Source organism: Micromonospora sp. CPCC 205739 (genome assembly GCF_036906795.1).
Taxonomy (GTDB): Bacteria; Actinomycetota; Actinomycetes; order Mycobacteriales; family Micromonosporaceae; genus Micromonospora.
Genome location: NZ_JBAKHS010000030.1, coordinates 1 through 54102, shown reverse-complemented (window position 1 = coordinate 54102; position 54102 = coordinate 1). Strand labels below are relative to the sequence as shown.

General features: G+C 70.0%; 48 protein-coding genes, 1 tRNA gene and 1 pseudogene. 33 read left to right on the top strand and 17 right to left on the bottom strand.

Going from position 1 to position 54102, the window contains the following annotated elements; genetic code table 11:
- The coding region (locus V6U88_RS28025) for a transposase (protein WP_334457553.1) at nt 1-707 on the top strand (707 nt) is incomplete at its 5' end.
- Between the two features lie 1451 nt (nt 708-2158).
- Here V6U88_RS28025 and V6U88_RS28020 read toward each other — a convergent pair.
- Nucleotides 2159-2533: a RusA family crossover junction endodeoxyribonuclease gene (locus V6U88_RS28020; protein WP_334457551.1), complete on the bottom strand. Its 375-nt coding sequence runs from the start codon at nt 2531-2533 to the stop codon at nt 2159-2161.
- Between the two features lie 92 nt (nt 2534-2625).
- Between V6U88_RS28020 and V6U88_RS28015 the strand changes: the two genes are divergently transcribed.
- Both V6U88_RS28015 and V6U88_RS28010 read left to right on the top strand, forming a co-directional pair.
- Entirely contained in the window at nt 2626-2907 is a 282-nt protein-coding gene (locus V6U88_RS28015; RefSeq protein WP_334457549.1) for a hypothetical protein, read from the top strand.
- 88 nt (nt 2908-2995) lie between these two features.
- Nucleotides 2996-4093, top strand: a complete 1098-nt coding sequence (locus tag V6U88_RS28010; RefSeq protein WP_334457547.1) for a hypothetical protein — start codon at nt 2996-2998, stop codon at nt 4091-4093.
- Between the two features lie 493 nt (nt 4094-4586).
- Here V6U88_RS28010 and V6U88_RS28005 read toward each other — a convergent pair whose 3' ends face one another.
- The 6 genes from V6U88_RS28005 to V6U88_RS27980 all read right to left on the bottom strand — a co-directional run bounded on the left by V6U88_RS28005 (nt 4587) and on the right by V6U88_RS27980 (nt 10710).
- Nucleotides 4587-5324 carry an EcsC family protein gene (locus V6U88_RS28005; RefSeq protein WP_334457546.1) on the bottom strand — a complete coding sequence of 246 codons (738 nt, stop codon included), beginning with the start codon at nt 5322-5324 and terminating at the stop codon, nt 4587-4589.
- 111 nt (nt 5325-5435) lie between these two features.
- On the bottom strand, nt 5436-6578 hold the full coding sequence (locus tag V6U88_RS28000) for an IS110 family transposase (RefSeq protein ID WP_334457544.1): 1143 nt from the start codon (nt 6576-6578) through the stop codon (nt 5436-5438).
- 330 nt (nt 6579-6908) lie between these two features.
- Complete coding sequence (locus tag V6U88_RS27995) at nt 6909-7166, bottom strand: hypothetical protein (RefSeq protein ID WP_334457542.1); 258 nt, start codon at nt 7164-7166, stop codon at nt 6909-6911.
- A 92-nt stretch (nt 7167-7258) separates the two neighbouring features.
- Nucleotides 7259-8656: a S8 family peptidase gene (locus V6U88_RS27990; protein ID WP_334457539.1), complete on the bottom strand. Its 1398-nt coding sequence runs from the start codon at nt 8654-8656 to the stop codon at nt 7259-7261.
- 500 nt (nt 8657-9156) lie between these two features.
- Nucleotides 9157-9597 carry a VOC family protein gene (locus tag V6U88_RS27985; protein WP_334457536.1) on the bottom strand — a complete coding sequence of 147 codons (441 nt, stop codon included), beginning with the start codon at nt 9595-9597 and terminating at the stop codon, nt 9157-9159.
- Between the two features lie 183 nt (nt 9598-9780).
- Complete coding sequence (locus V6U88_RS27980) at nt 9781-10710, bottom strand: hypothetical protein (protein WP_334457534.1); 930 nt, start codon at nt 10708-10710, stop codon at nt 9781-9783.
- A 152-nt stretch (nt 10711-10862) separates the two neighbouring features.
- Here V6U88_RS27980 and V6U88_RS30420 point away from each other — a divergent pair, with 152 nt between their 5' ends.
- Complete coding sequence (locus tag V6U88_RS30420) at nt 10863-11414, top strand: hypothetical protein (RefSeq protein ID WP_442934712.1); 552 nt, start codon at nt 10863-10865, stop codon at nt 11412-11414.
- On the opposite strand, the pseudogene V6U88_RS30415 reads toward V6U88_RS30420, so the two are convergent.
- The 4 genes and pseudogenes from V6U88_RS30415 to V6U88_RS27960 all read right to left on the bottom strand — a co-directional run.
- A pseudogene (locus V6U88_RS30415) lies at nt 11413-11565 on the bottom strand (DNA cytosine methyltransferase); the annotation flags it as partial. The gene V6U88_RS30420 and the pseudogene V6U88_RS30415 overlap by 2 nt on opposite strands.
- 6 nt (nt 11566-11571) lie before the next feature.
- On the bottom strand, nt 11572-11721 hold the full coding sequence (locus V6U88_RS27970) for a hypothetical protein (RefSeq protein WP_334457530.1): 150 nt from the start codon (nt 11719-11721) through the stop codon (nt 11572-11574).
- A complete protein-coding gene (locus V6U88_RS27965; RefSeq protein ID WP_334457529.1) occupies nt 11718-12749 on the bottom strand; it encodes a TRM11 family SAM-dependent methyltransferase in 1032 nt (343 codons plus the stop codon). Before V6U88_RS27965 ends, V6U88_RS27970 begins: the two co-directional genes overlap by 4 nt.
- Complete coding sequence (locus V6U88_RS27960) at nt 12742-13638, bottom strand: hypothetical protein (protein WP_334457528.1); 897 nt, start codon at nt 13636-13638, stop codon at nt 12742-12744. The genes V6U88_RS27965 and V6U88_RS27960 overlap by 8 nt, the downstream gene beginning before the upstream one ends.
- 849 nt (nt 13639-14487) lie before the next feature.
- On the opposite strand from V6U88_RS27960, the gene V6U88_RS27955 reads away from it, so the two are divergent.
- The 3 genes from V6U88_RS27955 (at nt 14488) to V6U88_RS27945 (ending at nt 17697) form a co-directional block, all read left to right on the top strand.
- Nucleotides 14488-15366 (top strand): hypothetical protein, encoded by an 879-nt coding sequence (locus V6U88_RS27955; RefSeq protein ID WP_334457526.1) that lies wholly within the window; start codon nt 14488-14490, stop codon nt 15364-15366.
- 673 nt (nt 15367-16039) lie between these two features.
- A complete protein-coding gene (locus tag V6U88_RS27950; RefSeq protein ID WP_334457524.1) occupies nt 16040-17047 on the top strand; it encodes a hypothetical protein in 1008 nt (335 codons plus the stop codon).
- Between the two features lie 254 nt (nt 17048-17301).
- Nucleotides 17302-17697 (top strand): hypothetical protein, encoded by a 396-nt coding sequence (locus V6U88_RS27945; protein ID WP_334457522.1) that lies wholly within the window; start codon nt 17302-17304, stop codon nt 17695-17697.
- Between the two features lie 149 nt (nt 17698-17846).
- On the opposite strand, the gene V6U88_RS27940 is transcribed toward V6U88_RS27945, so the two are convergent.
- Nucleotides 17847-18302: a hypothetical protein gene (locus tag V6U88_RS27940; RefSeq protein ID WP_334457520.1), complete on the bottom strand. Its 456-nt coding sequence runs from the start codon at nt 18300-18302 to the stop codon at nt 17847-17849.
- A 1138-nt stretch (nt 18303-19440) separates the two neighbouring features.
- Between V6U88_RS27940 and V6U88_RS27935 the strand changes: the two genes are divergently transcribed.
- From V6U88_RS27935 to V6U88_RS27900, 8 genes are all read left to right on the top strand, one after another.
- Nucleotides 19441-19824, top strand: coding sequence for a pilin (locus tag V6U88_RS27935; protein ID WP_334457518.1), 384 nt, complete (start codon nt 19441-19443; stop codon nt 19822-19824).
- Between the two features lie 3 nt (nt 19825-19827).
- Nucleotides 19828-20748 carry a hypothetical protein gene (locus V6U88_RS27930; RefSeq protein WP_334457516.1) on the top strand — a complete coding sequence of 307 codons (921 nt, stop codon included), beginning with the start codon at nt 19828-19830 and terminating at the stop codon, nt 20746-20748.
- 47 nt (nt 20749-20795) lie between these two features.
- Complete coding sequence (locus V6U88_RS27925) at nt 20796-21725, top strand: PrgI family protein (RefSeq protein ID WP_334457555.1); 930 nt, start codon at nt 20796-20798, stop codon at nt 21723-21725.
- Nucleotides 21722-23509: a VirB4 family type IV secretion system protein gene (locus V6U88_RS27920; RefSeq protein WP_334457514.1), complete on the top strand. Its 1788-nt coding sequence runs from the start codon at nt 21722-21724 to the stop codon at nt 23507-23509. The genes V6U88_RS27925 and V6U88_RS27920 overlap by 4 nt, the downstream gene beginning before the upstream one ends.
- Nucleotides 23506-26061: a helicase HerA domain-containing protein gene (locus tag V6U88_RS27915; RefSeq protein ID WP_334457511.1), complete on the top strand. Its 2556-nt coding sequence runs from the start codon at nt 23506-23508 to the stop codon at nt 26059-26061. The genes V6U88_RS27920 and V6U88_RS27915 overlap by 4 nt, the downstream gene beginning before the upstream one ends.
- A 419-nt stretch (nt 26062-26480) precedes the next feature.
- On the top strand, nt 26481-27056 hold the full coding sequence (locus tag V6U88_RS27910; protein WP_334457509.1) for an ArsR/SmtB family transcription factor: 576 nt from the start codon (nt 26481-26483) through the stop codon (nt 27054-27056).
- Nucleotides 27056-28369: an MFS transporter gene (locus V6U88_RS27905; protein ID WP_334457507.1), complete on the top strand. Its 1314-nt coding sequence runs from the start codon at nt 27056-27058 to the stop codon at nt 28367-28369. Before V6U88_RS27910 ends, V6U88_RS27905 begins: the two co-directional genes overlap by 1 nt.
- A gap of 128 nt (nt 28370-28497) precedes the next feature.
- Nucleotides 28498-28625, top strand: a tRNA-OTHER gene (locus V6U88_RS27900).
- 115 nt (nt 28626-28740) lie between these two features.
- Here the strand turns inward: V6U88_RS27900 and V6U88_RS27895 are convergent.
- Nucleotides 28741-29460 carry a hypothetical protein gene (locus V6U88_RS27895; RefSeq protein ID WP_334457506.1) on the bottom strand — a complete coding sequence of 240 codons (720 nt, stop codon included), beginning with the start codon at nt 29458-29460 and terminating at the stop codon, nt 28741-28743.
- Nucleotides 29461-29935: 475 nt separating this feature from the next.
- Here V6U88_RS27895 and V6U88_RS27890 point away from each other — a divergent pair, with 475 nt between their 5' ends.
- The 3 genes from V6U88_RS27890 (at nt 29936) to V6U88_RS27880 (ending at nt 33044) form a co-directional block, all read left to right on the top strand.
- Complete coding sequence (locus tag V6U88_RS27890; protein WP_334457505.1) at nt 29936-30847, top strand: replication-relaxation family protein; 912 nt, start codon at nt 29936-29938, stop codon at nt 30845-30847.
- 484 nt (nt 30848-31331) lie between these two features.
- Complete coding sequence (locus V6U88_RS27885; protein ID WP_334457504.1) at nt 31332-32159, top strand: hypothetical protein; 828 nt, start codon at nt 31332-31334, stop codon at nt 32157-32159.
- A gap of 294 nt (nt 32160-32453) precedes the next feature.
- On the top strand, nt 32454-33044 hold the full coding sequence (locus V6U88_RS27880) for a hypothetical protein (RefSeq protein WP_334457502.1): 591 nt from the start codon (nt 32454-32456) through the stop codon (nt 33042-33044).
- 111 nt (nt 33045-33155) lie between these two features.
- On the opposite strand, the gene V6U88_RS27875 is transcribed toward V6U88_RS27880, so the two are convergent.
- On the bottom strand, nt 33156-33335 hold the full coding sequence (locus tag V6U88_RS27875; RefSeq protein ID WP_334457501.1) for a hypothetical protein: 180 nt from the start codon (nt 33333-33335) through the stop codon (nt 33156-33158).
- A gap of 457 nt (nt 33336-33792) precedes the next feature.
- Between V6U88_RS27875 and V6U88_RS27870 the strand changes: the two genes are divergently transcribed.
- The 6 genes from V6U88_RS27870 (at nt 33793) to V6U88_RS27845 (ending at nt 39464) form a co-directional block, all read left to right on the top strand.
- Nucleotides 33793-35181 (top strand): MarR family winged helix-turn-helix transcriptional regulator, encoded by a 1389-nt coding sequence (locus V6U88_RS27870; RefSeq protein ID WP_334457500.1) that lies wholly within the window; start codon nt 33793-33795, stop codon nt 35179-35181.
- Nucleotides 35182-35273: 92 nt separating this feature from the next.
- Entirely contained in the window at nt 35274-35918 is a 645-nt protein-coding gene (locus V6U88_RS27865) for a GGDEF domain-containing protein (protein ID WP_334457498.1), read from the top strand.
- A 91-nt stretch (nt 35919-36009) separates the two neighbouring features.
- Complete coding sequence (locus V6U88_RS27860; protein ID WP_334457496.1) at nt 36010-36588, top strand: hypothetical protein; 579 nt, start codon at nt 36010-36012, stop codon at nt 36586-36588.
- The gene (locus V6U88_RS27855; RefSeq protein WP_334457494.1) at nt 36585-37646 is read left to right on the top strand and encodes a DUF6283 family protein; all 1062 of its coding nucleotides are present in this window, start codon (nt 36585-36587) and stop codon (nt 37644-37646) included. Before V6U88_RS27860 ends, V6U88_RS27855 begins: the two co-directional genes overlap by 4 nt.
- A 208-nt stretch (nt 37647-37854) precedes the next feature.
- Nucleotides 37855-38364, top strand: coding sequence for a hypothetical protein (locus V6U88_RS27850; protein WP_334457492.1), 510 nt, complete (start codon nt 37855-37857; stop codon nt 38362-38364).
- On the top strand, nt 38361-39464 hold the full coding sequence (locus V6U88_RS27845; RefSeq protein WP_334457490.1) for a C40 family peptidase: 1104 nt from the start codon (nt 38361-38363) through the stop codon (nt 39462-39464). Before V6U88_RS27850 ends, V6U88_RS27845 begins: the two co-directional genes overlap by 4 nt.
- Nucleotides 39465-39531: 67 nt before the next feature.
- Here the strand turns inward: V6U88_RS27845 and V6U88_RS27840 are convergent, their stop codons facing one another.
- Nucleotides 39532-40479: a phosphotransferase gene (locus tag V6U88_RS27840; RefSeq protein ID WP_334457488.1), complete on the bottom strand. Its 948-nt coding sequence runs from the start codon at nt 40477-40479 to the stop codon at nt 39532-39534.
- 339 nt (nt 40480-40818) lie between these two features.
- Nucleotides 40819-41634, bottom strand: a complete 816-nt coding sequence (locus V6U88_RS27835) for a nucleotidyltransferase domain-containing protein (RefSeq protein WP_334457487.1) — start codon at nt 41632-41634, stop codon at nt 40819-40821.
- Between the two features lie 377 nt (nt 41635-42011).
- Between V6U88_RS27835 and V6U88_RS27830 the strand changes: the two genes are divergently transcribed.
- From V6U88_RS27830 to V6U88_RS27795, 8 genes are all read left to right on the top strand, one after another.
- A complete protein-coding gene (locus tag V6U88_RS27830; protein ID WP_334457485.1) occupies nt 42012-43130 on the top strand; it encodes a DUF4314 domain-containing protein in 1119 nt (372 codons plus the stop codon).
- Nucleotides 43131-43144: 14 nt separating this feature from the next.
- Nucleotides 43145-43447: a hypothetical protein gene (locus V6U88_RS27825; protein ID WP_334457483.1), complete on the top strand. Its 303-nt coding sequence runs from the start codon at nt 43145-43147 to the stop codon at nt 43445-43447.
- Nucleotides 43448-43710: 263 nt separating this feature from the next.
- Nucleotides 43711-44838 carry an AAA family ATPase gene (locus tag V6U88_RS27820; protein WP_334457482.1) on the top strand — a complete coding sequence of 376 codons (1128 nt, stop codon included), beginning with the start codon at nt 43711-43713 and terminating at the stop codon, nt 44836-44838.
- 12 nt (nt 44839-44850) lie between these two features.
- On the top strand, nt 44851-46449 hold the full coding sequence (locus tag V6U88_RS27815; RefSeq protein WP_334457480.1) for a VWA domain-containing protein: 1599 nt from the start codon (nt 44851-44853) through the stop codon (nt 46447-46449).
- A 209-nt stretch (nt 46450-46658) separates the two neighbouring features.
- Nucleotides 46659-47630, top strand: a complete 972-nt coding sequence (locus V6U88_RS27810) for a DUF4192 domain-containing protein (protein WP_334457479.1) — start codon at nt 46659-46661, stop codon at nt 47628-47630.
- A gap of 57 nt (nt 47631-47687) precedes the next feature.
- A complete protein-coding gene (locus tag V6U88_RS27805; protein ID WP_334457477.1) occupies nt 47688-48107 on the top strand; it encodes a hypothetical protein in 420 nt (139 codons plus the stop codon).
- A 79-nt stretch (nt 48108-48186) separates the two neighbouring features.
- On the top strand, nt 48187-48717 hold the full coding sequence (locus tag V6U88_RS27800; RefSeq protein WP_334457475.1) for a hypothetical protein: 531 nt from the start codon (nt 48187-48189) through the stop codon (nt 48715-48717).
- Nucleotides 48718-49679: 962 nt separating this feature from the next.
- The gene (locus V6U88_RS27795) at nt 49680-52112 is read left to right on the top strand and encodes a hypothetical protein (RefSeq protein ID WP_334457473.1); all 2433 of its coding nucleotides are present in this window, start codon (nt 49680-49682) and stop codon (nt 52110-52112) included.
- Between the two features lie 437 nt (nt 52113-52549).
- Here V6U88_RS27795 and V6U88_RS27790 read toward each other — a convergent pair whose 3' ends face one another.
- Entirely contained in the window at nt 52550-53329 is a 780-nt protein-coding gene (locus V6U88_RS27790; protein WP_334457471.1) for a helix-turn-helix domain-containing protein, read from the bottom strand.
- Nucleotides 53330-53467: 138 nt separating this feature from the next.
- On the opposite strand from V6U88_RS27790, the gene V6U88_RS27785 reads away from it, so the two are divergent.
- Nucleotides 53468-53638, top strand: coding sequence for a hypothetical protein (locus V6U88_RS27785; protein WP_334457469.1), 171 nt, complete (start codon nt 53468-53470; stop codon nt 53636-53638).
- The last annotated feature ends 464 nt before the right edge of the window (nt 53639-54102 follow it).

Sequence of the window (54102 nt, the reverse complement as noted above, 5' to 3'; positions counted from 1 at the left end):
TGCTGGAGCTCATTCCGGGTGGGGCGAAGAAGAGTCTGTCCGCCGCCCAGGCCAAGGCACTGCTGGCCACGGTCCGGCCCCGTGACGCCGTCGGCAAGGCCCGCCGCCGGGTCGCCGCGGAGCTGATCAGTGACCTGGAACGGGTCTACCGGCGCTCCAAGGACGCTGATAAGGAACTCAAGGAACTGGTGGCCTCCACCGGCACCACGTTGATGGATCTGCACGGCATCGGACCTTCTGGCGCCGCCCGACTGCTGGTCGAGGTCGGCGACATCACCCGCTTTCCGAACCGGGCCCACTTCGCCTCCTGGAACGGCACCGCCCCCATCGACGCGTCCTCCGGCGAGCAAGTACGCCACCGGCTCTCCCGAGCCGGGAACCGGCAGATCAACCGGGTACTGCACATCATGGCCACAGTCCAGCTACGCAACCCCACCGAAGGCCGCGCCTACTTCGACCGCAAGAAAGCCGCTGGGAAGACATCGATGGAAGCGATGCGAGCGCTGAAACGGCGCCTGTCCGACATCGTCTACCGACGGATGATCGACGACGCCACGACGGCCACGGCGACGGGCCCGGGAGGACAACGGGAGACGACTACTGACTCCAGCGTGACCAGCTCACATCCCCATGCCGGCTCTTCGGAGAAGTCACTTCCCGGACCCGCCACCACCCAGCTTAGAACCCCACTCCCGACGATGGCTTGACACAGAGGGGAGCCAGTTGAGGACATCGCTGGCTGACCAGCGATAACCCGAGAAGGTAGACACCTTCGGGCGCGCCGAGGAGGTCACCGAGCAGGAAGCCCTGGCCAGAGGGTTGCCGGTGGGATGCAAGTCCCGGTTCTCGGGATCCGTATCGGCGCCGCTACGGCGGATTCCAAAGCCGTACGTCGACCCAGCATGGCCCTCGTGAATGGCGTCAGCGGGCCCCAGGACGGCGGCCGGCACCAGCCAGGCGGGGCGCAGCTAACACTGCCACTTCGGTGTTCTTTGGGAGGTCACGATGGACCACTCGGCTGCGTCACCGCAGGTTGGAGCCCTCTGCTCTGTCCGAACTCGGTGAGCGCTTCGGGGCGCGTGACCACTTCGCCGACCTGCACCCGACCCGCTCCCAATTGCAAGGCCAAGGCATCCAGCAGCTCCTTACCGCCTTGACCTGCGCACACTCCCCCGCCAGGCGACTAGAAAGTGGTCGACTGCTGCCCAGAACCCCGCAGCACTCCGTGTGAAGCAGGACGCTGCACCGACGCTGACCTGCGCAAACGAGAACCCGCAGGTCATGGTGGGTGCATTTGAGTGCGGTTCGGTGCCGTTGAGCGCTGTTCAACGCCGTTGAGTGCAGCCGGTTGCTCCCAACCTGCTCCCCGGCTTCGGGCCGCGAATCCGGGGACAACTGATCCCCTGGACCGGTCTCCCCTCGGGCAGGCCGACGCCCGTGCGGACCGCCTCGCCACCACGCGGCGCCGGCCCTCGGCTGCATGGCCGGCGCTGCCGCAGGCGAGCGCGCCCGTAGCTCCCAACCCGCTCTCACAGATACGCCAATAGGATCATCGAGGCGGCTGCGGCCGCCCCAGCGCACGAGCAACTCCAGCCTCTCCCCGGGCCCCGCATATGCGGACGGCGCCCGCGCGCACTGTCCAAATCCGCGCATCCCGGCCTTGCCTAGGCGGTGGCGCGTGACGCGCGATTAGGGTCTACGGATGCGGGATGACATCGTTCTGCGGCTCGACCGCGCAACCGCCGAAGATCTGTACGTCACGCTGTACGAAACCGGGAAACACATCGCGGCTGGCGCAGCCATCACACCGCCCAAGCCGAGGAGGCCGAGCGGCTGGGCACCCTCCTGCGGGACCTGGGCCACGCACTTGGCCATCGCTGCTCGCCGTACTGCGACCACCTCTAGTTGGTGGCGAGTCGCGCGTGTTCAGCGGCAGACGCGGACGTCGCTGGGCTGCCAGTGAGCGGCGCTGCGCGGAAAGTTCGTCGGCGTCTGCGAACGGTCGCAGGCTCGTCACAGGATCCGGGCCAGCGCGGTGCAGGGTGCAGCCGTCCGACGCGGTGGCTGTCGACAGCCGCTCGGTGGCGCTGCCACCCCGAGCCTTACCGTTCGTCGTCGATCTCTAATAGGTCCTCGGTGGCTCTCGGACCACCTAGCCCTACTGAACCAAGCGCCGAACCTCAATCCGAGCCCCGGGCACTTCGTCGCTGCGAACGGTGCGCTTGGTCGCCTCTATATGATCGACGCGGTCGTCTGCCGCTTGCGCTGACCCGCGCCATTCTCGGAGCCCAAATACACCCTCCATCGCATCCAACGTAGGCTTGATTAGGTTGTCGAGGTCCCACACCTCGTTGGCGTTGCGCGCTTCAGGCGTACGAAACTCGACGAGAACCGAAAAGCGCTCCGACCACGGGCCCAAGCCACTCTTGGTGATCGCCTCGCGGACCGCGGCCTTCCACGCAGCCTCGGCTGCCGACGAGTAGCTCGCCGGCCGGCCCACCACCTCCACGATGACGAGCGTCTCGAACCTCATGACAAACCATCATGGCCACCGCAGCCCCTGCAACGAAAGACTCCCGCCCTCGTCACGGCAGATCCGGCATGAGTAGATCTACGCTTACGGTCATGGCCCGCTTCTACCGTCGTCGCTGGGAGGAATCGCGCGGCGACGAGTTCGACGCTTGGGGGCACTCGGTCTGGTACTTCGAGGTCGATGACGAGGGTTGGCCGGTCCGGCCGATCGAGGTGTACGACCGCGGCCCGGTTCTCCGGTACGGGCCCGGACGTGAGGCAGATCAGTGCGGTGGCCTCGGGCAGACAAGCCTTGATGATCCTGACGAGGACTGGAGCCCATTTGCCATCACGCGAACCACATTCGGAGACGCCTGGGACTCCGCTCTCGGGTAGTCCGAGCCTAGACAGATCAGCGCGCCTGGCGGCAGATCCGGGTGTGTGCGGCGGTTAGTCCGGCGAGGCGATCAGTAGGATCCCGGACATGTCCGATCTTGCCGCGCGGTTCGCCCAGCTCGCCGGCGAGTACGACTCCCGGAAGAGATCGGCGACCGCGCTCGTCGGGCGCTGGGACTGGTACACCTGGCCGGGCCTTGATCTTCGTCCATTGCACTTCGAACGGGACCTGCTCAAGGCTGGCCGCCGGTTGGACGCCAGACCGCCGGTGGATCGGGATGTTCTGCGCATCGGGTTCGACGCCGAGGGCCGCGCGGTGGTGATCGAGGAGTACAGCGGCTTTCTTCACGGCCGCCTGTACTACGAGACGTTCGTCGGCCATGACGGCGACGTGGTCGAGGCGGCGCACTTTGATACGGACGGGCCCATCTACCTGCACGAGTACCGCTTCGTGGACGGGTTGATGCGCTCGGCCGACATGGTCGCGCGGGGCGGCTCGGGGCGGGAGTCGTACGCATACACCGATGGGCGGATCAGCCGCGTCGAGATCGAGCACGACGGCCGGGCGCCTTCGGTGCTGACGGCGGAGCACGACGACCGCGGCCTGGTCCGCGTCGTCGAGGTCATGGGCCGTCGGTCCGAGGTGCGCTATGAGCGGCCGCCGGCCGGATTCGACCTCGAAGCGGCGTGCCGGACCATCGAAGACGCATTCCTCACGCTGATCCCGGACGCCGTTGCGCGCCTGACGGTCGACGGTCCCGCCGCCTGCGTCGCGCTGAGCTACGACCGATCGGACGCGCTGTCCTTCGAGGTTCACGGGGCCACTGAGGACGAGCGCGCCGCTCTGGCGGCGATCGACGCCCAGGCAGCATGGTCGCCGGCCGACTTCGAGGCCAGTACCGACGTCGACCTCGACGACGCAGGATCGGTGTGGCTGGTACGTCAGGAGCTCGCCCTGCTCGACGCGGGCGACCTCGATGCCGCCGCCGGATCCGAGGTGGGCCGGCGACTGTTGTGCGCGGTGGCGGCTCGGCTCAACCTCCGTGACTGGTCGGACACGCTGCCAGTCGCCGACGACTTCGTGGTGTACCCGGTTGACTTTGAGCTGGTCGACCTGGAGCGGAACCTGGCCGCCTGCCTGCCGCCGGACCGGCTCGCCCGGCTACGCGAACGCGGCCTACTGTGACTGACCCCGGCCAGGCCCGACCTCCGCATCCGCACATCCGCAGTTGAGGAAATCGCTGATTGAGCAGCGATAACCCGAGAGGTAGACGCCTTCGGGCGCGCCGAGGAGATCTCGGAGCAGGCACCGCTGGCCAGACGGTTGCTGCTGGGATTCGAGTCTCAGCGCTTTGGAGTCCGACGCCAGCGCGACCGAAAGTAGAGCAAGACGTCGGTGCAACAGAACCATCTTGACCGGCATCCGCGCCCTCGACGACAGCCGGCACCAGCCAGGCGGGGAGCAACGGGCCCTAACCACTTCGGCCTTTCCGGCGGGTCAAGCCGGCTCGCTCATGCCATAGACGGGATCTTAAGAACGTGGTCCGACTTGTTCGCGGCATGAGGGCGCATCGGGCATCCGTACGCGTGCCGGGCGAACGGTCGGGACTGCCACGGATTCAGGTAGCGTCCATTCCCTGCTGACGCCCGTTTTGGCCCGAGGTCATCGGAAGCGGCGGCTACGTTTGCTCTGCGACATCCGTGGCTGGGAAGTTTTTCTTCGCCCAAGCACCGACGGCCCGGGTGCTGGTGAAGTTGACACCGCCGCCGATCACGCCGCCCACGACGGGTGCGAGCTTGGTCAGGTTCACGACGCCCTTGGTGCCGGCCTTGGTGATCAACCGGAAGCCGACGGTCTTGTTGATCTGTATGAGGACCCGGCCGGGGACCTGCTTGATGACGCTGACGGCGGACTTCGTGCCGATCTGGACGCCCGCCTGCGACAGAGCCTCGGTTGCCGAGGACCCGATCAGCGACATGAGAACGACGGAGCGCACCTCGTCGGAGCGGATGTCGTACCCGCGTAGGTGTGCGATCGCGCCAGCGAGGCGCGCCTGGGTGAGCCAAAGCGCCGTAAGGTCGGCGGGCAGCGTGACGGGCAGGGTGATCAGTCCACCGAGGCCGGCCAGGAAGCCGGTGCTGGAGGCGAGACGAACGTGCGTCGTGATAAGGCGCTGGATGGCCCTCTCGATGTCGCCGTGCGTCGTGAGGTGCTCCTCCGCGACTTGGATCGACCCCTTCCACGGGCCTCGACCGTCAACGCCGACGGTGGAGAGCTTTTCGCTCAGAGCCTTGGCCCTGTCGCTGAGACGCTCGAGCCGGGTGGGATCACTGGTCACGGGCTCGGTGGTGTCCTCACCCTGCGAGATGGGTTCCGAATCGTCGTCAAGCAGGACCTCGGGATCATGATCACTCATGGAGCGAGGTTAGCGGGCAGGACTGACGTCCGGAGTCAGCGGAAAGTACACCGTCGTCTCACCGAGCATCTAGGCTGCGCGGCCCGGGCGTCGCCCCAGGGCGGGAGAGGCTCAAGAGCGCCTCTGTGTGTCGACCCGTGCCGGTGGCGAGTTTGAGTTGATCTTTGGTGAGGTGTCGGTAGAGGACGTTGGTGAGGCGTCGTTTGAGCGCGCGTCGGGCTTCGGCGGGCGTTTTCCCTTCGCTGAGTTTGCGCTGGTAGTAGATGCGGCCAGGGCCTTCGTCGCGGGCTTGGACGAGCGCGATGGTGTGCAGGGCGGTGTTGAGTTGCCGGTGGGGTTGAGCCGGTGGCGGCGGCGTTCGCCCCTGGAGGCCTCGAGTGGGGAGGTGCCGGCGTAGCTGGCGAAGTGATCGGCGGTCGGGAAGCGGGTGACCTCACCGACGTGGCCGAGGATCTTGGCGGCGATGATGTGCCCGACGCCGCGGATTTCGGTGATGGTGGAGTGCGTCTCGCTCAGGACCTGCCGGATCTGGGCCTGGTTGGTGTGCAGGCGCCGGTCCAGGTGGCGTGGGTCCGCGATGAGGTCACGGGCCAGGTCGCGGCGGCAGCTGTCGGTGGCGGTAAGCGGCCGGGTGTTGCGCAGCAGCGCGGCGGCTTTGTCCGCGGTGAGGTCCAGCGCCGCGCCGCCGGGGATCAGATCACGCAGCAGCACGTGAAGCCGGTTGAGCAGCCGGACGCGTTCGCGGGCCAGGTCGTCGCGGCGTTCGGAGAGCAACCGCAGCCGGGTGTGGTGATCCTCGGCGGCGACTTGGCGCAACCGCTGGTGCCGCATGGCGGCGTGGGCGACGCTGGCGGCGTCCGCGGCGCCGGTTTTGCGGGTGCCGCCGGTATCCAGCAGTCGAGCTCGAGCGGCCAGGGTGGCTGGGACGTCGACGACGTGCTCGCCGGTGGCGGCCAGCAGTCGCGCGATGCCACGTCCCAGCCCGGCGGCGCCTTCGACAGCGAAGCGGCGTTGCGGCCAGCGGGCGGCCCAGTCGGTCAGCGTCTTGTATGCGGCGGCGTTGACGGTGATCCGCCTTGTCGCCAGCAGGTGACCGGTCTCGTCGAGGGCGACAGCGGCCAAGGAGGACTTGTGCGGGTCGATGCCGATCGTGATCACGGAGAGCTGGGTGCCTTCCGCCAGCGAACGAGGATCGCCGTGGCGGGCAGCCTGACTTGGGGAATCGTTGAGCACGCCCCTGTTGAGCCACGTCACGGCCGGGCGCCGGCCAGCGGCGGCACGCTCTTGCCAACCCGAAGGCGGCAAGGGGTATGCGAGCCAGTGCCAGCCGGCGCCCTGACGCTACGGGCTGCAGACCCGCGCATCTGACTCCATGAGACAAGTCAGGGGTTTGTTCGGCTCGAAGTAGCGTTGCCCTCCCGGCTCGACAACCCAGGTGGATCGAGCATCGGAGGACCTGTTGAGCGTCACGTCGGATCGCGTGGTCATCGGTGTGAACCCGCAGAAACGCTCCGCCACCGTCGAGGTCATGGCCACCGACGAGACGATCGTCGGCGCCGGACGCTTCAACACCGACCGCGACGGCTACACGGCCATTAAGAAGTACGCCAAGCAGTGGCCGAACCGGGTGTGGGCGATCGAAGCCCAGTTGACCGTGGGCATGAGCTTGTCGACGTTCGGGGTCTGCCCCTGCTGGAGGGTGCAGATTTCATTCAGCAACACCTGCACGTCGAAGACGCGCAGCGTGACGCCGGGTTCCTGCTCAGGGGCGGCGCCGGCCGGAGAGGCCCGGAGACCGATGGCGGCCAGGGTGAGGGCGAGCGCTGCCAGGATAGGGCGCACGGCATTCGAGACCGTGAAGCGGGCGCGCCTGCCCGAGGTCGAGCCGCTACCGGTCGGCCCGTCAACGGTGGTCCCCCGGTTGTGCGGCGTGGTTAGACGGCTCCGACGGTGGCCGCGGCGTCGGCCAGACCGGCGCCGCAGCCTCCGGAACAGGTCCCCGGGATGGCCCGGGCGTTGGCCTTGAGCGCCGACTCCACGCCCGCCGGGGTCAGGGTCGACGTCTTGGCGAGCATGAGCGCCGCGATCCCGGCCACGTGCGGCCCCGACATGCTGGTGCCCATGTAGGTCGTGTAGCTGGCGCTGCCGGGCGTGGTGGTGCCGGCGTTCATGGTGGACAGCACGCCGTTCTCCGGGGTCGTCCGGGAGCCCGCCGGGTCGGTCTCCAGACGTACCTCACCACCGGGCGCGGACAGGTCCACCGTGGTCCCGTAGTTGGAGTAGAAGGCACGGTTACCGTCTCGGTCGAGTGCCCCCACCGTGACGACGTTGTTGCAGCTCGCCGGGCTGAAGCCGCTGGCGTTGGCGTTGCTGTTGCCGGCCGAGACCACCACCGTCGTGCCACGGCGCACCGCAGAGGTGATGGCGTTCTGGTACGTCCGGCTGCACGCACCGCTGCCGCCCAGGCTCATGTTGATGACCTTCGCCGGCGTCGCGTTGGCCGCGATGCCGGAGACGGAGCCACCGGAAGCCCAGACGATCGCGTCGGCGATGTCGGAAGTGGTGCCGCCGCACTTGCCGAGGACTCGGACATGCTGCACCTTGGCGCTGGGCGCCACCCCGGCGACTCCGACGCCGTTGTTGCTCACCGCCGCGATGGTGCCGGCCACGTGGGTGCCGTGCCAGCTCGAGTTGCTCGCCTTTGAACCGGTGCCGCACTCACCGGCGGTGGCGTTCCAGTCACCCTCGTCCTGCGGGTTAGCGTCCCGGCCGTTCCCGTCGCGCGCGTTGGTCGAGCTGCTGATGAAGTCGTAGCCGGCGACGGTGTTGGCGTCCAGGTCGGGATGCGCCGTACGCCCGGTGTCCAGCACCGCGACGACGACCCCGCTGCCGGTGGAGGTGTCCCAGGCAGCCGGCGCGTTGATGCCGGCGGTCGTCTCGTAGTAGTGCCACTGGGCGGGGTAACTCGGGTCGTTGGGCGCCGACAGCGCGTACATGGGGATGTCCGGCTCGGCGTACTCGACGTCGCCGCGCGCGACGAGTGCCCCCAGCAGGCCCGACGTGCGGGCGTTGGCCCGCACGACGTGCGCGCCGGTCGCCAGCTGGCGGGTTTCGGCGAGGTTGACTCCGAAGCGTTCGCCGAGCTGGCGCAGCGCGGCGCCGCGGTCGGTGCCGGCCCTGAACTTCACGATGTACTGGTTCGTCGGGCTGTCGGCGGACGCCGGCGCCGGTGCCGGGGGCGCCGCCGACGCCGGCGCCGTCAGCGCGGTGCTCGCCGCGAGGGCCGCTGCGGCCGTCGCCGCCACGGCGAGGGTTGAACGCGTTCGTGTCACGTTTCCTCCCAATGATGTCCGCCCTGGTCAGCGGCACGACCGGACGTTAATTGCCTGATGGCAATGTTTCAATGGGCTGTCCGGTCCGACGCAGCTGCCGATCGACGGCTGCCATCACCACGGAGCCCGCCAGACCGGCTGGTAACACGACGAGCGGCAGCCGCCAGGCGGTGTCGTCGGAGCATCTGGTGTCGGAACATGCGGCCCGTGCGTCATCGCGGCGAGTTGTCGGACGACGAGCGGAGTTCCTGTCGCGGTTCTGCCGTCGGCGGTGACCGGTGGTCAGCCACGTGTCGACACCGGCGTGGGCTGCCGTTTCGTCGTGCGCCTGCCGACCGGCTGAATTGAAGGGTGGTGCGGCCACCGCCAGGAGCTGAGCCTGACGGCCACTTCCACTGGCCGGCGTGTTCCTGACGTGTGGGCCAGTGAACGGAGTGATCTACGGCTGGTCCGGTGTAACCCACGTGGTGGAAGACGAGTGCCGGCCCAGAGGTTCGCGGTCAGTCCGCCTTCTGTAGCTTTTCAGCGAACATCACCAGAATGCCGCTGGGGCCGCGGAGGTAGGTGAGCTTGTAGACACCCTCGTACGTGGCGACACCGCGGAGCGGGTGACAGCCGTGCCTGGCGGCGACCTCGAGGGCGGCGTCGATGTTGTCCACGGCGAAGCAGACGCGGTGCATGCCAATGGTGTTCGGTTGGACGGGCTCGGCCTCGATCGCGTCCGGGTGCACGTACTGGAACATCTCGATACGACCGTTGCCGTCGGGCGTCTGAAGCACGGCGATGTCGGCGGTGTTGCCGTCCAGACCCACGGCGGTGTCAGCCCACTCGCCGCTGATCCGGGCGCGTCCGAGCACCGTCAGGCCGAGGTCGGTGAAGAAGGCGATGGCGGCTTCCAGGTCGCGGACGGCGATGCCGACGTTGTCGAGTCTGATGGACATGGGTTCTCCTATGTCAAGCCGTGGCCGGCACGAGGTGCCTGCCGTGATCGTTGGGTCGGGTCTCGGCGGCGTTGGAAGACGGTCAGGCGGATGCCCGGTCGGCGATTGGGCGACGGCGAAGCGCCGGTTCGATCGGTGCGACGGGCGCCAGGCGCCGTCGGCCCGGTGCAGCTTGGTTACCAGCTAGTCGCGTCCGTACCGGCCCGGCGACAGCTCGTACACGCATTGGATGTTTTGGGTGCGAAGGAGGGCCAGCAGGTCGTTCCCCGGTCGGGCCGGCAGGAGGACGGCACGCTGAGGCGGGCCGGGAATGTGGCGGCTGTAGTCCAGCAGTTGCCCGACCGCCATGCGAACGGCTTCGCGGGTGGCCACTCCCTTCGCCTCGTAGAGCACACCGGCAGTCTGGTCGAACAGGTCGGTGTAGAGGTCGTACGGTTCGCCGGGCGGCCTGATGCGGTACCGGGTGCAGGTGTGCCCCAACGTTTGGAGGTGCGCCTGGTAGCGGGCCATGAGGTCGGCCTCGCGCTTGACGGCCACGGCACTTTCCGAGCTGGGAAGCGAGTAAGTATTCATGCCGATCCTCTCGACCGGTACCGCCTCGGCGCTTCCGGCCGGTGTGACCGCCGCGGAGACCGGGACGGGTTCGGCAGTTGAACCGGCTGGTAAAGCCCGCAAAGTGGCGAGGTGAGACCACCAGAGCCGTTCGAGTTGCTCATCGGACGGCGGGTACAGACGCTGCCCTGACCCGAGAACGTGATTCCAGTGGTGTGCTGGTACCCCTGCCAGCAGTTCCTCGACCGACAGGCGGTCCCCCACCGGCAGCACGGTGTCCCAGCGCAGGGCGATGTACCAGGCCTGGCGGGTCGGGTCCTCCCAGTGGGAGTCGGCGAAAACACCGCTCCCGGTCACGGTTCCGCTTGCGACGATGCCGCGCTCACTGTTCTGACGGAACAGGAAGACCCGGTCCCCGCGCCCCAGCTCACCCCGGCGTGACCCGACACTCCACCGACAGGGAACCGCCTTACCAGCCGCTGTACGTTTCACGTCCCGCGCATAGTGATCAGACGGATAGCCAGATTCCCCAGCGTCCCAGGTCAGAATGACGGTGATCATGATGTGAGCATCACGGGAAGCGGGCTGCGGCGGTATCAGGCAATCGGACGCCAGCAGATGCGGTGTCCGAAGCTGTTGGACTTCAACAGCTTCGCATTGACGGCGAATTTGATGCCAACCATAAGTTGCCGCTAGATGACACCCTTGGGCCGATGGACGCGTTCGTCTCACAGCTACCGGCGCTACTGGGCGTCGTCGTCGGCGCCCTGGGTACAGGTCCGGCGACCTTCCTGTCCGCCAGAAGCCAGTGGAAGCGCGGTCAGGCCGTGCGATTAGACGAACGGCGATTGGAGGCGTACAGCGAGTTCGCCCAGGTGCTCAAGGAGATCCAGGCGGTATCGCTGAAGGTTCTGGCCACAGCGGCCGACGACAAGTACCGCTCGGGGTTGGACAAAGCCGCGGCGCTACCTCGGCTCGCTTACGCCGACATCAGGCACACCCTCGTATGGGAGAACCTCCTGCTGCTTGGGGACGCCACCACCGTCGCTGCAGCACAGGACTGGCGGGAGGCTGTCTGGAGGCTCGAGCACCGAGCCCGTGGCGTCGGGGAGACTTCCGAGCGGCGGATCGGTCGCTCAATCCGACCGTCTTCAGCAACGCGTCGCTTCCTCCTTCGAGAGCAACAACGTCGAGTCCGCGCCGGCGGAGGGCGGCGACGTTCTCCACGAACACGAGCGGTGGTCGAAGTACGCGAAGGGCTTTAGTGACGTGGTGCCAGAGGCTGGAGTGGGGTCCGGTGATGCCGGCGCGTTTGCCGGCGTTGGAGATGCCCTGGCAGGGGAACCCGGCGGTGAGGACGTCGACGGGCTCGACACGGGTCCAGTCGACGGTGCGGATGTCCCCGAGGTTGGGCACGTGCGGTCAGTGATGTTCGCAGACGGTGCGGGCGTGTCGGTCGGTTTCGGCGTACCAGGCGAGCCGGCCGCCGAGCACCAGCTCGACGGCCAGGTCGAGGCCGCCGTAGCCGGTGCACAGTGATCCGATGAGCGGCCTGGTGGGACGGGCATTCAACCTCCCTCCCCCGGATTTTCGGCCGCGTCCCGGCCGGCCCAGCCCTGGCGGCCGCTGGCTTCTCCTGGGGAGCCCGTCAGCTCGCCGAGACTCGCGGAGGTTGTCGGTCGTCGGAAGATGAGCACGTCTTCGTGGGTGATCAGGTGCAGTGGGGTGCCGGCGGTGCGGGCCTTGCGTACGGCCTGGAGTTGGAAGAACGACGGGCGGGCGACGAGGTGCCCGTCGCGGACGGCCGCGAGGAGGGCGACGCACCGCTCGGTGGGGATCAGGCCGGCGCGGGTGCCGGCGGCGATGACGGCGGAGGGCAGGTCGACCAGTTGGCCGTTCTTGCGCCACGGCCGGGCGGTGACCACCACGGTGCCGCCCGGGCGCAGCAGTGTCGCGCAGCCGGCGAGGATCTGTTCGAAGCCGTCGGTGAGGCCCGTGAGGTCGCGGTAGGCGAGGTTCCCCCGGTCAGTGCCGTCGTTGTAGGCGTTGTCGTACTTCGCCACCCCGTCCGCGCCCGGCCGGACCAGGCCGTGCACGGTCGGCCCGTACGGCGGTGAGGTAACCACGAGGGTGACCTGCCCGGCGAGGGCGGCGGGCAGCCGGGACAGGATGCGGGTGGCGTCGCCGCGGACCACGGATGCCCGGCCGGTGGCGCCCTGGCTGTGGGCGTGGGTGATGTTGGCGTCGGCGATGTCCGACCAGCGGGACTCGTACTCCACCCCGATGGCGTCGCGGCCGGCGTGGACGGCCTCGACGAGGGTGGTGCCGATCCCACACATCGGGTCCAGGATCAGGTCGCCGGGTTGGGTGTAGGCGTGCACGGCGTGCGCGGCGATGGCCGGGAGCATCCGGGCGGGGTGCTTGACCGACTCCGGCACGTACCGGCCGCGGCGCTGCACCGGTCCCGTCCGCTGCGCGGTCGCCCACACCGACAGCACCTCTGGGCTCGGCTCGGCGCGCTGTGGGCTGAAGTCGGTGTCCTCGGCTGCGGTGGTGGGTGGCTGGTGCGGGTCGGCAGGGAACGGCGGGTGCTCAGCCACGGCGGCCGCCCTGCCGGCGAGAGCCGCGCTGCGGGTCCGGCGCCTGGTGCTGGCTGAACACGAGCAGGTCGGCATGCACCCGCAGGTGCGCAACCTGCCAGTGCTCGCCGGTCTGCTGGGCGAGGCTGAGCAGTTCCTCGTCGGTGACGTGGTAGACGAACGCGTCGCCGTCGGTGTCGGCGCCGACCGCGACGATGTGCTGCAGGTAGCCCAGCCCGACCTCAGAGGCGGCGGTGGCGACCGGGGTGAAGTCCTCCGGCCTGCCGGAGGTGATGGGGACAGTGACGACGAGGATGAGGCAGCCGCCGGGGCGCAGCAGGCGCGCGCACGTGGTCAGCAGCCACGCCAGCCGAATCCGGTTGCTGGAGTCGGCGGGGTCCAGGGGCCAGCAGGCCACGACCAGGCTTGTGGCCTCCTGCAGCGACGTGCCGCCGGACGGCGGGGTGGCCTGCTCTCCTATGGGGGGCAGGTCGGGGTCGGTGAGGTCGTCACCGAACCAGGCGTGCAGGTCCGGCAGGTCGCTGTCGTCGGACACCTCGGCAGGGGTGTGGCGGGCCGGCGGGGTGGCCGGTCCGACGATGAGGCTGGACGCGTCGGTGAACCAGCCCGGGTGGTGCCGGCGCCGACCGGCGGCGCAGGCAGCGCTCAGAGCGTGGCCGCCGGTCAGGTCGACGACGGCGTCGCCGGGGCGGCTGTAGGCGGCCACGAGCCGGTAGGCCAGGCGGGCGCCGATGGCGCGGCCGGTGTCGGCGTCGGTGCGGACGGTGCGCCACACCGTGACCGGGACCGGCGGGTCACCGGCCACAAGGTCGATCAAGGTCGGGTCGACGCCGATGGGGTCGACGGCATGGGCAGGGTCGTGGGGATGCTGCGGCGTGTGCTCGTTCATGTGGTGTCGGCTCCGCGCCGCGCGGTCGGTGCGCTGACATCCCCAAACCGGCGTTTGTGTGCTCCGGCGAACGCCCCCGGATCTCACAGCGGCACACAGGGACTCACAACGCTCGCAGCAGGTGGGCCTTGGCGCCGGTCTACCTGCTGACGATGTCGGTGAAGGAAGCGGGCTTCGTCGACGAACCTGATCGAGGTTGGACGTTGTCAGGGCACGAATATCTCGGCCGGTCTGCGCTGTCAGACACCCGGTGTTACTGACACGCGCCGCATGTCAGTGGCACCCGTCGATGGCGGCGCCGGTGGGGTCTTGCGTGAGAACGGCGCCGTGTCATCGCTGATCATGTCCGCCTGCCGTTGACATGACATTCGATCCAGGCACGGGCAGCGGTGCCATCACGGATGGCACCGATGTCCGGGCGGCACTGCCGACCCCACGTCAGATTCGGCGCCGGTGACATCGCGCCGCCGGGCGATGTCACCGGCGCCCGGGGAGAGTCGTTGCGAGTGGCCGTGAGTGGCTGTGAGCGTCACGTCCACGCCAGCGTCCTCGTCGGAGCGCGTCCGGCTGACGGGCGCCAGCAAGCCCGGGCAACCGGTGAGATGAGCATCTGGCCTGTGTCAAAGCCCAGCTCAAGTACACCGACACAAGCGGACAGGATTGATGTGGCTCATTGTCAGAGATCGACTGGCGGAAGCGGTGTCACGATCGGCGGCGGGGTGTCGCAGGGTGCCGGCCTGCGCTGTGAGGGGTCTGTGTGCCCGCCGTGGCGCAATCGGTGCCGACGCGCGGCCACGGCAGCGCGGCGATGTCATTCGACAACCCCTTCTCTGACATGGGAGTAGTGACATGAACGTGTCCGCCACGGACTGGCTGAGCTCGCCGCTGGACGCCGCCGACGCCGCCTTCGCGGCGTTGACATGCCAGCCGGAGCCCCTGACACTCGACCTCCACAGCTGCGGCCCCGACGACGACGGTGCGCCGTCGGGTGTCATGGCACTGCCGGCGCTGCGCGACTGGCTCCTGCGACATCCCCGCGCCTACGCCGTGCGGGACGGCGTGTGGCGGGAACTGGTCCGCCGTGCGCGCCTGGACGAACCGGCGTGGGTGATCGCCGCAGTCGGGATGGCCATGCCGGCGCTGCGCCGCTATGCGGGGCAGTTGTGCGCCGGCTACCCCGGTGACCCGGACGACATGGACGGCGAGGTCCTCACCGGTTTCCTGACCGCCCTACGCGACCGCGTCGACCTTGCCAAGGACGCCCCGTACGCGGCGCTGTGCCGGGCGGCGTGGCGCGCCGGGCACCAGCTGCGTCTGCAGGCCAGCGAGTACACCATCATCGCCGACGTCGAGCACCTGACCGGCCCCCGCACCCCTAAGGCGCCCTACGGGCATCCCGACGTGCTGGTGTGCCGTGCGGTCGGCTTGGGCATCCTCGACGCCGAGGACGAGCAGCCCTACATCGACGTGCGGCTCGGACGGCGGGCGATCGAGCCGATCGCCGCCGGACTCGGTGTCACCGTCGACGCCCTGCGGATGCGCCTGGGCCGCATCGACACCCGCATCGCCGACGCTCTCGCCGCCGGCCTGCTCACCGGCATCGCGTCCCCGCAAGCCGTCGAAGCCCTCGCGGCCAAGGCCGGGCACCGGGCGGCCACCCGCGCCGCCCGGGCCACCGCCCGCCCACACGCCACGCACGCGGCGTCCCCGGCGGCGGCAGCCGCCTAACCCACGCACCGAAACCCCTCATCGATAACCCGACGACCAGCACCACCCCTGCGGCGCCTTCACCGCCATCGTCCAGGTGAGGGCGTCGCCTCGTGTTTCCGGCCGCTCGCGCCCGTCTCAGGCGGACGCTGCCGGTCGCAGACCGAAGCGGATGTGAAGAGCCGTGGGAGAAGCCGACGGCATGCGTCGCTGTCCAGACCGGTGGATGCCGCGGCTCATTCGCACTTGTCTGCGTACGAGTCACCGTGCGCAGCGAGGTACGGCTGAACATGCACAACGTCGTGTAGACGGACGCTGAGATGAGAGCGGGCAGTTTCGCACCTCCAACCGCTTCCGAGCCGACCAGCGGTGCCTCAGCGAGACCCATGGGGACTCTCGATGGCCATCGTGACCTTCCGCGACCAGCGATGCGCCATCGCCATGGCGGCGCATCCGCTTCTAGCCGATGAGCGGATGCCTTGTCTGCGCCTGAGGGGTGATGGGCGCCTGATGCCTTGGGGTGTAGCAGCCGGTAGCGGGAACCCGGGCATCTCGCCTTACGGAGGTGGAACGTCTCGTCGCGCTATGCAGCACTCACAAAGATCTGACCGGATGACCAGCGGGCTCTGCGACGGCTCCTCTCCTCCTCAGCGCCACGTGGTTGGATGCAGGCCGATGATCAGGAGAGAGAATCATGACGCGCACGACCCCACCGCGTCCGTTGGATGTGGTCTCGTTGTTTCCGGAACTGGCAGCGAGGGCCAGGACCGCCACCCGCCTTCATCCCCGCCCAGGAGACCCGACCGTGCATGACAGCTCGGTGGGTGGGCCTTTGCTGTGGCCGGTAGGCGAGGCCTGGCCGACATGCAGCGACGAGCACGAGCCGTACGAGTTGACGACGCTGGAGGACGTCCGCACGCGTCGACGCATCCTCGCCGCAGCGTGGCAGCGGCCGAGGCCGCCGGGAACGAATCTGCTCACTCCCGATGAGAAGGTGGTCGTAGACCGCGTAGATGCCGGTTACGACCCGGTGCTGCTGCCGGTGGAGCCGCTGCCGCTCATCCCGCTGGCGCAGCTCTACGCCCGGGACGTCCCTGATCTGCCCTGTCCCGATGGCACGGACATGCTTCAGGTGCTGTGGTGCCCGTTCGACGAAATCATGGATGCGCGGTCGGCGGTGCACCTACGGTGGCGGCGGTCCACAAGCGTGCGGAACCTGCTGGTGCACCCGCCCGAGCCGGCCTTCGTCGGCCAGGGCTATTACGTGCCGGAACCTTGCGTTCTGAACCCAGAGCAGGTCATCGAGTACCCGGCTTATCACGAGCTGGATGACAAGCTGGCGGATCGCATCATTTCCCGAGAAAGGGAGCTCCTCCAGTCACCGGACGAGAAGCAACCGGGTTACAGGGGCGATCTGTCAATCGCTCCCGGTTGGAAGGTCGGTGGCTGGTCCGCCTCCTTTACCTTCCGGAGCCCGGCGGGCCCTGATGAGCTCCGGTGCTGCGGCGCTCCGCTGGAACCCCTTCTCACCATCCCCAGCGACGAATGGGACGGCGACAGCCGCAGCTGGCGTCCCATCACTGAGGAGGACGAGTCGGTCGACCACACCCCGACCCAGGTGGAAATTGGTCGTGGCTACACACTCCAGGTCTACCGGTGCACCGCCTCGCAGGAGCACCCACCGGTCACCATCATGCAGTAACTGAGTCGATGCACGCTCATGCCGCCGACCGCGCGTCCCGGCTCGGGCATTCATCGCCCTGGTGCAGCCGTCGCGGTTGCCGCCGGTACCGTGGTGCCGGTGCACTGGGACGAGGGCGCTGCGGAATCCGCCGCAGGTGGTCCGGGACGATCGCCAGCGCCTCTACGCGCCGCCGTGATCCGGAAGGTCGCCCCGAGGATCCGGATCGTGATGCCGGAGTACCTCACCGCCTACACGTTCTGCAGTGACGTGCCATGATGCGGTCGCTGGTGCCGGCCGCCGTACTCGGCGCTCTGCTGTGGGGTGGCCGGGGAGCCGTACGGGCATGGCGGTCGCCCGGCGGCTGGGTCCGGCTCGCCCTGATCACCGCCTCCTGCACCCTGCTGCTGTACGTCTACGGCCTGTTCAACAGGGCTGCCTACGATATCGGCGAGACGTGCGACTGGCTGGGCCAGCACTACGACACCGGCTACCGGACCGAGCACTGGCGGGAGCCGGGCCGGTGGTTTCCGCTGCACAACCGGTGCAACGCCGGCTACGACCTGGTACCGGCGTACGTCAATCCGTCGCTCGTTATCCTCGCCGTCCTCACCCTCGGCTGCGCCGTCATGGCAGTTGTCCTGATCGTCACCGGTCGACGTCGGCGCTGAACGGGCCCACCGTGGCGCACTCATCTGGCCGCCGATCGGGCGTCACGGTCGGGCGCGAGTGGTTGGGCAGCGAATACCTGGCCCTGTCGAGACGAGTGCGCCGCGATGGGTGTGGCCCGGTAGGAGATACCGGACGCAGATCAGATGAGTCAGTAGCCCGGCTCGCCGCCAGCGGCGAGCCGCGCCGCTGCCTCGGCGGGGGTGTCGTCGTAGCCTGGCCGGGCCAAGAGCACCGATTGGAAGAAGTGGCCCTGCGGCTCGTCCGGGTCGTCGTCCGCGGCGAACGGCCGCCATAGTGCGAGGTATAGCTCCCGCGCGGTGAACCCGTCGTCGTTCTCGCTCGGCACGATGTCGACGTGGCGACGCAGCCGCTCAACGACCTCGAGCGCGGGCAGCCCAAAGACATCGACATCGCGGTACCGCACCAGGTCCCGCTCCTGCGGACGCCACACCTCGATCGCGATGACCCGCCCCCGTGTTGGTCCGACCCCGAATCCCACGCTGAACCCCAGCCCGCTCGGCAGGTGCACGGCCAGCTCGCCTTGGGCGGTCGGCGTCAGCCGGCCGAGGGTTTGGAGTGCCCCGCGGGCCTCGTCGATCGTCATCCCGAGCGATAGCGGGCCTACCCCGCGAGGTGGATCGAGTACCAACTCCATTCGCTGATCATCGCAGCCCGCTCATGGGCGTCAGCGATCGGATCATCGGCGACGACCTACCGGGCCGAGTTCACCACCGACCCAGCCGTCCTGTGCGGAGGCGACGGCGGCTCGGCGCTCTGCGGTGGCTACGGCAGCTTTCTGGCCTGGCTCGCCCTCGCCACCGCCTACCGTGACCCAGGCCTGGCGGAGGCCGTCTACGACGGCGGTCCTGCCGGAGAGACTCCGGTGCGTCCCGTCCTGCAGAAACCTTGATCAGGTATCCACATCTGGGCGCACGCCAGATGAGAGCCACACCAACCTGCGGTGGGCAGCCGCGATGAGAGCGACTCCGCCGGTCACCTCGACCAAGCCTGGCCTGGCTGCGGTCGTAGCACCAGTCAATAGGTAGCCGCGATCCGCGCGGCCACTTGGGAGCAAGATAAGTGACATTCGGTAATCACGATCTCGGCCTGGCTCGGACAGCGTTCGCCGACAGAAGCCAATGGCCGGATCGATCGCACAGGTGCTGGAGCGTCGTAGTCAATCGTCGAACGTCGCTTCGGAGCTTGCACGTTCGGCCGTACTCGGCTGGGCACGGTGAGCCGTACGCCGACAGCACTCCCAGAGGGATGGCCGCGCGGTGAATGGTGCGCGCCGCTGTTGGGCGATGAGACAGCGCCGGGGGGGCGTCAGGCTCTCGACCTCGGCTTGGCCATAGCAAGTTGACCTGCCCTGTGAGCGCCGCCGCCCCCCACTGTGGGCGCGTGCGAGCCGAGGTGAGAAGCGAGGGCGTTCGCCAGAGCACACAAGCGCCGGTTTGGGGGTGCGGGACTTCTCGCGGCGCCCATGGTGCCCTGAGGATCCCGCCCGCCGCCGGGCCCGCACAACCTCGGGCCGCCCGCGAGCCGGACGCCTCGGGTGCCGCGCAGTGCTTGGTGCGCTGACACCTCATCGAACACACCGCTACCCGACAAGGGAGGACGAGCTCCTCCCGGGGACGGGCCGGTTCGTGACGCGTTCCCGCGTGCCCGGCGGCGGCCCCCCTTGACCGCCCACTAACGCCCCGCCGCATCCCACACCGGCGGGGCCGGAGGTGACCCAGCCCATGTTCCGCATCCCGGCGCGCCTGCGTGCCCTCACCCACTCCCCGGCCGCCCGCCGCGTCGGCCATGTCGCCGCCGTGACCGCACAGGCCGCCGTGTTCCTGTCCGTTCCCGCTACCGCCTACGCCGACCCCGGCATGCCGGTGCTGGCGGTTAACTCGCTGCCGGTGGTGATCGCCAACCTGCAGACGTGGCTGATGGGCATCCTCGCCGCGCTGGCCACCCTGTTCCTCGTCCTGGCCGGTGTCTACTGGGCGACCGCCGGCGGTGACCCGGCGCAGGTCGACAAGGCCAAGGGTGCGCTGAAGAACGCCCTGGTCGGCTACGGCCTGGCGGTGCTGGCCCCGGTCCTGCTGCAGGTCGTCCAGGGAATCGTCGGGGGCTGACTCATGGGCTTCCTGCTGGACCAGATCCTGGACTGGCTAGCGACGGCGATCCTGGCGACCCTGGACGCGCTGTTCGGGGTGATCAGCAGCGTCCTGCTGGTCACCCCGAACGTCACCGGCCTGCCGCAGGTGCAGGCGCTGACCGGTCGCTCCGTGTTCGTCGTCGACACCGTCTTCGTCCTGGCGTTCCTCGCCGCCGGTGTGCTCACCATGACCGCCGGCGGCGGCGAGGAATCCCGCTACAAGGTCAAGGATCTCCTCCCTCGGCTGATCGTGGGGTTCGTCGCCGCCCACTTCTCGCAGCTGTGGTGCGGCATGCTCATCGACCTCGCCAACGCCCTCACCGCCGCCCTCACCACCCCGGAAGGGGGCAGCGACGGAGCGCTGCGGGCGATCAAGACCCACCTCACCGCCGGGCAGGACAAGACGGCGGCTCTGCTGTTCGTCGTCTGCGTCGCCATCATCGCCGTCCTGCTCGCCGGCACCGCCTTCAGCGTGATCGTCCGCTTCGCCGTCGTGCTCGTCCTCACCGCCGCCGCTCCCCTCGCTCTGGCCTGCCACGCGCTGCCGCAGACCGACCCGGTCGCGCGGCTGTGGTGGAAGTCGTACGCCGGGGTACTCGCCGTGCCGGTGGTGCAGGGCTTCACCCTCTACGCGGGCCAGTGGATGCTCACCGACCCGGATCATCTGCTGCCCGTACTCGGGCTGCCGGTGGATCCGGACGGGGTGATCAACCTGTTCGTGGTGATGGTCATGCTGTGGACCACGCTGCGGGTGCCCACCCTGATGCGCCGCTACGTGGCCACGGGCGACAGCGGACGCGGGGCGAACATGCTCGGCGCGGCCGTGCGGGTGATCGTCGTGCAGCAGATGACTCGCTCCGTTCCCGGCCTCGGCAGGGCGCTGAGGGTGGTGGGCCGATGACCGGCCGAGAATTCTCGAAGGCCAGCATTGAGGCGGGGCGGGCGCGGATGCCCGCCGACGTCGATGCCCCCGACAAGGTCCTCTACGGGCTGACGTTCCGGCAGCTGGCGATCCTCGCCGTCGCGGCCCTCGTGTTCTACGGCGCCTGGCGTGCCCTGCACCAGGTGGTGCCCGCCCCGGTGCTCGTCGGCGCTGCCGTCGTGGTCGGTGGGCTGGTGTTCGGTGTCGCCGTGGGCCGCCGCGACGGTCTCTCGCTGGATGCGTGGCTGTTGGCCGCCGTCCGTCATTCGCGGGCGCCGCGGGCGCTGTCGACGACCGACACGATGTCGAAGACTCCGGACTGGGTGCAGGCGCCCAATAACAGGGTGGTGCTGCCGGCGCCGCTGAAGCTGCCCGCCGACGCCATCGACGACGGCGGGGAGATCCGCCTCGGCGGCGCGCGGGCGGCGTTGGTCGCCGCCACCACCGTCAACCTCGCCCTGCGCACGCCGGACGAGCAGGCCGCCCTGGTCGACACGTTCGGCCGCTGGCTCAACAGCCTGTCCACGCCGACGCAGATCGTGGTGTCCGCGCAACCGGTCGACCTGCACTCCGCCGCCCACACCCTCGCGCAGACAGCCGAGAAGCTGCCTCACCCGGCCCTGGCCGACGCGGCGGCCGACCATGCCCGGTTCCTCGACGACCTCGCGGCGCGGCGGGATCCGCTGCGCCGGCAGGTCCTCATCGTCACCCGCACCAGCGCCGGCGAGCGGGGCGAGCACACCGCCCGCCGCCGCGCCGACGACACCGCCCGCGCCCTATCCGGCCTCGGCGTCACCACCCGCGCGCTGGACGGGGCGGCTGTCACCGCCGCGATCGCCGGCGCCGCCGACCCCTACCGGCCACCCCGACCCGGTGGGCTGGCCGCCCCCGACACCGTCATCACCACCCCGGCACCGCAGCAGCCTCGCCCACTTCGAAGGAGCCGACAGACATGAGGATCCGCAACCGACCTCACCCCGCCGATCGCGGCCGTCACGAGTTGGCCGCTGCGATCGCGCCCGCCTCCGTGGAGGTGACCCCGCGGATGCTGCGCGTCGGTGACGGCTACGCCGCCACCCTGGTGGTCACCGGCTACCCGGCCGAGGTCGGCCCCGCCTGGCTCGAACCGCTGCTGTCCTGGCCCGGCCGCCTCGACCTGGCGCTGCACATCGAGCCGCTGCCCGCGCCGGTCGCCGCCGCCCAGCTGCGCACGCAGCGGGCCCGCTTCGAATCGTCGCGACGGGCGGATGCCGAGCGGGGCAAGTTGCCCGACCCGTCGGTCGAAGCGGCAGCCGACGACGCGGCGGACCTCGCCGAGCGTCTCGCCCGCGGTGCGGCCAAGCTCTTTCGGGTCGGCCTCTACCTCACCGTGCATGCCCGCAGCGAAGACGAGCTCCTAGAAGCCTGCGCCCAGGTGAAGGCCGCCGCCGCGTCGACGTTGATCGAGGTGCAGCCGGCCACGTGGCGGCACCTCCCCGGCTGGACCACCACCCTGCCCCTCGCGTCGGATTCGCTGCAGGTGCGGCGCACCATGGACACCCAGGCTCTCGCGGCGGCGTTCCCCCTGGCCAGCGCCGACCTGCCCGCGCCGCTGCCCGGCGACCCGCCCGCCGAGGGCGGGGTGCTCTACGGGGTGAACCCGGACTCCAGGGGAATCGTGTGGTGGGACCGGTGGGCCCAGGAGAACCACAACTCGATCGTGCTGGCCCGCTCCGGCGCCGGCAAGTCCTACTTCGTGAAGCTGGAGATTCTGCGCAACCTCTACCAGCGGGTGCAGGTCGCGGTCATCGACCCCGAAGACGAATACCTCCGCCTCGCCGACGCGGTCGGCGGGGCCGTGGTCCGCCTGGGCGTGGCCGGAGTCAAGGTCAACCCCTTCGACCTGCCGGCCGGAGACACCCGCCCCGACGTCCTCACCCGCCGCGGGCTGTTCCTGCACACGCTCATCGCGGTGTTGCTCGGCCAGCAGCCGCCACCTGCCGAACGGGCGGCCCTGGACCGGGCGATCATGGCCGTCTACCGGCAGGCGGGCATCACCGCCGACCCGGCCACCCACCACCGGCCCGCCCCGCTCCTGCGCGACCTGGCCGCAATCCTGCGCGCCGACGACGACCCGGCCGCGGGCCAGCTCGCCGCCCGCCTCGCCCCCTGGGTGCAGGGCTCGTTCTCCGACCTGTTCGACGGACCCACCACCACCCGCCCGGACGGGCACCTCGTGGTGTGGTCGCTGCGACACCTGCCCGACGAGTTGCGCACCGTCGGCACCCTTCTCGCCCTCGACGCGATCTGGCGCGCCGTCGACACCCCCGGCCATCTGGCCACAAGACGGCTGGTCGTGGTCGACGAGGCGTGGCTGCTCATGCGCGACGGCGAGGGCGCCCGGTTCCTGTTCCGCATGTCCAAGGCCGCCCGCAAACGCCACGCCGGGCTGACCGTCATCACCCAGGACGTCGCCGACGTCCTGGGCACCGACCTCGGCCAGGCCGTCGTCGCCAACGCCGCCACCCAGATCCTGCTCAAGCAGGCACCACAGGCCATCGACGCCATCGGCGACGCGTTCGGCCTCACCGCCGGCGAACGACGCCTGCTCCTCGCCGCCCGCGTCGGCACCGGCTTGCTGATCTCCGGGACCAACCGGACCAGCTTCGAGGCCATCGCCTCCGACACCGAGCACCTGCTGTGCACCACCCGCCCGGCGGACCTGGTCGACCTCGACACCGAGGAGGCAGCCGACCTATGACACCACAGCACTCGATCCTCGCCGCCGTGCCGACGCCGCGCCCGTCCGGGCCGGGCACCGGCTTCCTCGTGCCACCGACCGGGCCGGGCCGGTGGGTCGTCGACGCTGCGGGGTGGGCGGCGCAGCGGCCGTGGCTGCTCGCCGTGGCCGCCGCCGCCCTGGTCGCCTCCGTCGCCGCCCGCAACATCCTCGAACTGTGGCGGCACCGGCGCCATGCCGACGCCGCCCGCCTGGTCACGATCGCCCCGCCACCCGAGGTCGACCCGCACAGCGCGTCCGCGTTGTGGGCCAACCTCGCCGGCACCCTCGCCCCATCTGGCCGCCGCCGGTGGCTCTACGGCAGCCCTCACGTGGTCTGGCAGTACACCTGGACCGGCCGGCGGCTGCTCATCTCCGTGTGGGTGCCCGGCACCGTGCCGCCCGGCGCGGTCGAAGCGGCCGTGCGCGCCGCCTGGCCGGGAGCCGCGTGCACCACCGACGACAGCACTGCACCCCCGATCCCCCTCGACGCAGGGGCAGCGGTGGGTGGGCGCCTGCTGCCCACCGCCGCGGAATGGCTGCCGTTGCACACCGACCACGACAACGACCCGCTGCGGGCGCTGATGTCCGCCGGCTCCGGGCTGCGCGCCGACGAGCACGCCTGCGTGCAGATCCTGGCCCGCCCCGCCACAGCACGGCGGGCACTGCGCGCCCGACGCGCGGCCGCCCGGCTGCGCGACGGCAGGACCCCGGTTCCCATCATCAACCCGGCCGCGCCGCTGCTGTGGCTCGTCGAGGCATTCCTGCCCGGCCGCACCGGCCCCACCACCCGGCCCGCCGCCGCAGCGGGGCGGCGGAACCCGGGGGTGGAGCGGGACGTGCGGGCGATCCTGGACAAGACATCCCACCCGATGTGGCAGACCAGCATCCGCTACGCCGTCGCCAAGAACACCCAGCGCGCCGGCGCCAGCCAGCTGGGGCGGCTACGCGGTCTCGCCGACACTATTGCCTCGTCGTTCGCGGTCTATTCCGGCCGTAACCGGCTGGCCCACCGCGCCCGGATGCCCGCACCTCTACACGTTCTCGCCTACCGGCGACTGGGTGGGGGGTTCCTGACATCCACCCCGGAGCTGGCGGCCCTCGCGGCGCTGCCCCGCGACCTCGCCGTGCCCGGCCTCGACCGGGCCCGCGCCAAGTCCATGCCCACCCCCGTCGCTATCCCGACCGGCGGGCGCGGCACGAAAGCCCTCGGCACTGCCGAGGTCGGCGGCCACGGCGTCGCTCTGTCCGTGCCCGACGCGCGCTATCACCTGCATGTGGTCGGATCCACCGGCTCCGGGAAGACCACCCTGCTGGTCAACATGGCCGTCGACGACATCAAAGCCGGCCGCGGCACCGTCGTCATCGACCCCCACGGCGACATGGTCCTCGACATCCTCGACCGGCTCCCCGCCTCCATCGCCGACCGGGTCGTGCTGTTCGACCCCGACCAGCCCAACCCACCCACCCTCAACCCGCTCTCCGGCGACGACCCCGACCTCGTCGTCGACAACCTCGTATCGATCTTCGGGAACATCTTCGCCAAAGCCTGGGGACCCCGCATGGACGACGTGATGCGCGTGGCCTGCCTGACCCTGCTCCGCCACGCCAACGTCACCCTCCAACACATCCCACCCCTGCTCAACAGCAAGCAGTTCCGGTCGGCCATGACAGTCAACCTCGACGACCCGGCCGGGCTCAGCGGGTTCTGGCAGTGGTACGACCAGCTCAACCCCGCCCTGCGTTCCCAGGTCATCGGACCCGTTCTCGCCCGCCTACGCGCGTTCCTACTGCGCGACTTCGTCAAACGCACCATGCGCTACCCGAAATCCAGCTTCGACATGGGCAAAGTCCTCGACGGCGGCGCGCTGCTCGTCCGCATCCCCAAGGGGCAACTCGGCGAGGACACCAGCAAACTGCTCGGCTCCCTGGTCCTGGCGCAGGTGTGGCAAGCCGCCACCGCCCGCGCCAAGATCGCCCCCGACAAGCGGCGCGACGCCACCCTGATCATCGACGAGGCACAGAACTTCCTCACCCTCGCCAACAGCCTCGACACGATGCTCGCCGAGGCCCGCAAGTACCGGCTGTCCCTCGTACTCAGCCACCAGGACCTCGCCCAGTTCCCCAAGGAACTCCTCGCCGCCGCATCCGCGAACGCCCGCAACAAGATCTACTTCTCCTGCGCGCCCGAGGACGCCCGCGTCCTCGCCCGGCACACCCTGCCCGAAGTCGACGAGCACGACCTGACCCACCTCGACGCCTACACCGCCGCCACCCGCCTCGTCGCCGACAGCCGGCAGACACCAGCGTTCACCATGCGCACGCGCCCACCGAAGCCGGTCATCGGCGAAGCCACCGCGATCCGGCAGATCGCCGCCGCCGCGATCACACCTCAGGACGCCAGCGCCATCGATACCCTCGTCGACCGATACTCCAGACCCTGGCAGGCCGACGTCAGCACCAGCACAGCCAGCACCAGCGGCAGAGACGGCGACACCACCAAGCAGGACAGCCGCGACACCCTCAACTCCTGACCACGTCCCCTGGCGGCCCTGTCGGAGTGATGGCTGGTGCTGACGGTCTCAGCCGCCCCATCCTGACGCTCGTTAGCATGCTGCCTTTGCCGCCATCGTCGCGGACGCCCTCACATTGCGAGATGAGTGCGCCCAACTCGGCTGAGGACGCGCAACGGATGAAATCGATCACGAGCCTTCGCCGGTGCCCTCGGCGGCCCCCATCTTGGGCGCAGTCCCCGAGACTCGAGTAGGAGCTGGATGTTCGCGCGCCGCATCGGCAACCTCCCGGTGGGCCTGCTCTCCGTTGATCGGCGCACGGGCGGCGACGAACGAGGCCCCAGGCCCGAACGGATCAAGTCGTAGCCAGCTTCGCTGTGGTTCGGCGATGCTCACAACATAGCTTGGCCAAGAAGTGTTGGCCAAGCTATGTTGGGTCAATGTCGTCCGGTCAGAAGAAGCAACTCACCGACCCGCAGGCGCTGCGCGCGCTCGCCCATCCCATCCGGCTCAAGCTTCTCGAACTGCTCACCGTCGACGGTCCGGCCTCAGGGCGAAAGCTGGCCGATCGGACCGGCGAGTCCACGGCATCCATCAGCTATCACATCGGTCAGCTGGCCAAGTGGGGCCTCGTCGAGCCCGCACCCGAGATGGCTGAAGGACGCGAACGGCCGTGGCGAGCAACCAGCCGAGGGATCACCTGGTCAGCGACCGGTGACGGCTCACCGGAGTTCGCCGCCGCCTCCCGGGCGCTGCGAGAGCAGTTCATCGCCCAGCGGCTCGCCGCCCTGGACGCCTACCAACGCCACCAGGACGACTTCGACACCGCCTGGCAGGAGGCGGCCTGGGTCGGCGAAGACATCGGCTACCTCGACCCCGACGAGCTGGTAGAGGTAACCGAGCGCATCAAAGCCCTCATCGGCGAGTACACCGCCGCCACACGACCCCGCACGGCGAACGCCCGCCGCGTCGCCTTCTTCGGATACGCCGTCCCCACGCACGACGGTCCAAGCTGATGCTGCACACACCGGGACTGCTCGCCCTGTTCGTCGCGAAGCTGCTGTCCACCTTCGGCTCCTGGCTCACCCTCCTGGCGCTGCCGTGGTTCGTTCTGGTGGCCACCGGCTCGCCGGTGAAGATGAGCGCGGTTCTGGCCGCAGAGTTCCTCGGCGTCGCGACACTGGGCCTGCCCAGCGGCAGGGTCGTGGCCCGGCTCGGTGTGCGGCGCACCATGCTGATCTGCGACGCGGCACGCGTACCGCTGATGGCGCTGATCCCGCTGCTGCATCAGACGGGATGGCTGAGCCTGCCGGCCCTGCTGGCGGTCTCGTTCAGTCTCGGTGCGTTCACCGCTCCCTACGTCTCCTCGCAGCGGCTCATCCTGGCCGACCTCCTCGGCCCGACACGGGGTACCGACGAGAAACTCCTCGCCCGCGCCAACAGCCTGATCGACGGTGCGACCAGAATCGCCGCCCTCGCCGGACCCGCCCTCGGCGGCCTGCTCATCGCCCTGCTCGGACCAGCCCAGGTCCTCTGGATCGACGCCGGCACGTACCTCGTCTCCTTCGTCATCCTGGCCGCCTTCGTCCGGCCGCCCGCAACCGTCGTGGCAGGCACGGACAGGGAGTCCTCTCGTGCGAGCCACGAGCAAGCCGCCACGTTCGCGGGCCTACGCCACGCGCTTCGCCACCGAGCACTTCGGCTCTTCGTGCTCGCCCTGACGTTGGTGACCATCTCGGTCCCCGCCATATTCATCTGCCTACCAGTGCTGGTCATGGATGACCTGGGAGGCGACCCTCGGACGCTAGGGCTACTCATCGCGGCAAACGGCGCCGGCCTCGCCATCGGCAGCCTGGTGGCCGTCACAGGCCTGGGCCGGATGAACAACACCGCCCTCACCGGCGCCGCCATGCTGCAATGCGCCCCGCTGTGGCTACTACTCGTCGATCAGACATTCGTCATGGCTAGCGGGCTGTTCCTGGTGGGACTGGCCACGCCGTTGCTAGCCGCAACGATCAACACCCGCGTCACCCTACGCACCCCGGCACCTATCCGACCTCACGTGATGACCGCAGTGACGACCACTGAAAACCTGGGGGCATTCGTCGGATACACCGCCGCCGGACCGGCGTTGCAACTCAACGGGCTACGCACAGTCTTCGCCGCGATAGCAACCCTGGCCGCCCTCGGCGCAATCACCTTCGCCATGGCCCTACGCGCCGACCACTCACGACCAGCCGTGCCGAGTCAGCGCCCTCGTGAACCCAGGCAACACCGGCATACGCCGGCGATCCACGAGCCTGCGGCAGGGACGGAATGCAATCCTTGACCGGGCAGTGGTTCTCGTTCAGAGAGGCGCACAAACGAACCGGCCAGTGCACTCATCTGCCGCCGACAGCGCGCGGCGCCGTCAAGAAGCCGGCTGCTCAGCCGGAAACGTACCGGCATAATGCGTCCGGACCGGTGGCAGAGCCGGGTTATTGCAGCGCTCAGAGTCGAAGGTCGGGCACGCACGGCCGGCTCGAGGGCGCGTGGGGCCGCTGGCGTGTCATGCCCCACCAGGGGTTCAAATCCCCTCCGGTCCGCGGCATCCTCTTCTGCCGCGCACCGTGAGCTAGGCAGGCCTGTGGCGTCACGGCATCGGCCTGCCTGACCATTGATCGCTGTGCCGAGCCCAGGTCGTGCGGCGGCGGCGTCGCGTCAGCGGGCCGCTTGCTTACCGACGGTGCAGGCTCGGATCGCGATGGTGACGTGGCTGCCCGCGGAGGGATCGATGACGCAGTGCAGCCCGAGGTCTGTGATGCGGCCGTCGCGTGCGTTCCACTCGCGGGCACCGGCGTCACGCCCCAAGATTGAGCCGAGCGAGTCGATCGTGGCCTTCCAGAGGTTCGGCCAGGCGCGGCGGGGCCCGACCACGAACGCAAGCTGGAGGGCGATACCCCCATCGGGAAATGGTTGAGCGGCGGTGATCTGGTCGCGGATCTGCCGCTTGTAGGCGGCGGTACTGGCCGACGCAGTCGTGCACACCTGCAGCGAGTACACCCCGCCGGGATCCTGGACAGTGTGCGTCTGGCACACCGCGACCGAGGACCTCGCTGCATGCCGCTTGGTCGCCCACACCGAGGCGAACTGCCGCCCGGTGCCCTTGGTCAGCTTCGGGACGAGCGGAAACAGGTAGTTGTCGAGGTCGTTGAGCGCGAACAGGGGCACGATGTCCGGCAGCCCGATGTCCACGCGCAGCGCGAGCGGATCCGGCGTGACGCGCAACTTCGGGGCGACGGCCGCCTGGACGTCGGCGGCAAACGCGGCGAAGCAAACCTGGCCAGGTGATCCAGCCGTGTCCCAGCTGGCCAGGGCAGGCGGAACACTCAGTGTGCTGCCCACGAACTCCGGGCGCGCATAGAAGACAGGCAAGGCCACAGGTCAAATCTATCGCCAGACCAGAGCTCGACCGCCCGTCGCGGCTGCCCGCTGCTCGAGCTGCGTTCTTCGTTTGCCTTCACGCCCATGGCGCTGTCCGCGCCTTGGCCCGGGTGGCGCAGTGCGCTGTCGCGCCGACGAGCGACTGCCCGCATGGCGTCTGACGGAGCGTCACGTATTGCGGAGGCACGCCCGCTCGTTGGTAGGGCCAGGCTTGGTCGTCCGGGTGGGATTATCTCCAGTTCGTCGGAACCAGATGGCGCTGTCGCGGCGGTTACGGATTTCCGTGGCCCCTTCCGCCGTGGCTTCACCGCACCTTCACCACCTCTCACCACCACACGCCGCTGAACGGCGCCCGGATGCTCCTGTCAGCGCAGCACACCACCCGTTTCCGCGCTGCGCCGTCGGCGGCGACAGCTCCAGACTCCCTCCCCACGGGAGGGAGTCTCCCTTCTACCTCCTGAGGAGATCCCTCATGTCCAGCGAATCCTCCTACCCCGCGTCTCGTCCGCCCTCGCCCCGGTCTCCGGCCAGTAAGACTCACCGGCTGTCCCAGCTGCGGCGGCTGACCCTGCGCGACCGGGAGCTGCTGGCGTGGCTCGCCGAGCACTATGTGCTGTCTACCGCCCAGATCACCCAGGCGCTGTTCCCGTCGGAGCGCTCGGCCCGGCTGCGCCTGGCCACCCTGCACCGCATCGACGCTGTGCACCGGTTCGTCGATGTGACCACCGGCGACAGCCAGCACCTCTACACCCTCGGCCCGCTCGGCATGCTCGTGCATCCCACCGCCTACACCGACCCCGAGCGGCCGGACGCCCGACCGCCACGCAGCAGCATCGAACGCACCGAACGCATCATCGGCAGCCCCCGGCTGCGGCACCTGCTCGGCACCAACCAGCTCTTCGTCGACCTGCTCGCCTACACCCGCACCGACCCGCACGCCCGCCTGCTGCGCTGGTGGTCCGAACAGCACGCCACCGCCGCGTACGCCTTCGCCGAGATCCGCCCGGACGGCCACGGCATCTGGACCGCCGCCGGCCGAACGGTGGGGTTCTTCCTCGAACACGACAACGGCACCGAACCGCTTGCCAGGGTGTTGCGCAAACTGCGCGCCTACGAACGCCTCGCCGAGTTCGGTCCCCGCTACCCCGTCCTGCTGCGCGTGCCCCACCGCCGCCGCGAGGCCAACCTGCTCGACGCCCTCGCCGGGGTACCCACCGCCATGCCCGTGGCCACCGGCCTGCACGACGAACACCCCGCGGGCCCCGCCTGGACCCTCACCACCGACCTGGGCCTGCGCCGATGGCTGCACGAACTGCCGTCGGACCATGGCCCCCACAACACCGCCACCAACCCCCACCGCTACACCCACCCCGACGGCCACTGACGCCCACGCCCGCGTCGCGGCTCACAGCCGCTCACACCCCAGGTCACCATCCCCCGGCACGCCTCACCAGGGTCAGTGGCTGTCAGACGGCAAGATCATCTGTGAATGATCGGCTCCCACAGCAGCAACTCCAGACCAGCGCCTGTTGATCTCTCACAGCGCAGGCCACGCCTCCTGTGTTCGGGATTTCCGGTCGAGCGGCGCTGTGAGAGCCCGTCGCTACCGTTCTCGGCAACACCACACCCACATATCGCTTCACCCGGTTCGGTCCCACCTCAGGGATCCCTCGCCGCACCCACCGGTGCGCCACGCCCACCCGCCTCGGCCGGTCGGCACGCGCCCCGCGCGGCGGCCCCTGACGGTCGCACCAACCATCCGCGCCACCCTCGCTGCCTTTCCCCGTTTGCCTGACCCGACCCATGCCCCTGGTGGGCCGGGCACCCCTGCGCGCCCACAGCGCGCCCGCATCAAGAAGGACGCTTCCATGACCCAGACCGTCAACGGCACCCCGCTGACCCGACACGGCAGCCGCGTGCCCGCCCTGCCCCACACGCCGGCCCCCACCTGGGCCACCGCCTCCGCGGCCAAGCCGGACCCCGCCCACGCCGGCCGTCGCCCTGCCCCGCAGCCGACTGTCCGGCCGGCCCCGACCGTCCACACGATGATCGTGTGCCTGCCCGATGACGTTCCCCAGCAGGCCCTCACCGCCCACCAGCTCGCCACGCACTTCGGCGTCCCCGGCACCCTCACCGCCCACTTCTGGGCGTTGCCCGGCCTGCGCCTATGGCAGCGCCACCACCTGATCGGCCTGCGCAAGGGCCAACCCGCCGCCTGCGCCGGCGGACCCGTCCGGCTGCTCGACCTGCACGGGATGCGCCACGCCGCCGCCGTCGGCGCCGGCATCCGCCACCAGATCTGGCAGCACGCCGTCCACGGCACCCGACCCGCCACCGCATGGCCCGCCTTCGAGGCACGTCACCTCGCCAACCCCGACCGGTACCCGCACGCCACCGCGGCTGCGGACTTCCACGCCCAGCCCCGCGTCAACGCCATGCGCCTGCACGCCGCCACCAACCCCGGACCCGGCCAACCCCACATCGGGGAGCTGGAGATGTACCAGGCCGGCGCGCTGGCCTACCAGCACTACCGCGCCGCCACCGCCATCGTCGGCGACGCCATGCTCACCGCAGACGGCCGCAAGGTCACCCCCGCCAGCGACGCCCTGGCCGACCGCATCACCTACATCGAGCAGGCCCTGCGCCACCTTGACACCCTCGCACCGCCGCAGCGACTCATCGCCGTCACCCTCTAACCCCCACAGGTCGCGCCCTGGTCGCGACAGCGCCCCACGCGCCCAGCGCGGGCACGGCACCCCTAGTACTTCAACTGCCGTGCAGTACTAGGGGTGAGCATGAGCGGCTTGCGCCCGCGACTGCGGCAGGATGCCACCCCGAGCGTGTCCTCGGCCTCGGGTACTGTCCGTCTGCACCGGACGCCGCCCTGCTCCCGGCACAGCAACCGGTCGCCGGGCGAATGCGCGGCGGCAGGCAACGGCGGCCGTTACCGGCAACACCGGATCCGACGTCAACCCGATGGGACTATCACGATGCGAAGCCACATCGCCCACCGCCGCACGGCACTGGTCATCACGACGGCAGTAACCCTGCTGTCGATCAGCGGCTGCGGGCAGGATGGTGCCTCAGTTGGCGCCACGTGGCAGAGCGGTGTCTCCGCGTCGCCGGCCGCGGGCGGCGCGAAAACGGCGGCGCCGGCGGGCGGCTCGAAGCAGAAGATCAGCGCCGCGTGCCCGCTCGTCGACATGAAGACCATCGACTCGACGTTCAACGTGACCGACGTGAAGGCCGAGGAGAACAAGCCCCTCAAGAGCGCCGGCGCCACCACCTACGCGTGCGACTTCGCCAACGCCGGCCGGCTGTTCCTCACCGTCGGCGTGTCGGTCGGACCGAACAATGGCTCGTCGGCGGCGGCCAACGTCCGCGCCGCCCTGTCCAACCGGACCGGCGAGCCGCTCAACGGTATCGGTGACACCGCCGCCTACGACGAGGCGGACGGCATCGGTTCGGTCGCCGCAGCAAAGGTGACGGGCTCGCAGATGCGGGTGCTGTTTGTGCACGGTGCGCCGGACGACAAGGAGGCACTGATCAAGATCGCCCAATCCGTCGCACCGAAGATGTAGGGCGGCCGCGCGACCTCCTCCTTGCCGGAGGGTTCGTCAGGGTGGGCGACGACGGGGCACGGAAGCCATCCCAGTCGCGCATCCAGCGGCGGCTTGCCGCGTCACGAAAGCTCAGCGCGACGCTGATCTCATTGGGCAGCGCTTCGGGCGGCCCGGCTCGGCGATGACCTTCGCCGGGTCGTCCCAGCTCATCACCACCTCACGCCGCACGATCGTACGGACGACCTCGGCGTCCCGCCCGCCGTCGCCCGCCGGGGTCACCGGGTACACAAAGGTGACATCCGCCGTCACCTCGACCGCCCCCCATTTCCCCTCCCGATACGTGAGTCGACCGCGTCTTGGCCACGTCACCGACCAGCCGGGCCTGCTCCGGCCGGAAGCGGCTGAACAAGAGCAGCGGGGCGGTCTCGGGAGCGGGCGCCGTCGACGACAGGGCGGTACGGAGTACTCCTGGACGTCCTTCTGGTGCGGGTTCAACAGAGCAGGTCTGGGCCTGGTCCTAGTCCCACTGGCGCCGACGATGCCAACACCGAGCCCGAACCTGCCACTACCGACGACGCGGTTACCCCTAACCAACTGCCGTTGCAGTACTAGGGGCGATAGGCCGAGCACCAACGCCATGTCTGCGGCCAGTTGATACGGCGTGGCATTGTCGCCCCGAACCGCCGTCCGTGCCTCCGCACGCCGCCGCAAGCACAACCCCTGCGCTGCCTTCGCTCCTCCGGCTGCCGCCCATGCCGTCGTGAGCGTGGGAAGCAGCCTGCCGAGCGCCCCGGGCAGGGGGGCCTGCGGCCTACGACAGGCCGCGCCTTTTTCCTTCTCCTCCTCGGCAGGAGGTACACCCTTCGAGGGCGACATCCTGGTCCTGATCGAGGAGCACGACACCGGCGGCGAGTGTCGCCTCGACGTCATCGACCGCTGCCATCCCGACCGCGACGGCTACTACAGCGTCGGCGCCCACCTGTGGTTCTGGCACGAAAGCGACCCGACCGCAATCCCGGCTCGTGACCGGATGCGGGCAGGCCTCACCGCGCTGGCCGGCCTCGCCCGCACCGTCCTCGCCCGCCCCTCCCACCGGCCGGGCAGGGCGCTCTTTCGCACCGCGCCCCAACGACGGCGTCCACCAGTGGCGCCACAGCGCCGTGCACGCGGGCTGCCGACAGGTCCGACGCCGCATGAAACGGGCCCCTGCCCGCTCGCCTCGGCATGCCCGCCCCGGGCACGGCCGCACCGTCCCGAGATGCGGTCCCTGCACTTGATCACTGCCGCGCTCGAAGCGTGGATCAGTGCCAGGACCTCAACCCGACAGCACACCTACCAGGAGGAGAGGCCAATGACAGACACCCCACCGGACAACGCTTCCGCGCACAGCACGTTGCGAGTGCTGGCGGCGCTTGCCGAACTCGGCGAGGCCAGCGCCGCGGAGGTGGCGGAGAAGGCAGGGCTCGGCTACTCCACGACCACCCCGAAGCTGCGCGCCTGGGAAGAGTCCGGGCAGGCGGAGCGGGTCCGCACCCCGGACGGGCGAACCCTGTGGCGGCTGGCCGACGCCGGACGCACCGCCACCGCCACAACCGCCACAGCCGACCCCCGGCCAGCTGGCATAGACACGCCCAAGCCAACCGCCGAGCCGGACGCCACCGACGCGCACAGCCAGAGCGACGAGGGCTCATCTGCCACCAGTCCAAGCGGCGATCCCCCCGTCGCAGGTGACGACCACAGCGAGCCGACGCAGACGTCACCTGGTCCCGTCGTGATGCCGGACCCTGAGGCCAGCACGACCATCGGCGACGACGCCGGCGATGAATCACCGGTGGATCCGGTGCCGCAGAAGCAACCGGACGACCCCGAGCCGGGTGAGACACCGCAGGCCGTGACCGGCCCCGCCAAGGCTCGGCGAGCGGGCGGGTCGTTGCGCGGCGCGGCCTTGGACGTCCTCGAAGCGCACCCGGACCGGCAGTACAAGGTCGGCGAGCTGTGCCGGCTGGTCGACGCCGCGAACGCCGGCACGGACGCGGCTAAGGCCAGCGCTGGAGCGGTGGCGAACGCTCTGGCCAAGCTCGTCGTCGCCGGGAATGTCGTGCAGACCGTGGAACGCCCGGCCACCTTCCAGCTCGCCCCCACCCCCGGCCAGTAGCCCCCGCCGTCAGGTAGCCCGGGGGCGGGCGTCGAAGTTTGGTCGCCTCACGCCCACCCCCGGTGCTCCTTCGTAGACAAGGAGCGACACGAGTGTCTCCCATCGTGCACACGATCGTCACCACCGTCGGCGGGATCCTCGCCGGCCTTGCTCTCGCCGGCACCCTGCTGTGGCGCCAACACCAGGCCCTGCTCGCGGCCCGTCACGACGCCACCCACGACGAGCTCACCGGACTGCCCAACCGGCGTCTCCTGCTCACCCGCCTGCGCGCCGCCCTCAATCACCACGGCTGCTTCGGGCTGGTGCTGCTCGACCTCGACCGGTTCAAAACGGTCAACGACACCTTCGGCCACGACACCGGCAACGTGCTGCTGGCCCAGGTCGGACGGCTCCTGGAGGGCCTCGACGCGCCCATCGAGATCGCCGCACGACTGTCCGGCGACGAGTTCGCGCTGCTCGTTCGCGGTGACCGCGACGACGTGGTCGCCGCCGCCCACGCCGCCTGGTCCAGCATCAGCGGCGCGCCCCTCCACCTCGACAACGACGCCACCACGATCGACATTGGCACGTCCGTCGGCTTCACCCTGCTGCGCCTCGGCATGAGTCCCCGGCAGGTCCTCGCCGAAGCCGACCAGGCCATGTACCAGGCCAAACGCCTCGGCCTCGGGGTGTGGGGCCACAGCCCGCTCACCGAACCGGCCGGCTACGGGCGAAGCCGCGACCGGCACCACCACTGACCGAACCCGCTCCCCGCATGCCGACCAGGGACCCCGCAGCCGCCGGCTGCGGGGTCCCTTCCCATTGCGCCCCTTGTGAAGGGAGACGACTGTGCTGTCCATCCCCGCTGTCCACACTCTCGCCGGCTGCCTACTCGCCGTCGACGCTGACGCCGACGTCCTGGGCTGGGGTCGCCCCGCGACGCTGCTGCTGCTGCTCCACGACCGGCCCCAGCACCCCGACGGTCCGGCGAGGCTGCGCGCGGTGCGCAGCGTCGAGTTCCCGCTGCACCCCGAAGACCTGCTCACCGACCCCGCCGGGCTGCCCGCGCTGCTGCACCGCCTCGCCACCGCGCTGGGCCAGCCGGACCGCGACGCCGCCACGGCGTATCAGGTCACCCTCGACACCATCATCGGGCTGATCGGCATCAGGTCCGGGGCCCGCCTGCTGGCCTGGGCGGCCGTCTACGACGACCTCCTCACCGCCGCCGGCCGCTCCCGGCGGGTGCGCCGCGTGGACGCCGTCGACACCGACGGCCGCGTCTACCAGCTCACCCACCTGTACGGCGAGGAGCATCCCGCGCTGGCCGTGCACGAGGGTCCCGACGCTGCCCACACAACCCCCGCCGGGCCCGGGCTGGCCGCCCTCCTCGCCGCTACCGCCCGCCTCGCCGCAAGGAGCCAGCGATGAGCCAACCGCACCGTCGGCGCGACAGCGACGAGCAGGAGCCGATCTTCGAGACGTCCGGCCCGGACGGGGCGTCGCTGCGCTGCCGCGTCTGCGGGGCCGTGGACGAGGTCGTCCAGGACGAGATGCCGTCCATGGCGGGCCACGGCGCCGACACCTACGCCCGATGCGCCGTCTGCGGGTCCGTGGAAATCAGCGACCCGGTCTTCGGCTGGCGGGCCAAGCCCGCTGCGTGGCCGCAGCCGGCAGGAGCACGAGCGGACGCGGACGCGGACACGGCGAGCCCGGTGGACGACCGGCGGGCCGGTGTCCGCGGGCCGGCCACGGCGCCGTGCGGCACCTGCCCGTACCGGCGCGACGTCCCCTCCGGGGTGTGGGACGCCTCGGAGTACAAGAAGCTGCCCGACTACGACCGGCCGACGGCGCTGCAACCCATGGGGCTGTTCCTGTGTCACCAGGCCGACGGGCGGGTGTGCGCGGGCTGGGCCGGCTGCCACGACACCGACAACCTCCTCGCCCTGCGGCTGGCCGCCCTGCAAGCCATGGACCCGGATGAGGTCACCGCGACCCGCGACTATGTCTCACCGGTGCCGCTGTTCGACTCCGGCGCCGCGGCCGCCGCACACGGCATGGCCGGCATCGACGACCCGGACGCGAAGGCCAGGCGGGCGATCCACCGACTGCATCCGAAAGTCACCGCGCGGGCACTGCCCACCCTCGTGCGGGCACTGCCCGTCCCGGCGACGCCGGCCGATGGGGACTGTCTCACCTGGGCGCCCGCCACCGCCGGACGGCTGCGGCAGCACGGCTATCCCGCGCAGGTCATCAGCGTGGCGGGCTGGACCGACGAGCAGGCCCGCATCATTGGCTTCGTCCACCGCACGGTCCTTATCGCCGAACCCGCCGCAGATCCGGCCGGCTGGCGAATCGTCGACGTCACCGCACGGCAGTTCGACCCCACCCTGCCCGCCCGCTGGCTCACCAGCTGGCACCACTACCTGACCACGCTGGCTGCCGCGACCGGAGTGCAGCGGGTCACCCGCTGGCCTCAGGCCACCTGACCCAACCCTGGGACCTGCCACACCAGCGCCGGCCTCCAGCCCGCACCCAGCAACAGCCGGCCCTCACCGGGCTTCAGAGGGGACGGCCGCGCCACCACCCGCGTGCGTGGCCGTCCCCTGCCTTTCCACGGGCCGCCGCTGGGCAGGCCGACATCCGCGGGCACGCCCGCTCCGCCCTCTCGTGACTGCGCTGTCAAAGGAGATGCTCGTGACCAGCCGCTGCTATGTCGGCGCCGCCGACCCCCACCGCCCGCACGTCGTGCGGGCCCGGTTCGTGCTCTTCGACGGCTACCCCACCGCCGTCATCCCCGCCCTCGCCGGCATCTGGGCCGGCCACGCCCGCCGGGACACCCACGCTCTCGTCGCCGCCGTCCTGGCCCACGACTGGGAATACCTCGACCCCACCTCCCCCTGGGAGGGGCCCGGCCGGGTGCCGGACGTGGGCGTGCCCCTCGCCGGCCCGGACGGCCTGGCCGCAGTGCCGGAGCCGGTCACCGTCTTCCCCCTGTCGCAGGCCGTCCACCTGGACGTGGCGTGGATCTACCTCATCGACACCGCCACTCATTCCGTCGCCGTGCACACCGGCGACGGGGAGGCCGCCGGCCGCTACCACCTCGACGCCTGCGTCCCTGCGAACCCCCAGCCGCATGTCTTACCCGTCCCCCGAGCTGTGGCGTCGCCTCATTGCTGCGTACCCGTGCCCGGGTTGCGGCGGTGAGCGGCCGGGGCCTGGCCGCCGTCGCCGTCGGTGTGCTCGCCCTGCTCGTGCTGTGCGCCGGCGGCATCGGCGCCCTGTTCACCGGCGGCAGCGCCGCCGCCTCCTGCTACCTCACCCTCGGGCCCGACGGTCAGCCGTTGCCGCCCACCGTCAGCGTGTCCCCACCCACCGAAGGGGTCAGCGGGTTCAGCAGCGAGCAGATCGGTAACGCGGCCACCATCGTCGCCGTCGGCGCCGGACGCGGTGTCCCGCCGCGCGGCTGGGTGATCGCTCTGGCCACCGCGATGCAGGAATCCACGCTGCGGAACCTGCCCGGCGGGGACCGCGACTCGGTCGGGCTGTTCCAGCAGCGCCCCTCGCAGGGCTGGGGTACCCCCGCGCACCTGCGGGATCCCCGCTACGCCGCCGGACAGTTCTACACCGCGCTACTGGCCGTCGACGGCTGGCAGAGCATGCCGCTGACCGACGCGGCGCAGGCCGTCCAGCGCTCCGCGTACCCCGGCGCCTACGCCAAGTGGGAGGACGGCGCCATCGCCCTGGTCCGCGTCCTGACCGGCGGCACCCCAGCCGGCCCGGTCGCCGAGGACATGGAGCAGGCGATGAGCAACCCGCTGTGCCTGGCCGACGGCGGTGACGGCCAGTTCGGCGGTGAACCTGTCCCGCTGCCGTCCGGGTTCACCCTGCCGGCGGGCACACCGCAACCGGTGGCCACCGCGATCGGGTGGGCCCTCGCGCAGCTCGGCACGCCCTACACCTTCGGCGGGGACTGCACCGCCGCCCATTCCGGCATTGCCCGGCACCAGTGCGACTGCTCCTCGCTGCTGCAGCAGGCCTACCGGGCCGCCGGTATCAGCATCCCCCGCACCACCAGCGAACAGGTTCACACCGGAGCACCGGTCATCGACTACCGCGGCCTGCGCCCGGGAGACCTGTTGTTCATCCCCGGTAGCCGGGGCAGCACCAGCCGGCCTGGCCACGTCGGCATGTACCTCGGGCAAGGCCTGATCGTGCAGGCCCCGCACACCGGCGACGTCGTCAAGATCAGCCGACTGGCCGCGTGGAGCGGACAACTTGCCGCAATCCGCCGCATCGTCAACTAGCCCCGGGGGTACCGCCCGTGAATGACTCTAGGGTGCCCCTCGCGCTCGTACCGCGGCTCTCGGCGGTTCAGACGGATCGGGGCATACCTTCCACGACCCAGCGCCGGATCTGCTCCGCTGCTTGATCTGCGACGGGATGCCCGACAGGCCGAGTGGCCAAGTCGCTGAGCGCGAACATGTCCAGCACGCGCCCGAGATAGCCCCAGTTCTCGGCGACCACGACATCGACAGGCTGATGATTGGCGAAGGCTGCGCGGAAGCCGTCGAGGAAACGTGCAGGATAGTCGGCACCAAACCGGGCCATGTTCGCTGCGTCGCCATAGGGGCACCCCGAGTAACTGAACTCCCAGTCCAAGATGGCGTCGACGCGCCAGCCGCTGCGCGTGCGTGTGACCAGAATGTTTTTAGGGTTGATATCGGCGTGCACCAGTCGAGTGTGATCATCGATTTCCATCAACGCTGGGGCGTGAGCGGCGCACAGCTCCACCCAGGCCTGTTGGGTGGCCCGGTCCAGACGGGACTCAGGCGTAGTGGTCATACAGGCCACGGCGAACTCGGGCAACTGCTGCGACCACGGGCGTTCCACGCGGACAGTGAGGTCCTCGTCCACGAAAAACCCTCGACGATCGAACGTCGCCGCGCCGATGCCCGCCACAACACGCCCCACCTCGGCGCCGAGCTCAGCCAAAGCCGTCTCGCCGAACTCGGGCGCGGAGAGCACCTCGCTGAGCAGCGTCCCGGCCACATATTCGACGACCATGACCGGCCGGGCACCCTCATTCACTGCCGCCTGCGGCATGACAAGCAGGACCTCCGGGACGGGAACATACCGACGGGCCACGTCCATGACCGCAGCCTCGACCGCAGGATCCGGCCCGCCGAGCCTGGCAACAACCTGGCCGTCGGTCAGCGTGAGCAGACACGTTTCGTGAGAGAACCCGCCGGTCAAGCTCTTCGTCGCCACCACCGCGCTGCCCAACGCCGCCGAAATGCCGTGAACTTCCTCGGGCCGCATCGGCCCAGTCAAGCAGACCCCACTGACGAGACGCACCGGAGTGGAGTCGCGGTCGGATCCGCATGCAGCTTCTTGACATCATGATCATCAAGAAACCGGCAGATCAATGAGAAATAGCGGCCGAGAAAAGCTGAGAACACATCGCGAAGCCCGGGTCAGCGGCATGAGGGCTGACAAGATCGCCGAGAACCTGCACCATCACTGCGCGGGCACATCGTTCCAGCAGCGCTGGGCAGCGGACGGCGAGGCCTTGAAGTCCCGCCGGCCCTCGTGGTCAGTTTCATGTCACAACGCCCACTACCTGCCCTGCCCGGAGGAGGGCTGCATGCGGCGGTTGGTTCAGCTTGAGATCCTCTCCCACACATCGCCGGCCAGTGCTTCCGCGTCGTCGAGTCGTGCGCGGAGGGAATCTGGCGTAGTGCCGAGCGCGCCGAGCAACGCGTGGGCACGGGCGGCGAAGTTCGCGGGCGCGATAGGAAGAGCGCCGGTGGCCTGCACCGCCCCCTTCTCATTGAGAAGCCAACGTCCGGCCTGGGCATGCAGCGCGTGAGCAAGGAGGCCTACGGCCCGGAAAAGGCAACCGGCGACGTAGAAGGCGTCACCGCGAGATGCTCCCTTGCGGGCTCCGGACAAGGTGAACGGCACCGCCCACTGCGCGTTGGCGATCAACGCCCCACGTAGCGCTTGCGGGTAGCGGCGAGTCTGCTGCTGCAACACCACCAGTTCCCGACTCGGGTCGGCGAGGACCTGTCCCAGCGCCAGCTCGCCAACGTAGGCGTGCGAGTACACCCCGAGCGGGTGGCCAGCCTGAATTCCCACCTCGAAGTGGCCGGCTTGGCACTCCTGCCAGATGCGGTGCACGCGGTCCAAGTCGCGGTAGATCCAATCCACCTGGAGACCGTCCAGGCTCAGCCAGGCGCCGCCGTCGACCCAAGGTCCCCAGCCGCCCGGCTCGGTCACCTCGACCGAGCTGCCGGCCAGCTCAGCGGCTAGCAGGCGCAGAGCGGCGGTATCCAGGGGATGCCGGTAGTACAGGCCAAGATCATAGTCGGAGTCAGGGGCGTGCATCCCCCTCGCCCGGCTACCACCGAGGCACACTCCGACGACACCGCCGATGCGGACCAATTGATTCGCCATGTCTACCAAGCGATTCACAGCCTCAGTGTGCTGAACGAGATCGGCAACGGCGAGCTCGAATCCGCGCGCGCCTCGAATAGGTCACCGAGATCGACCGGCCGCTGAACGGCGGGCCGATCTTCGTATCGCCTCCCGAAGCCGGGCGGATCGGCCCGGTCAGCTCGATGCCATCTTTCACCGGTCCTGGAATGCAACCAAGTCCGCATACAGGCACTCGGCCAAGTCGCCTCACCGCCGGCACAGACACCCGTGCTGCCTGCTCCGGCCCGCCGCCGAAGGTAGTTCCCTGCTGGTTGGCGACGAATCCCTTTCCACTCGACACGGAGGTTCACCATGCGCTACTCCAGCTCCATCGTCGCCAGCACAGCCGCGCCAGCGGCGGACAGGTCGGCGTCATGACGTACCGGCCGGGCGAGCGCGTCGCGCTCGAAGACAGCACCGATCCGTTCACCCTGCTGCGTCCTGGTGATCAGGGCACCGTCCGTCGGTATCTGCCGGATCAGCGGATCCTGGAGGTGGACTGGGACAGCGGCTCGCGACTGTCGATGTGTCTCGACGCCGGCGATCGGGTCCGCCGTAGTGGCCAGGCCGGGCCGGATGCCGCCTGGCAGCAGGTCCTCGACGCGCTGCGCGCCGCCGGCGCCGCAGCCGGGCGGGACGCGGCGGGGTGGTGGGCGCAGCACGTCCTCGGCGGCCGGGCCAGCGGCGACGCATCGGAGGCCGCGCGTCAGATCCTGGCCGGCATCGACGAGATCGACCCGCCGATCATCGACGGGCTGCCCGCCGCCGACCGGCACGTCCTCGCCGAGGACTCCGACCGGTACGCCGAGCACGCTCCGGACAGGGCACCGCCGTGGGAGGCCCTGACCGCGCGCCAGTGTGACCAGGCTCGGTGGGCGTGGTGCGACGGCTTCGACGACGCCGCCGAAGCCGAGGCCGCCCGGCAGTGCCGGATGGTCCTGCACCCCAGCGGCGATGAGCGGGACCTCAGCCACCTGCATCCCGACCGGGTGCGCCCGGGCGGGCCGGGCGTGTTCGCCGGGGACTGGGCGTGGGCGCCGAACGCCGACGGCGACCTGCGTATCCCGGTCGGGTTCGTCGGCACCTTGGTCGATCTGTGGAACGGGTGGGCGGTGTTCACCTGCACCCGCGAGGTCGCCGAGGCGATCGTCGCCAACCAGCAGGCCGCCCGCGACCGCTACCGGCAACAACTCGCCGCGCAGGGCGTCACCGGCGACCGGGCAGACCGCAGCGTCGACGAGTCCTTCGCCCAGTTGCGGTTCGACGGGGAGGTCATCGTCGCCGACGAGACCCGGGTGCACGGTGACCCGGACGCCGTCGAGCGCCTCGCCCCGGACGTCAACGGCCGGTACACGGTCATGGGCCGCGCGTGGACCTGGATCGCCGTGCACCCCTACGACTGCGACCGGATCGCCGGCGACATCCCCGATCCGCCCGGCCGGCCGACACCCGAGCCGCAACCTCAGTCCCGCAACGACCTGCCTGACTCATGAAAGGACCCACGAGCATGCTCGACAACGGCGACGACGAGTTCGGCGAATACGACCACGAGGACATCCTGCAGGCCCTGGTGCGGCACCTGCTCACCGGCGAGGACCTGGACCAGCTGTGCGACGACGCCGAGCTGCCCCAGCTCACCCACGACGACGGCACCCCGGTGACCATCACCTCGGCCCGCGTCTACCGCGACGCCGGGGTGATGACACTCAACCGGGGTGTGTGGCTGGAACTGTCCGACGGCAGCGTGTTCGGCCTGACCGTGCAGGTCTCCCGCCGGCCCCGCAGCGGGGTCACCCTCCGCCGCCGCTAACCCCTCCGCGCACCCCGGGCCCGGTCGACTTGATCGATTCGCGGGCGGGTGCGTTCCTTGTCGTCGCCCACCCCGCCCGGTGGCAGCGACACCACTGACCGGCAGCCCTCGGGCTGTGTCCTGACCACCTCACGGAAGTTGCCGGCCGTCCCTGCCACAGGGCTCGACCCGCCAACCGTCCGTCTCCGCCGCGCGGATACCGCAGCACCGCTCGCGCACCCGGAGACGGAGCGCGGGCGCGACCCCTACGACAGGAGGCCCGCATGGACCCTGCAATCCCGCCCGCCACTACCGATCCCGCCGCTGGCGACCCGGATGGTGACCGCCGGCCTGGCTACCTGTACCGGCAGGTGGCCGCCTACCTCGCCAGCCAGCCGGACCAGTGGCTGAAGGTCGGCCAGATCACCACCGCCATCTCCGCCCGCTCCACCGGCGCGGTGTTCGAGGCGTTGAAGAAGATGGCCGCCGCTGGCTACGCCAGCCACTACACCGGCCCGCACCGGTTCCAGATCACGAAGGCCGGCATCGACGCCGCCGGAAGTATGCCGCCGCCCGCCCCGCGCACCGCCGCCAGTAGAGGCGGCCGGTCGGGGCGGCGGCAACCGGTCGCCCGCCCCAACGGCGACCTGTACTTCCCGCGCAAGCTCGCCGGCGCCACGGACGTGGACGTGCTGCGCCGCCTGCGCGACAAGCGCATCCCGGTGCTGCTCTACGGCCCGCCGGGCACCGGCAAGACCGCCCTCGTCGAGGCCGCCTTCCCGGACCTGCTCACCGTCGCCGGGACCGGGGACACCGTCGTGGAGGACTTCCTCGGCAACTTCATCCCCCTGCCGGACGGCGGCTACGAGTTCGTCTACGGCCCCCTCGTCACCGCGATGCGCGAAGGCCGAGCCCTGCTGGTCGACGACGCCACCCTCATCGCCCCGAAGGTCCTCGCCGTGCTCTACCCCGCGATGGACGGCCGCCGGGTCATCACGATCCCCGGCTACCGCAACGAACGCGTCGAAGCCAGCGACGGGTTCTACGTCATCGCCGGGCACAACCCCGGCGTGCACGGCGCGATCCTCACCGAGGCGCTCGCGTCCCGCTTCGACGTGCACATCGAGGTCACCACCGACTGGGACCTCGCCCGCCACCTCGGCGTGCCCACCCCCGCCGTGCAAGCCGCCATGGCGCTGAACGCCGACCTGGCCGCCGGACGCGTCAGCTGGGCGCCGCAGCTGCGCGAGCTGCTCGGCTTCACCCGCGTCCGCAAGACCCTCGGCCTGCCCGCAGCGGTGGCGAACCTCGCCGGCCGCGCCCCCGAGCACGACCGCGAGACGGTCACCGCCGCCCTGCGGCAGCACTTCGGCACCGAGATCACCGCGCTGACCCTCGGCAAGCAACGCTGAAAGGAGCAATTCATGCCCCATCCCCGAACCCACCTGCAGACGGGCGCCGCGAAACCCGGCGTCGGCGACCCGGACTGGCAGCAGTGGAGCCACGCCTGGACCCGGCACATCCCCGTCCTGACCGGCCGCACCGACCTGACCGTCACCGTCGCCCCCGGCGCGGGCGGCGGCGCCCCCGCCTGCTTCTACCCCGACCAGCGCCGCATCGAAGTCGACGCCACCCACATCGGCACCCCGGACGTCGCCAACCCTCGACGCGCCGGGCACAAACGCCTCGTTCCCACCGCCTACGGGCTGCTCGTCCACGAAGCAGCCCACGCCGCACACAGCCAATGGCGCACCCCGCCCGGCACCGCACCCGTCGTCGCCGCCGTCGCCGAACTCCTCGAAGAATCCCGCATCGAGCACCAGCAGCGCACGAGAAGACGCGGCGACCGGCGGTGGCTGCGCCACACCGTCAGCACCCTGATCAGCCCCGACGACGCGCCCGTCGACGACCCGTGGCACGCCGCGCACCTCGCCGGGCTGCTCCTCGCCCGGGTCGACGCGCGCATCATCACCGCCAAGGACACCCGCGGTGTCCGCGCGGCCATCACCGCGATCCTCGGCCGCACAATCCTCAAGCAGCTACGCGAGGTGTGGCGCCAGGCCCACAGCATCGACGACACCGACGCCGGCGGCATGCTCGACCTGGCGTGGCGGTGGTGCCGCATCCTCGGCATCGACCCTCAGCAGCAAGCACAGCCGCCGCAACCGGATCCGGGCATGTTCGCCGGCCGGCTCGCCCAGGCGCTGACCGACTACCTCGCCCACGCCGCCGGCCTCACCCCCGCCCAGTTTCGGGCTGAGCGGATCAGCGGCCGGTTCTGCGCGCCCGCCACGTGGACGCGCCGCGATCCCACCGACGCCGAACGCGCCGCCGCCCGCCACCTCGCCGCCCGGCTGCGCCACGCCCGCACCCACCAGCCTGAGCCCGACAGCCGGCCCAGCCTCATCCCGCCGGGCCGGCTGCGGACCCGCCACGCGATCACCGCCCAGGCGCAGATCGCCGCCGGTGCCATCCCCACCGCCACACCCTGGCAGCGCCGCACACACCTTCCACCGCCGAAGCCGACGCTGCACCTGGGCGTCATCGTCGACGTGTCCTTCTCCATGCACCCGTACGCGGCACCGATGTCGTCGGCCGGGTGGATCCTCGCCCACGCCGCCCGCGCCAGCGACGCGATCACCACCACGATCGCGTTCGGCAGCGACGTCACCCTGCTCATCGGCCCCCGGCAACGCCCCACCCACGTGCAGGAGATGAACACGTTCGGCGGCAGCAGCACCTTCGGCGACGCGGTGAAGCTCGCCGACGAACTGCTGCAGCTGCGTCAGCCGGGCCGGCTGCGGATGCTCGCGGTCGTCTCCGACGGTGACCTCGACGACATCCCGGCAACGCAGCGGCTCATCAGCACCCTGCACCGCGCCGGATGCGCGGTGATGTGGCTGCGCCCCGCCGACCTGGGCGGGCACACCTTCACCGACACCACCACCGTTCTGGTCACCGACCCGGTGCAGGCCATCGGCCACATCGCCGACGCCGCCGTCACCGCCCTCGAACGCGCCTAACGGCCGCTGCCCCGACCCCTCCCCTGCCGCAGTATCCCGCCGTCGCGCCCCACCTCAGGTGGACCCGCACCGCGGTGAGCGGCACACGAGGGGGGCGTTCCTGAACCGCCTACTGGCCGCTTGCCCGGCCCCCTGCGCACCTCAGCGCGCTCCCGGGCACGGCCGGTCGGCCGTGCCCGGGACTCACATCGACACCTCAGGAGACGACCGTGAGCCACTCGAACGATCGCCTACCGCTCGCCTCACCCGCCGACCTGCTCACCGCCGTGCCCTACCTGCTCGGCTTCCACCCCACCGACAGCCTCGTGCTCGTCGGCCTCACCGGCCCCCGCGTCGTCGTCGCCAGCCGCACCGACCTGCCCGCACCCGGCGACGTCACCGAGTGGGCCGAGCAGATCGAGCCGGCGCAGCTGCGCCTGCTGGTCAACGCGGCAGCCACCCGCGCCATCACCATCGGGTACGGGCCCGCCGCCGCCGTCACCCCGGTCATGGACACCGTCATCCCCCGGCTGACCGCCGCCGGCATCGACGTGCTCGACGCCCTGCGCGTCACCGACGGCCGCTACTTCTCCTACCTGTGCTCCGAACCCGCCTGCTGCCCCGCCGACGGGGTGCCCTTCGACCCCCACCGCAGCAACGTGACCATGCACGCGATCGTCGCCGGCTGCCACGCCCTACCCGACCGGGCGGCCCTCGTCGCCAGCATCGCCCCCGCCACCGGACGCGCCCGCGCCACGATCGCCCGCGCCACCGCACGAGCCCGCGCCCGCCGCCGCGCTCTCCTCCGAAGCGAAGGCCCCGACGGGCTGATCGGGGCAGGCGAAGAGGCGGTCCGCGCCGCGTTCGCCCGCTACGCCGACGAGCAGGTCCTCACCGACGACGAGATGGCCTGGCTCACCGTTCTGCTACCCATCCCCGCCGTCCGCGACGCCGCCTGGCTGGCCACCGACTCGCTGCCCTGGCACACCGCCCTATGGGCCGACATCACCCGCCGCGTCCACCCACCCCTCGCCGCCCCACCCGCCACCCTGCTCGCCTTCGCCGCCTGGCGCCGCGGCGAAGGCGCCCTCGCCTCCGTCGCCCTCGACCGGGCCCTGACCGCCGACCCCAACTACACCCTCGCGCAGCTCATCGACCAAGCCCTACGCGCCGGACTGCCCCCGTCCGTGCTCGACCGGTGACCCCAACCCCGGCCCGCACACGCCCTGAATCCACCCCCCTCTTCCTAAGGAACACCGATGTCTGACCCTCACCTCGACGTCCTGCACCGACTCCTGCAACACCAGGGCTACACCCTCGCCCTGCAGGAGCTCGCCCAAGCCTGCGCGCAGCAGCCCGACGAGGTGTGCGCGCTGCTGTCACAGGCCGCCACCATCGCCGCCACCCAGGCGCAGATCACCGCCCTGAACGACGCCGCGAACCTGCTCTGCGACGTCCACGCCAGCGCAGGCGCAGACACGGTCTTGTCCCTGCGCGAACGCCTCGACCGGGTCGCCGATGCCCTCACCACCGCCCTCGCCCAACGCGACAGGGCCACCGCAGCGCTGCGGCGCACCTGCCAGGCCCTCATCAGCACCGACATCGCGCTTGTCACGACCTGCGACGTCACCAGCGCCGCTGCCGGCCAGCCCGACGGCGCCACCACGACCACGCCCTGACCGGGACACCGTCGCGCTGTGCCCCGCCGCCGAGGACAGGCAGCGGGGCCGGCGCCTACCCGAGATATGAGGTAACCGGATGACCGAACAGACGGCGACCAGCGCACCACCGCCGACCCTGGAATCCGTCCTGCGCCACGCCTGGGACGCCTTCCACCCCACCCAGCCCGCCCCGCTGGGATGGCTCACCCACACCGCCGCCCAGGTCCAGGCCTACCTGCGCGATCACCAGCCCGTCGCGCAGCCACAGCCGCCAGCGGTCGAGCTCACCGACCGGTCGGCGCAGCTCGGTGCTCACGTCTGGACTGCGCTGCGCGACGCCGTCGCCGAGCACGACATCGACGTCGACGCCGCCAACCGGGTCCTGCACGCCGTGGACCTGCCGCTGCTGCCGCGCCGCTGGCAGGTCCGCCTCGCCCTACCCATCCTCATCGAGGTCACCGCGACCAGCCGCGAAGACGCCTTCGACACCGCCGAAGCCGCCGTCGAGAACGCACTCACCAACGCCGAACTCGACGTGCACATCGAGTGGGACGGACGCGAACGCGACAACGCCAACCCCGGCGACCTCGACCCCACCGCCGCCGAACACCCCTACCCCAGCCAGTGACGGACGACTTGATCCATACGGAAAGTCGAGCGTCACTGCTCGCGGTCGCCACCCCGGCGAACCCGACAGCGGCATCCCCACACCGCTGGCCGGGGTGGCGGCCACCCGATTCGCCGGCTGGTTCCACTCACGACGGTCTGACCGACACCACCACAGCAGCGGCCGGTGCCGTCGCCGCGCGCAGCGCGACACCAGCCCGCGCGGCCCCGCCACCGGGCACAACCGCGGCCATCACTGCAACCGGCCGCCGGGCCACCACGGCTGCGGGGTGTCGCTGGCCCGCGCAGTGCGCCAGCACCCGTCCGGCGCCCGGCCAGGGGCGACCCGAGCCGACTCGTGCCCGCCGGTTGCCACGTCCACACCGGGGGGCCGCGGAGACGGCGGTCCCCTGCCGACCAGTAGGAGGAGCAAGCTTGGAACCAGTGCCCTCGCGGCCGGCGGCTGCCTGACCTCGTCGCCGAATCCCGCAGCTGGGAGTCCTTCATCGTCTGCCACGACACGCTCCCCCACTACCGTCATGCCGAGGCCAGGCCGGCGATCTGCCGCGGCTTCGCCGACCGCTACCGCACCCAGGAGCTGCAGCTCATCGAACGGCTCTTCGGCTTCGTCGAGGTCGGCCCCCGCAGCCACCAACCACACCGCACCCCGAAGAAGTTCACCGGTGACCGGCATGAGCAGCGGTGACGGCTCCGCCCGGATTCGCGATGCACTCTATTGCCGATGAGCGGATGCCCTCGCGCCGTCGGCGCGGCCTGGACGTCGGCTGTTTTACTGCAGCTGGCATCACCCAGGTTTGAACCGGCCGTCTCTGCGAGCGAGCCATGCAACCCAGTATGTCCTCCCCACCCCGTGAGGGTGTTCCGACGGTCACCGCCGAGCCGGTCAAGCTCGGATCCCAGCCAGCCCGACGACGTCGGGAATTAATGGGATCCGATGTCGGTGGGGATCGTCATACTGGGGCCGTGAACTCCGAGTATGGACGGGTGGAGGTCGTAGGCACCGGCGTGACGGGTAGCCTCACCCGAGCCGCAACCTATCTCCAGCAGCTCTCCCAGACTGCGTCCAATGTTGACGATCTCCTCACTTACCTCGGGGAGGCACTCGCGTCCGCTCGCCTTGCGCTTGAGAAGCGCCTGCATGGGTACGACTCGTTCGACACGCTCGCGTTTCTTCGTTTCGCGGCGGGGCCGTGGGACTTCAGCGAAGTGCGAGAGAGCCAGAGCCAGGTCGAGAACTCTCAGGCCGCTCAGGACGTCATCGCACTCACGCTCCTAGGCATGGGGTTGCCCCGGCAGCCGCTGACTGGGGAAAACTCGGGGCAGCCCAACCTCGGGAAGGTACTAGGCCTGGCGGCCGACATCGTGAGGGCCGCCCAGACGCGCGCCGTCTTGCAGGGCCAGCGTGTGGATCAGCCGCTCGGCGCTCTCGCGGGCGAGTTCATGGGGTACGAGCTCTCGGTCCGCGGACGGCAGTACGAGTCGATCGCGAAGGAACTGAACACCGGGCTCTTGGGTGATCCAACCGTTGCCACCGTCATGGTGAATACCCTCGGGTTCACCCTCGACGACATCCGGGCGGTGCGCGAGGCGTCGGTGGCCCTGCTAAACGAGCGGTTCTTCGGTGCACGCGACCGCGTCGGGGACGTCGCTCAGTCGGGTGCCGGCATCGAAGACATCGATCCTGACGCGTTCCGGCGCGACATGAATCTCATGGTGAACGAGTGCCGGCTGTTTGGGGCTGTGTCGGCCGTCGAGGCCGCAGGCCGTGCCGGAGTCGAGGAGTCGACGGCGAAGGCAGTCCTGGAGTATTTCAGCACCTCCCGGCCGGCGGATGGTGACGCTAACCCGGTCATCAGGTTCGCGCAGGGGGAGCGTGTGGTGCCCTGGGGGTGCATCGCGGACGACGGCGAGTACCTCATCCTCAACGGGTTTCTGGGCGAAGACGAACTGCGCCGTAACATCGAGCGTGGGCTCGCCGCGGCCGCCGCCGGAAAGCGCGGGAGTGCAGGCAAGGTGTGGTCGAAGTACGACGGGCGGCGGGCCGTGTACTCCGAGTCGAAGGCGGCTGCCGCGCTCAGCAAGCTGCTTGCCGGAGTCGAGCCCCGCTGGGAGGGGCAGAAGTACATCGGCCCGGTCTCCATTGACCACACGGCAAGCCTGGGCAAAGACGCCGACCGGACGGGCGCCCAGACCCGGGAGTTCGAGTCGGACTTGCTGTTCGTCGTCGATGGTGTCGCCTTGTGCGTAGAGGTGAAGGCCGGGTCCGTCACCGAAAAGGCCCGCGGCGGCAACGCCAAGCGGTTGGCCTCAGACCTGCAGAAGACCCTCAAGGAGGGCAACGAGCAGGCGGACCGGTTAACCAACCTGATCCGCACCAACCAGGGGGTGTGGAGCGTCGGCGGTGAGTGGATTGACCTGGCGTCGGTCAGGGAAATCCATTCGATTATTGTGATGCTTGACGATATGGGCCCGCTGTCGCTGTCGATGAACGAGCTCGCGCACAAGGGCATCATCGATACCGACGAGGTGCCGTGGATCGTGAGCATGCACGACCTGATCGTCATCAGCCGCACGATCGACCACTCCGCCCAGTTCCTCGAGTACCTGCGGCGTCGCCGCGGCCGGAAGCTCGCAACCATGGTGAACGGCGTCGACGAACTCGACATGTTCATGTGGTTCGTCACCGGAGGCATGTACTTCGAGCCCGACCCGCGGGACGTCGCGGCCCAACTCCCAATCGACAGGCCCATCAAGGCGTCCGACATGCGCCGCTACGAGGAGCAGTCCCGCGTACGGCTCGGCACTCTCACTGATCCGCTGGATGCGTGGTTCTATAGCCGCGAAGGTCTCTCAGACACCCAAGCACCTAAGCCAACCCGGCAGGAGGAGCCGTGGGTCGAGCAGTACCTGGCGGCGAGCGAGTCGGCCAAATCACCCGGGTGGCTTCGGTTTGGCGCCGACCTGGTCGGTCTGAGTGAGAGCGCGCAACGCGACATCGGGAAAAAGCTGGAGGAGCAGTGCCACCAGGCGCGTGGCGGCGACATCGAGCGCAGCGTGACCACTCACGGCACCACCAGTGCCGGGCCCTGGCTGCTTACTGCGGCGGCCGTGCCTGAAGGGGCGAGCATCGACCACCTCCCTGGGTACATAGACGCGAAGCAGTACCAGACCCGGTCGAGCCGGTCGATGCTGCTGCTGTACGAGACCGACGGGTCGCTGAGCGGGTCTCGCTACCGCGGCGAGCCTCAACGTCGGACTGCCGACCGAGACGCCGCCATCGAGGTCACCCCGCTGCGAAGCCTCGCGGCCACCTTCAACAAGGTTCCTCCGAGTGCACGACGCAGCACCAGGCAGTTGCGCGGCAAACGGGGAAAGAAGAACCGCCGGCGCCGCTAAGCAGGTTGCACCGCAGGTCACGGGTCGGTTCGTCACCAACGCGACGGCCGCGCGTCACCCGAACACGACGGTGACCGAGCGCGGCTAGCGCGAGGCAAAGGTCCGGTGCCCGCAGGCGGGTGCCGGACCTTCGCCGTCTCATCGGTGCTCTCAGCTCAACCGAGCGTCGGGTGCGGAGGGGCTCGCCGCGTCTCGCCTGGGGAGAACACGTGGAAAGTTCGCTGCTGCGGCTCGCTGCCGGCGCCGCACTGCTCATCGTGTGGTGGATCACGCTGCCCGCCGAGGACCCCGCCTGGCGGACCGGCGTCAGCGTCGCGGTGCTCTCCCTCGCCTGCGGGCTGCTGGCCGACGGCGTGCGCATATGCGGGCCAGGTTTGGAACTCGGTGGCCTACGCCGACTGCTGAGCCACGGCCTTGATTCGTGGTCGGTGGCGCCGTTACTTGTCTTCGCCGGCTCCGTAGAGGCTGGAACCCTCTCGCAGACCGTAGATGAACCCGGCGACGGCCGCTCGTTCGCGGGCGGGCATCGCCATCAGCGCATTGAGGATCCATCCGACCTCTAGAGAGGAGCCTCCCTGAGGCTTTGCCCTCATCAGTTCGGTCGGGAAGGGCCGTGTCACGGGCTCAGGGCACGCGAAGGTGGCCATCGTCTCCAGAGATCCGTCCGAAACCTGTGCCCGCAGCTCGATGTTGACCACTGCGAGGTAGCCGTCGGAGGGCTCCCGGAGGCCGATCTCGGCTTTATAGCGAACCTTCCATGATTCGCCCAGCATGCGCGCCAGGATCCCGCAGATCGCGTCGGCGAGGGCGAACAGGGCCGCCGAAGGCGCGTAATAGTCGTCGTTCGGAGTCCACTTCGCCTTGGCGGCGGTTTCGGCGCGGTGAAGGTCGAGTTCGGCGTCGAAACCCGGCCTCAGCTCGCGCCACCACTGCTTGACCACGCGCTCCTCGGCCCTGCTCTCCAGTGCGACCATCCCCTGCATCGCCCACCAAAGATCGAGCAGCGCATCCTCGTCGAGTTCCAGGGCGGCGGCGTAGCCCCGGACGATCGCCTCGGTCTTGGGTGGGCGGTTGCCACTCTCGGCCATGGAGACGGCGGCCACGGAGAGCTTGGGGTCGAAGGAGCTGGCGACATCGGCCTGATTCTTCGACAGGTGCTTGCGCACGGCCTGCAGCACGCGGCCGAACGCCACCGCCGAACTCGATCCGGATTTCACGGCAACACGCCTTCCTTGTGAACCGTGCTGGTGATACCTTTTCACCGGCAACACGGATAAGCTCGAAAACCGTAACACGGGGCGCCGCTCGATCCGTGCGTCCGACGCAGCCACCCACAACAAGTGAGGAAGTTTCCGATGAGCCACCAGGACTCGAACAAGCGCCGAACCGTCGACAGGGTTGAGCAGGCGGGCCAGGACTACAGGCGATACGTGGACGTGGCTTTGGTGGTCATCGGCGGCGTCAAGGACGTTCATGCGGCCGCGTCTCCGCTCGTCGCGCAGTGGAAGCGGCGTAACCGGCGTTAGGCTAACGCCGGTTAGGTCGGTGGGTCTGGCGGGCCTCTGTGGTGGCGATCGTTGCTCTGCTACGGGGGTGGTGGGGCCGCCCGGGTCGGCGATCGCCGATGCGCCCGGGCGGCTGGCTGCTGCGGCAGCATCAGCTCGATAATCTCCCACTGCGCATCGGTCAGATTTAGTAGGGCGATGCACTGATCTGCCGCCGATAACGCTGTGAGCGGAGGCTTTTACAGCAGCGCTTCATCGAGCGCCAGCACGAACGCGGGGCCTGGGTTGGCGCGGCTGCTAGCCGGCGGTCAATGCCTGATGTTGCCTGCGGCCACAATCGCCCCGGTTGAACAGGCGTTGCGGGAGGCGGGCCGCAGCAGACGGCACGACACGGGCGCTGACTGTCGATGGTCGCCGACCACCTAGGCGGTGTCTTCAAAGGATCTTGGTGTCGGATGATGTAGGGCGTGGGTCGTCGTTACGAG

Coding starts and splice junctions, on each gene's coding strand:
- V6U88_RS28020 (WP_334457551.1), bottom strand. CDS start 2,533: ATGAGGTTCGAGACGCTCGTCATCGTGGAGGTGGTGGGCCGGCCGGCG.
- V6U88_RS28015 (WP_334457549.1), top strand. CDS start 2,626: ATGGCCCGCTTCTACCGTCGTCGCTGGGAGGAATCGCGCGGCGACGAG.
- V6U88_RS28010 (WP_334457547.1), top strand. CDS start 2,996: ATGTCCGATCTTGCCGCGCGGTTCGCCCAGCTCGCCGGCGAGTACGAC.
- V6U88_RS28005 (WP_334457546.1), bottom strand. CDS start 5,324: ATGAGTGATCATGATCCCGAGGTCCTGCTTGACGACGATTCGGAACCC.
- V6U88_RS27985 (WP_334457536.1), bottom strand. CDS start 9,597: ATGTCCATCAGACTCGACAACGTCGGCATCGCCGTCCGCGACCTGGAA.
- V6U88_RS27980 (WP_334457534.1), bottom strand. CDS start 10,710: ATGATCACCGTCATTCTGACCTGGGACGCTGGGGAATCTGGCTATCCG.
- V6U88_RS30420 (WP_442934712.1), top strand. CDS start 10,863: ATGGACGCGTTCGTCTCACAGCTACCGGCGCTACTGGGCGTCGTCGTC.
- V6U88_RS27960 (WP_334457528.1), bottom strand. CDS start 13,638: ATGAACGAGCACACGCCGCAGCATCCCCACGACCCTGCCCATGCCGTC.
- V6U88_RS27955 (WP_334457526.1), top strand. CDS start 14,488: ATGAACGTGTCCGCCACGGACTGGCTGAGCTCGCCGCTGGACGCCGCC.
- V6U88_RS27950 (WP_334457524.1), top strand. CDS start 16,040: ATGACGCGCACGACCCCACCGCGTCCGTTGGATGTGGTCTCGTTGTTT.
- V6U88_RS27945 (WP_334457522.1), top strand. CDS start 17,302: ATGATGCGGTCGCTGGTGCCGGCCGCCGTACTCGGCGCTCTGCTGTGG.
- V6U88_RS27940 (WP_334457520.1), bottom strand. CDS start 18,302: ATGACGATCGACGAGGCCCGCGGGGCACTCCAAACCCTCGGCCGGCTG.
- V6U88_RS27935 (WP_334457518.1), top strand. CDS start 19,441: ATGTTCCGCATCCCGGCGCGCCTGCGTGCCCTCACCCACTCCCCGGCC.
- V6U88_RS27930 (WP_334457516.1), top strand. CDS start 19,828: ATGGGCTTCCTGCTGGACCAGATCCTGGACTGGCTAGCGACGGCGATC.
- V6U88_RS27925 (WP_334457555.1), top strand. CDS start 20,796: ATGCCCGCCGACGTCGATGCCCCCGACAAGGTCCTCTACGGGCTGACG.
- V6U88_RS27920 (WP_334457514.1), top strand. CDS start 21,722: ATGAGGATCCGCAACCGACCTCACCCCGCCGATCGCGGCCGTCACGAG.
- V6U88_RS27915 (WP_334457511.1), top strand. CDS start 23,506: ATGACACCACAGCACTCGATCCTCGCCGCCGTGCCGACGCCGCGCCCG.
- V6U88_RS27910 (WP_334457509.1), top strand. CDS start 26,481: ATGTCGTCCGGTCAGAAGAAGCAACTCACCGACCCGCAGGCGCTGCGC.
- V6U88_RS27905 (WP_334457507.1), top strand. CDS start 27,056: ATGCTGCACACACCGGGACTGCTCGCCCTGTTCGTCGCGAAGCTGCTG.
- V6U88_RS27890 (WP_334457505.1), top strand. CDS start 29,936: ATGTCCAGCGAATCCTCCTACCCCGCGTCTCGTCCGCCCTCGCCCCGG.
- V6U88_RS27885 (WP_334457504.1), top strand. CDS start 31,332: ATGACCCAGACCGTCAACGGCACCCCGCTGACCCGACACGGCAGCCGC.
- V6U88_RS27880 (WP_334457502.1), top strand. CDS start 32,454: ATGCGAAGCCACATCGCCCACCGCCGCACGGCACTGGTCATCACGACG.
- V6U88_RS27855 (WP_334457494.1), top strand. CDS start 36,585: ATGAGCCAACCGCACCGTCGGCGCGACAGCGACGAGCAGGAGCCGATC.
- V6U88_RS27840 (WP_334457488.1), bottom strand. CDS start 40,479: ATGCGGCCCGAGGAAGTTCACGGCATTTCGGCGGCGTTGGGCAGCGCG.
- V6U88_RS27830 (WP_334457485.1), top strand. CDS start 42,012: ATGACGTACCGGCCGGGCGAGCGCGTCGCGCTCGAAGACAGCACCGAT.
- V6U88_RS27825 (WP_334457483.1), top strand. CDS start 43,145: ATGCTCGACAACGGCGACGACGAGTTCGGCGAATACGACCACGAGGAC.
- V6U88_RS27820 (WP_334457482.1), top strand. CDS start 43,711: ATGGACCCTGCAATCCCGCCCGCCACTACCGATCCCGCCGCTGGCGAC.
- V6U88_RS27815 (WP_334457480.1), top strand. CDS start 44,851: ATGCCCCATCCCCGAACCCACCTGCAGACGGGCGCCGCGAAACCCGGC.
- V6U88_RS27805 (WP_334457477.1), top strand. CDS start 47,688: ATGTCTGACCCTCACCTCGACGTCCTGCACCGACTCCTGCAACACCAG.
- V6U88_RS27800 (WP_334457475.1), top strand. CDS start 48,187: ATGACCGAACAGACGGCGACCAGCGCACCACCGCCGACCCTGGAATCC.
- V6U88_RS27785 (WP_334457469.1), top strand. CDS start 53,468: ATGAGCCACCAGGACTCGAACAAGCGCCGAACCGTCGACAGGGTTGAG.